47 protein-coding genes (1 of these 47 cut by a window edge) are annotated in these 57,671 nt (G+C 43.9%); 26 read left to right on the top strand and 21 right to left on the bottom strand.

Annotation, left to right across the window (positions count from 1 at the left end; genetic code table 11):
* Positions 1-396 carry the end of a type I glyceraldehyde-3-phosphate dehydrogenase gene (gap, locus tag Q3W13_RS06665; protein WP_302862339.1) on the top strand. Its footprint begins 603 nt before the window's first position, so only the last 396 of its 999 coding nucleotides appear in the window; its start codon lies off the left edge, out of view; it ends in the stop codon at positions 394-396.
* A gap of 187 nt (positions 397-583) precedes the next feature.
* Here gap and Q3W13_RS06660 read toward each other — a convergent pair whose 3' ends face one another.
* A complete protein-coding gene (locus Q3W13_RS06660) occupies positions 584-1,045 on the bottom strand; it encodes an SRPBCC domain-containing protein (RefSeq protein ID WP_302862338.1) in 462 nt (153 codons plus the stop codon).
* Between the two features lie 255 nt (positions 1,046-1,300).
* On the opposite strand from Q3W13_RS06660, the gene Q3W13_RS06655 reads away from it, so the two are divergent.
* Positions 1,301-1,789 carry a gamma-glutamylcyclotransferase family protein gene (locus tag Q3W13_RS06655; protein WP_302862336.1) on the top strand — a complete coding sequence of 163 codons (489 nt, stop codon included), beginning with the start codon at positions 1,301-1,303 and terminating at the stop codon, positions 1,787-1,789.
* A gap of 137 nt (positions 1,790-1,926) precedes the next feature.
* The gene (locus tag Q3W13_RS06650) at positions 1,927-2,601 is read left to right on the top strand and encodes a lipid-binding SYLF domain-containing protein (RefSeq protein WP_302862334.1); all 675 of its coding nucleotides are present in this window, start codon (positions 1,927-1,929) and stop codon (positions 2,599-2,601) included.
* A 56-nt stretch (positions 2,602-2,657) separates the two neighbouring features.
* On the opposite strand, the gene Q3W13_RS06645 is transcribed toward Q3W13_RS06650, so the two are convergent.
* The 9 genes from Q3W13_RS06645 to Q3W13_RS06605 all read right to left on the bottom strand — a co-directional run bounded on the left by Q3W13_RS06645 (position 2,658) and on the right by Q3W13_RS06605 (position 16,499).
* Positions 2,658-2,999, bottom strand: coding sequence for a hypothetical protein (locus Q3W13_RS06645; protein WP_302862332.1), 342 nt, complete (start codon positions 2,997-2,999; stop codon positions 2,658-2,660).
* Between the two features lie 59 nt (positions 3,000-3,058).
* Entirely contained in the window at positions 3,059-5,497 is a 2,439-nt protein-coding gene (locus Q3W13_RS06640; protein WP_302862328.1) for a penicillin acylase family protein, read from the bottom strand.
* 87 nt (positions 5,498-5,584) lie between these two features.
* On the bottom strand, positions 5,585-8,086 hold the full coding sequence (locus tag Q3W13_RS06635; RefSeq protein WP_302862327.1) for a gliding motility-associated C-terminal domain-containing protein: 2,502 nt from the start codon (positions 8,084-8,086) through the stop codon (positions 5,585-5,587).
* Positions 8,087-8,153: 67 nt separating this feature from the next.
* Positions 8,154-10,073 carry a PAS domain-containing sensor histidine kinase gene (locus Q3W13_RS06630; protein WP_302862325.1) on the bottom strand — a complete coding sequence of 640 codons (1,920 nt, stop codon included), beginning with the start codon at positions 10,071-10,073 and terminating at the stop codon, positions 8,154-8,156.
* A gap of 121 nt (positions 10,074-10,194) precedes the next feature.
* Complete coding sequence (locus Q3W13_RS06625; protein WP_302862322.1) at positions 10,195-13,542, bottom strand: ATP-binding protein; 3,348 nt, start codon at positions 13,540-13,542, stop codon at positions 10,195-10,197.
* 200 nt (positions 13,543-13,742) lie between these two features.
* Positions 13,743-14,993, bottom strand: a complete 1,251-nt coding sequence (locus Q3W13_RS06620; RefSeq protein WP_302862320.1) for a DUF2130 domain-containing protein — start codon at positions 14,991-14,993, stop codon at positions 13,743-13,745.
* A 405-nt stretch (positions 14,994-15,398) separates the two neighbouring features.
* A complete protein-coding gene (locus Q3W13_RS06615; RefSeq protein WP_302862318.1) occupies positions 15,399-15,752 on the bottom strand; it encodes a VOC family protein in 354 nt (117 codons plus the stop codon).
* A 1-nt stretch (position 15,753) separates the two neighbouring features.
* Complete coding sequence (locus Q3W13_RS06610) at positions 15,754-16,065, bottom strand: helix-turn-helix transcriptional regulator (protein WP_302862316.1); 312 nt, start codon at positions 16,063-16,065, stop codon at positions 15,754-15,756.
* Positions 16,062-16,499: an SRPBCC domain-containing protein gene (locus tag Q3W13_RS06605; protein ID WP_302862314.1), complete on the bottom strand. Its 438-nt coding sequence runs from the start codon at positions 16,497-16,499 to the stop codon at positions 16,062-16,064. Before Q3W13_RS06605 ends, Q3W13_RS06610 begins: the two co-directional genes overlap by 4 nt.
* A 126-nt stretch (positions 16,500-16,625) precedes the next feature.
* On the opposite strand from Q3W13_RS06605, the gene Q3W13_RS06600 reads away from it, so the two are divergent.
* Positions 16,626-17,213 carry a DUF6624 domain-containing protein gene (locus Q3W13_RS06600; RefSeq protein WP_302862313.1) on the top strand — a complete coding sequence of 196 codons (588 nt, stop codon included), beginning with the start codon at positions 16,626-16,628 and terminating at the stop codon, positions 17,211-17,213.
* Between the two features lie 394 nt (positions 17,214-17,607).
* Here Q3W13_RS06600 and Q3W13_RS25205 read toward each other — a convergent pair whose 3' ends face one another.
* Positions 17,608-17,811, bottom strand: coding sequence for a DUF4926 domain-containing protein (locus Q3W13_RS25205; RefSeq protein ID WP_368077623.1), 204 nt, complete (start codon positions 17,809-17,811; stop codon positions 17,608-17,610).
* 620 nt (positions 17,812-18,431) lie between these two features.
* Here Q3W13_RS25205 and Q3W13_RS06595 point away from each other — a divergent pair.
* The 11 genes from Q3W13_RS06595 to Q3W13_RS06545 all read left to right on the top strand — a co-directional run bounded on the left by Q3W13_RS06595 (position 18,432) and on the right by Q3W13_RS06545 (position 34,075).
* The gene (locus tag Q3W13_RS06595) at positions 18,432-20,282 is read left to right on the top strand and encodes a glycoside hydrolase family 13 protein (protein ID WP_302862312.1); all 1,851 of its coding nucleotides are present in this window, start codon (positions 18,432-18,434) and stop codon (positions 20,280-20,282) included.
* Between the two features lie 257 nt (positions 20,283-20,539).
* Positions 20,540-21,190, top strand: a complete 651-nt coding sequence (gene pgmB / locus Q3W13_RS06590; protein WP_302862310.1) for a beta-phosphoglucomutase — start codon at positions 20,540-20,542, stop codon at positions 21,188-21,190.
* A 130-nt stretch (positions 21,191-21,320) separates the two neighbouring features.
* Entirely contained in the window at positions 21,321-23,657 is a 2,337-nt protein-coding gene (locus Q3W13_RS06585) for a glycoside hydrolase family 65 protein (protein WP_302862309.1), read from the top strand.
* A gap of 29 nt (positions 23,658-23,686) precedes the next feature.
* A complete protein-coding gene (locus tag Q3W13_RS06580; RefSeq protein WP_302862307.1) occupies positions 23,687-25,492 on the top strand; it encodes an alpha-amylase family glycosyl hydrolase in 1,806 nt (601 codons plus the stop codon).
* Positions 25,493-25,563: 71 nt separating this feature from the next.
* A complete protein-coding gene (locus tag Q3W13_RS06575) occupies positions 25,564-26,883 on the top strand; it encodes an MFS transporter (RefSeq protein WP_302862304.1) in 1,320 nt (439 codons plus the stop codon).
* A 111-nt stretch (positions 26,884-26,994) separates the two neighbouring features.
* Positions 26,995-29,451, top strand: coding sequence for a glycoside hydrolase family 31 protein (locus Q3W13_RS06570; protein WP_302862302.1), 2,457 nt, complete (start codon positions 26,995-26,997; stop codon positions 29,449-29,451).
* A 176-nt stretch (positions 29,452-29,627) separates the two neighbouring features.
* Positions 29,628-31,799, top strand: a complete 2,172-nt coding sequence (glgB, locus tag Q3W13_RS06565) for a 1,4-alpha-glucan branching protein GlgB (protein WP_302862300.1) — start codon at positions 29,628-29,630, stop codon at positions 31,797-31,799.
* Positions 31,800-31,963: 164 nt separating this feature from the next.
* A complete protein-coding gene (locus tag Q3W13_RS06560; protein ID WP_302862298.1) occupies positions 31,964-32,176 on the top strand; it encodes a hypothetical protein in 213 nt (70 codons plus the stop codon).
* 202 nt (positions 32,177-32,378) lie between these two features.
* Positions 32,379-32,567, top strand: coding sequence for a hypothetical protein (locus Q3W13_RS06555; protein ID WP_302862297.1), 189 nt, complete (start codon positions 32,379-32,381; stop codon positions 32,565-32,567).
* A 170-nt stretch (positions 32,568-32,737) separates the two neighbouring features.
* Positions 32,738-32,929: a hypothetical protein gene (locus Q3W13_RS06550; RefSeq protein WP_302862296.1), complete on the top strand. Its 192-nt coding sequence runs from the start codon at positions 32,738-32,740 to the stop codon at positions 32,927-32,929.
* 132 nt (positions 32,930-33,061) lie between these two features.
* Entirely contained in the window at positions 33,062-34,075 is a 1,014-nt protein-coding gene (locus Q3W13_RS06545; RefSeq protein WP_302862295.1) for a proline iminopeptidase-family hydrolase, read from the top strand.
* A 168-nt stretch (positions 34,076-34,243) separates the two neighbouring features.
* Here the strand turns inward: Q3W13_RS06545 and Q3W13_RS06540 are convergent, their stop codons facing one another.
* Positions 34,244-36,712 carry a glycoside hydrolase N-terminal domain-containing protein gene (locus Q3W13_RS06540; RefSeq protein ID WP_302862293.1) on the bottom strand — a complete coding sequence of 823 codons (2,469 nt, stop codon included), beginning with the start codon at positions 36,710-36,712 and terminating at the stop codon, positions 34,244-34,246.
* A gap of 184 nt (positions 36,713-36,896) precedes the next feature.
* On the opposite strand from Q3W13_RS06540, the gene Q3W13_RS06535 reads away from it, so the two are divergent.
* Both Q3W13_RS06535 and Q3W13_RS06530 read left to right on the top strand, forming a co-directional pair.
* The gene (locus Q3W13_RS06535; protein ID WP_302862292.1) at positions 36,897-37,874 is read left to right on the top strand and encodes an acyl transferase; all 978 of its coding nucleotides are present in this window, start codon (positions 36,897-36,899) and stop codon (positions 37,872-37,874) included.
* 59 nt (positions 37,875-37,933) lie between these two features.
* A complete protein-coding gene (locus tag Q3W13_RS06530; protein WP_302862291.1) occupies positions 37,934-38,611 on the top strand; it encodes a PH domain-containing protein in 678 nt (225 codons plus the stop codon).
* 162 nt (positions 38,612-38,773) lie between these two features.
* On the opposite strand, the gene Q3W13_RS06525 is transcribed toward Q3W13_RS06530, so the two are convergent.
* The 3 genes from Q3W13_RS06525 to tyrS are packed head-to-tail and all read right to left on the bottom strand — an operon-like array spanning position 38,774 to position 41,048.
* Complete coding sequence (locus tag Q3W13_RS06525) at positions 38,774-39,226, bottom strand: RES family NAD+ phosphorylase (RefSeq protein WP_302862290.1); 453 nt, start codon at positions 39,224-39,226, stop codon at positions 38,774-38,776.
* Between the two features lie 6 nt (positions 39,227-39,232).
* Positions 39,233-39,733 (bottom strand): antitoxin Xre/MbcA/ParS toxin-binding domain-containing protein, encoded by a 501-nt coding sequence (locus Q3W13_RS06520; protein WP_302862288.1) that lies wholly within the window; start codon positions 39,731-39,733, stop codon positions 39,233-39,235.
* A 37-nt stretch (positions 39,734-39,770) separates the two neighbouring features.
* On the bottom strand, positions 39,771-41,048 hold the full coding sequence (gene tyrS / locus Q3W13_RS06515) for a tyrosine--tRNA ligase (RefSeq protein WP_302862287.1): 1,278 nt from the start codon (positions 41,046-41,048) through the stop codon (positions 39,771-39,773).
* A gap of 299 nt (positions 41,049-41,347) precedes the next feature.
* Here tyrS and Q3W13_RS06510 point away from each other — a divergent pair, with 299 nt between their 5' ends.
* The 4 genes from Q3W13_RS06510 (at position 41,348) to Q3W13_RS06495 (ending at position 46,922) form a co-directional block, all read left to right on the top strand.
* A complete protein-coding gene (locus tag Q3W13_RS06510) occupies positions 41,348-42,016 on the top strand; it encodes a hypothetical protein (protein WP_302862285.1) in 669 nt (222 codons plus the stop codon).
* A 34-nt stretch (positions 42,017-42,050) separates the two neighbouring features.
* The gene (locus Q3W13_RS06505) at positions 42,051-43,964 is read left to right on the top strand and encodes a glycosyltransferase family 39 protein (protein ID WP_302862284.1); all 1,914 of its coding nucleotides are present in this window, start codon (positions 42,051-42,053) and stop codon (positions 43,962-43,964) included.
* 184 nt (positions 43,965-44,148) lie between these two features.
* Positions 44,149-46,116 carry a 30S ribosomal protein S1 gene (gene rpsA / locus Q3W13_RS06500; protein WP_302862283.1) on the top strand — a complete coding sequence of 656 codons (1,968 nt, stop codon included), beginning with the start codon at positions 44,149-44,151 and terminating at the stop codon, positions 46,114-46,116.
* A gap of 404 nt (positions 46,117-46,520) precedes the next feature.
* Positions 46,521-46,922: an ACT domain-containing protein gene (locus Q3W13_RS06495; RefSeq protein ID WP_302862282.1), complete on the top strand. Its 402-nt coding sequence runs from the start codon at positions 46,521-46,523 to the stop codon at positions 46,920-46,922.
* A gap of 65 nt (positions 46,923-46,987) precedes the next feature.
* Here Q3W13_RS06495 and Q3W13_RS06490 read toward each other — a convergent pair whose 3' ends face one another.
* Positions 46,988-48,613, bottom strand: coding sequence for an aminopeptidase P family protein (locus Q3W13_RS06490; RefSeq protein WP_302862279.1), 1,626 nt, complete (start codon positions 48,611-48,613; stop codon positions 46,988-46,990).
* A gap of 298 nt (positions 48,614-48,911) precedes the next feature.
* On the opposite strand from Q3W13_RS06490, the gene pyrR reads away from it, so the two are divergent.
* The 4 genes from pyrR to Q3W13_RS06470 all read left to right on the top strand — a co-directional run bounded on the left by pyrR (position 48,912) and on the right by Q3W13_RS06470 (position 52,431).
* A complete protein-coding gene (gene pyrR / locus Q3W13_RS06485) occupies positions 48,912-49,454 on the top strand; it encodes a bifunctional pyr operon transcriptional regulator/uracil phosphoribosyltransferase PyrR (RefSeq protein WP_302862277.1) in 543 nt (180 codons plus the stop codon).
* A gap of 100 nt (positions 49,455-49,554) precedes the next feature.
* A complete protein-coding gene (locus tag Q3W13_RS06480; RefSeq protein ID WP_302862276.1) occupies positions 49,555-49,923 on the top strand; it encodes a four helix bundle protein in 369 nt (122 codons plus the stop codon).
* Positions 49,924-50,026: 103 nt separating this feature from the next.
* A complete protein-coding gene (locus tag Q3W13_RS06475) occupies positions 50,027-50,953 on the top strand; it encodes an aspartate carbamoyltransferase catalytic subunit (RefSeq protein ID WP_302862274.1) in 927 nt (308 codons plus the stop codon).
* A gap of 62 nt (positions 50,954-51,015) precedes the next feature.
* Positions 51,016-52,431 (top strand): serine hydrolase, encoded by a 1,416-nt coding sequence (locus Q3W13_RS06470; protein ID WP_302862272.1) that lies wholly within the window; start codon positions 51,016-51,018, stop codon positions 52,429-52,431.
* Between the two features lie 120 nt (positions 52,432-52,551).
* Here the strand turns inward: Q3W13_RS06470 and Q3W13_RS06465 are convergent, their stop codons facing one another.
* From Q3W13_RS06465 to Q3W13_RS06445, 5 genes are all read right to left on the bottom strand, one after another.
* The gene (locus Q3W13_RS06465; RefSeq protein ID WP_302862270.1) at positions 52,552-53,100 is read right to left on the bottom strand and encodes a type 1 glutamine amidotransferase domain-containing protein; all 549 of its coding nucleotides are present in this window, start codon (positions 53,098-53,100) and stop codon (positions 52,552-52,554) included.
* Positions 53,101-53,287: 187 nt separating this feature from the next.
* Positions 53,288-54,181, bottom strand: a complete 894-nt coding sequence (locus Q3W13_RS06460) for a hypothetical protein (RefSeq protein WP_302862267.1) — start codon at positions 54,179-54,181, stop codon at positions 53,288-53,290.
* 56 nt (positions 54,182-54,237) lie between these two features.
* Positions 54,238-54,453: a DUF2442 domain-containing protein gene (locus Q3W13_RS06455; protein WP_302862266.1), complete on the bottom strand. Its 216-nt coding sequence runs from the start codon at positions 54,451-54,453 to the stop codon at positions 54,238-54,240.
* An 89-nt stretch (positions 54,454-54,542) separates the two neighbouring features.
* Positions 54,543-55,268: a YebC/PmpR family DNA-binding transcriptional regulator gene (locus tag Q3W13_RS06450; RefSeq protein WP_302862264.1), complete on the bottom strand. Its 726-nt coding sequence runs from the start codon at positions 55,266-55,268 to the stop codon at positions 54,543-54,545.
* Between the two features lie 166 nt (positions 55,269-55,434).
* Positions 55,435-56,385, bottom strand: coding sequence for an NAD-dependent epimerase/dehydratase family protein (locus Q3W13_RS06445; RefSeq protein WP_302862261.1), 951 nt, complete (start codon positions 56,383-56,385; stop codon positions 55,435-55,437).
* Between the two features lie 247 nt (positions 56,386-56,632).
* Here Q3W13_RS06445 and Q3W13_RS06440 point away from each other — a divergent pair, with 247 nt between their 5' ends.
* Complete coding sequence (locus Q3W13_RS06440; protein ID WP_302862259.1) at positions 56,633-57,643, top strand: aspartate-semialdehyde dehydrogenase; 1,011 nt, start codon at positions 56,633-56,635, stop codon at positions 57,641-57,643.
* Positions 57,644-57,671: the final 28 nt, after the last annotated feature.

Below are 57,671 nucleotides of genomic sequence, written 5' to 3'. Positions count from 1 at the left end.
AACATTATCCCTTCATCAACCGGTGCTGCTAAAGCTGTAGGCTTGGTATTGCCTGAATTGAAAGGTAAATTAACCGGTATGTCATTCCGTGTTCCGGTTGCCGACGTTTCTGTTGTTGACTTAACTGCCCGCTTAAAAACACCTGCTACTTACGAGGAAATTAAAGCTGCAATGAAAGAAGCTTCAGAAGGCGAATTAAAAGGCATCCTTGGCTACACTGAAGACGAGGTTGTATCTGAAGACTTTAAAGGCGACTCACGTACATCAATTTTTGATGCTAAAGCGGGTATCGCCCTGAGCAACAACTTTGTTAAGGTTGTATCATGGTATGATAACGAATGGGGCTATTCAAATAAACTGATCGACCTTGTTCAGGAAATTGGCAAATTAGGTTAATAACTGATTGACATACTACAGCAAGAAAGCCACGGCATGCCGTGGCTTTCTTGCTGTTACCCTCCAAATTCCCTGTGTTGCCTGTCATACACAGTTGCTAAGTTTTACACCTGCGGCTCATGAGAATTTTACCGGTGAATAAGCCCGCTAAAGTGATTTTATTTGCTGGTAGGTGATTTAAGGGTCATTACACTACCTCCTCACACTCCTTCGAATTCGGATACCCCGTGCCTGTAGCTATTAAATTGTAGAGGCTATTGGTGATGTAATCTATCCAGGCGCCCTCGCAAACTTCGTAGCATTCATGGCCGGGTACCAGGCCCAGGTGTGTGAATTGAACTTTGGTTTTATCGTCTTCCTGTGTAATGTCAAAGGTAATTTTTGTTCCTACCCATTCAGTTTGGTCATTAGTGAAGCTAAAATAATTATCCAGCACCTCCCAGGTTATTTTTTTATTGGGAATAGCTTCTGCTAACTTCATTCGGCATCGGTGTAAAGTTTTGGCGCTATAGGTAAATTCATCGCCGATATTTGAAGTTTCGCCCTCAATGTTCTCCGACCACCATTTTTTGATATTTAAAATTGCGTCGAAAGCTTCTTTTGGCGTTTTATCCACAACAATGGTGGCTGTTAAATGCTGCTTGTTCATATTCATGGTTTTTGTAATGGTTGTTTATCCGGATGCACCGTACACCAGGTGGTACAATGTTAACGACTGAAAAAACACAAGGCAGGGTGTAAACCGGACTTTATAAAGGGCTGATTTGGACGTTCATATACAGGCAATCCGTACCCTAAAACCCATAACTGACAAGCAGGTTATTTAAACCATTATTCCTTTTAGCATAATATCGAAGTTTATAAAAGCGTTAAAACAAAACACATCTATCTTAATTTATACGTTATGATATTATTTGCATTTGCAGGCAATATGGACGTTGAGGAATTTGCAAAAACGGTTCCATCTGCCAAAAAGATCGACATAGCGAAACTGCCCGGTTATACCTTCATATTTAATAAAACTGCCGACGATCAATCGTCGAAAGCCAATATAGCCCCCTCAAATGATGATGCAGTATGGGGCGTATTGATAGAATTGAACGATAATGAAAAAGGCAATTTTTATAACGGCGAAACCTGGAGCATCGACTTTAAGCTGGAAGCTGTAAACTGTATTGCCACCAATAACAAAGTGTATGCGGCCCATGCCTTTGTAGCACAGCCTCATGCCGTTAATACCCACTTGCTGCCCTATGACTGGTACCAGCAAAAGGTAATATCTCTTGCAAAAAAAGCAGGTTTGCCTGACGAGTACATCACGAAAATTTCTACTATGCCCGTTAAGATTGACCCGGATGATGGCAGGCGGCAAAGGCGGCTCAAGAACTCCTGATTTTGTCCCTTATTCTCAATGACTTTCTTTAGCCTTGTTATTAAAGATTGCACAACGTAAACAAACAACAGGAGGATTTAAAAGTTAAATGAATAATATTTGCAGGGTTCCAATCATATCTACTTTAAAAAATTAAAATGAAAACGCTTAGATTATTAAAAATACCGGTTATGCTCGGCCTGTTTTTCGTGTTAATATCAGCAACAACAGATGACACTAAGGAAACCGAGCGTGTACATGCAGCTTCGAATGTTTTGCGCGACTTTGGTAAACTGCATGAAACTATTCCTCATAACCTGTTGTCAGAATGCGAAGGAGTGGTGATCATACCTAAACTAATAAATGCAGGCCTCATCGTCGGTGGTAAGCGCGGCAGAGGAGTTGCCATGGTTAAAATGGAGGATGGCAAATGGAGCGATCCGGTTTTTGTGACGATGACAGGCGGCAGTATCGGTGCACAAATTGGTGTCCAATCCGTGGATTTAGTTTTGGTGTTCCGTCATAAAGGGGTGCTTGCCAAAGTTAAGAACGGCGATTTTACAGTAGGCGGGGATGCGTCTGCGGCCGCGGGCCCGCTTGGCAGAAGTACATCTGCCAATACGGATTATAAGCTCGATGCCGAAATATATTCTTATTCACGCAGCCGCGGACTATTCGCAGGCATAAGTATCAACGGATCAAACCTTGCTATCGATAAAACAGCGAACGCGAACTTCTATGGCGATGATCTGACATCGAAGGAAATTTTCAACAGCTCCAAAAGCGATAAAGAGGCAGTAAAGACGCTGAAAGCTTCATTGAACGCTCTGTGATGAAATAAAAAATAAGAGCCTGCAGGCCCTGGCAAGTATAAATTGCCGGGGCATTTTTATTTACTTTTTGCAAACGCCTTTCTTACCAGGACGCCCGATAATGCCGACATCCCCCCTACCAAACCACCAATTAAAGCAGTAATTACGAGTAACAAAATCCAATTTGGCAGATGCATAAGTGTTGCCACCCTTTTTGCAAGCATATTATCGTTCGGAATCGATTTAAATAAAGCCATTGCAGCCCAAACAATAAACACGGCGGAGAAGCCCGCGAAAAAAGATTTAGCCGGGGTTTTCCCGATAAACAGCGCCGGTAAAAATGCAGCGATAGCCACTACCCACCATGGCAGAAAATAGCCGCTCGCAAAGGTTAATATCAGGATAATAAAAAATAACATAAACAGCTCCCTCTAATCCCCTCCTGTGGGAAGGAGACTTTTTATTTTGATTAGATAATTTATTTTTTGCTTAATACCAATGTCGATTTCACTCTTGCTGATTTTTCGTTTGCAGAGTTTAAAAAAAGCAATTCATTCAATTTTCCATTATTCCAGGTATCAAACATATCGCGGTAATAAAAGCTGCCGGGATTACCGGATTCTCCGCCGGGAAAAACACCATATCCTTTTACTACCGGCCCCATCTGAACAACCATACGCCAGCTTGGTCCGTTGTTATACCGCAGGGCGTTGATAACCCCGCCTCTGCCACCGGCTATAAACTTGCCTGTGCCAAAGCCCGGCAGGCCAGCCATGTGGTCGATATAAGTATCCTTTACACGCCCCCATTGCCACTTGTCACCGGGCACGCCACGGCTGTGTATCAGACTATCAACCGCTGCATAAAAAGCGTGATTTACCATATCTGCGCAGGTTTCTTTTAAGGGCGTTTTATTATTGTCAAACCATTTGGAGTTGGGGTCGGTAAGTAGCAATTTTTCGGTCTCATCGTACGAGGGCAACTTCAAATATGTTCCCTTAACCGTAAATTCATCGTTCCAAACCAGGTTATAAAAATTATACCACCAGTTGTCGAAAATGCTTGCACCAATGGAATTTGCATTGTAGAATTTGTCCCATTTTTTTATCAAATCAAGAGCCTTGGCCTGGTCGTCGCTCAGCTTGCTCGGGTCGAGATATTTTAACATGGTGGGTAACACATCCTGGGCAAGTATGCTGTAATTGTCCATTTGCATTATGCGCATGCTATCCACAGTGGCCTTTTGCATGGCAGTCAGCCTGTCGTTTATTCGTTTGCCCCGGTAATACTGTTCAAACCGCCAGTTGATGTAGTATGGGTAAGTCGGATCAGTTGAAGATTGATTAGCAGAGCTAACGAAGCCCCGCGGCGGATTTTTAACCGTGGGATTTTGCTCCGGCGGTATCCATCCATGCCAGTCGTTAGCGGGGTCGCTTCCGTCCATAATGTATTTGCCCTGCTCTTTAAACTTTAGCGGAAACTTGCCATTTGGGGTGATCGCAATATCATTATCATTACTGGCGAAGATAAAGTTTTGCGCAGGCGCGCTGAAGTTTGCAATGGCTGCCCGATAGTCGTTATAATTTTTTCCGCGATTCAGCTTATAAAAACACAAGAACTCGTTCGACTCATCATGGGCGATCCAACGTAGCGCGTCGCCTACCGGAACATGCGGAAATTCATTTTTAGGCTTTTCGGAAGTAGTTTCGTAGACCACCGGTCCGTGATGGGTATAAATAACCGTATCGGTTTCATCAGGCGCACCAAGCACTTTTATAACTTCGATTCGTTTTTTTACGGGATTCCAGGCATTGTTGTACCAGTATTCATTTTTCGTATTGTCTTTAAATTTTACCTGGTACCAATCGAGTACATCTGCATCAACATTGGTAACACCCCAGCTTATTTTTTGATTATAACCAATGATAACACAGGGCGCACCGGGTAACGAAACACCGTTTACATTTACCGTTGGCGATGACAGCTGCACCTGGTACCATATAGCCGGAAAAGTTAAGTTCAAATGCGGGTCGTTAGCCAAAATTGGGTAACCGGTGGCCGACTTGCTGCCTGCTATCGCCCAGTTATTGCTGCCTATGCCATCAACTTTTTCTTTAGGTTTAATGTTTTCAGTCATTTGTGCCAGGTATCCGGCAGAGGGTTTTGGTATCGGCAGGGGATTAAATGCCCACTTGGTTCCTGCGGGTATTATCGGAGATTCGTGAAACGGGTAATCCGGAAAAAGCTCGTTAACAGCCTTGGGGCCGAAAACCCGCAGATTGTTGGTCATGGCAAACTGGTCGGAGCCGCCTGCCAGTGTTTCCGACATGAGCTTTAATAAGAAAATGCAATTAATTGGCTTCCACTCTTCCGGCTTATAATTTAGCAGCTTAAATTCTATTGGATAATCTTTTGGTGATAGCGAATGAATATAATTATTCACCCCATCGGTATAAGCCAGTACCATTTCGCGGGTTTGCGGGTTGGCCATAATACCTTTAAGCCCGTTTTCTGCACCATAAACCATACCCATGCGCCTGTGATACCGGTCAATTTCCAGGGCTTTTGGCCCTACAATTTCAGCCAGGCGGCCGGCTGCGCTCCGTGTCTGAATATCCATTTGCCAGAGCCGGTCGCGGGCCGTTACAAAGCCCTGTGCATAATATAGATCATGATCGTTTTTTGCGAATATATGCGGGATGCGATGTTCATCGTAGCGGATAGTAACTGCATCCTGTAACCCCGTCAGTGTTAAATTTTCAGATGACTGCCCCTCTTTGTTTTCGGCATTTTGCCAGAAGCCCCTTGATGGACTTAGAAATTTCCCGGCGGGCGGTATGTCGCCAAATTTGTTATTTAACACCCAGATCAATAACACCGTGAAAATGACAGAGATGAAAGCTTTTACAAACCTCATTAGGATTGGATTTACTGAAGCAAGATAAATAAAAAATCCGACCGTAGTCCTAATAAATCCCTTAACAATTATGATTTTTGAGCCGCCTTATCGTAAAATTGCTACCCAGCCGCTTCTGCGTTTATAATTGTTATAATTAAGATCGATTAGATAATAGTAGGTACCAGCTGGTACCGGTTTGGAATTATAGGTACCGTCCCAGGGTTTAGCGTAGCCTACAGAATGAAATAAATGTTGCCCCCACCGGCTGTAAATATCCACCACTGCATCTTTATAATCTGAAAGATAAGCAATATTCCAGTTGTCGTTGACGCCATCGGCGTTAGGCGTAAACGTATTGGGTATAACGATGTCGTTTTTCAGCACCTTTACAGTGATGTCTGCAGAAGCCTCACAGCCGGCAGCTGATGTTACTGTTAACTGATACTTAGTGGTATTTGCAGGTGAAGCGAGCGGGTTTTGCACGGTCGGATCGTCCAGGTTGGTAGCCGGAGTCCATTGATATTTCACAATGTCAGTATTAATAACAGGATTTAGCCTCACAGGTTGATCGCCATTAATTGATATTTCCTTATCAAGAATAATATTCGGAACAGGATTGACTGTGATATTAAGGGAATTACTCGTCACATTAGTCGGCACCGCACATGATGCACTGCTGATTAAATGACATGCAATCGACTCGTGGTTTGTCAGGTCGTCCGCTGTGTAAACTGTTCCGGTTGCCACAGGTATATTATTTCGATACCATTCAAGCGATGGCGAGTTCCCTCCATTAATTGGTGATGCTGTAAAAGTAACAGGTACACCAGCACAAATGGTAGCGGACGGGCTTGCTGAGATAGTAACCGATGGGGTAACAGCTGGATTCACCGTTATGCTTACACTCGCTGTTGCAGTGCAATTATTTGGAAATGTAGCCAAAACGTTATATGTTCCGCTGGTGCCAAAGGTGTTGACTGCAGAGTTTGGATTATTTCCCCCGTCCCACAAGTAAGATGCCGCACCGGCCCCGGCGGTAAGAGTGACGCTGCCGCAACCGGTAGTAGAGCCGGATATGGCAAAAGCGGGTGGCACATCAACTGTTATAGTTTTTGAGGCCGACATTATGCACCCACCGCCGTTAGTAACCATTACTCTGTAAGTTCCGCTTTGATGGAATGTATTAGTTTGTTTATCGGGCGTATCTCCTCCATCCCATGCATACGCAGTACCTGCGCTGGCTGTAAGGGTAACACTGCCACATGCACTCGAGCTTACTGATATGGTAGGGATTGCGGCGGCAGGATTAACGACAATTGTTTTGGACTGGGATGCAACGCACCCTTCGGCATTGGTAACGGTTACTGTGTAAGTTCCGCTTTGATGAAATGTATTATTAGGTTTATCCGGCGTATCGCCCCCGTCCCATAAGTATTTTACTCCGCCGGATGCTGTAAGCGATACACTTCCGCATCCGTTCGAAGTGCCCGAGATAGTGATTGCAGGGGCGTTATTTACTGTTATTGTTTTTGAGGCCGATGATATACAACCACCAGCGCTTGTAACAGTCACGGTATAAGTTCCGCTTTGATGAAATGTATTATTGGGTTTATCCGGTGTATCTCCTCCATTCCATGAATACATAACCCCACCGGTTGCTTTAAGTGTAATGCTGCCACATGTGCCAGCTATTTGCGAAATAGCTGGTGGAGATCCGTCAGGCTGGATTGTTACAGTTGCTGAAGTTGATGTTGTACAGCCATTAGCATTGGTGACAGTAACTAAATAAATGCCGCTTTGATGAAATGTATTTGTAGGACTGCCGGGGGTGTCGCCCCCGTTCCATAAATAAGTTGAGCCGCCGCTGGCTGTCAGTGTCACCGCGTTACAACTGTTTGAAGTTTGATTTATGTTTATTGGGAAGGGGGGCGGCCTTAGTCCCCATGTAATATTTGTATAAAATTCCTCGGTACTTGAGTTTATAGTGACGCAGGTAAAATCACCGGGGAACATAATTATCGCATAGCCTTCAGTGCCTGTTAACGAAGTACTGCTATTGTAAACCATATTGCCGCCATCAAATAAAACTACATACGGAAGCGAGAAATCAAGCTTGGCGCTTAAGCCCGCAGAGTTTCCAAGCGATGCTATCAATAGCACAGGATTTGTAACCGTCTTAGAAAAACACATAGTTGTTGTTCCTCCTGCGCCTTTTGACCATGTAGTTTGTGGTACTGTGGCGTCGGGTACCGGCGAAGGATAGCTGTCGAACTTGGCATGATTATAAATTCCGGGAGTAGAGCCGAAATCGAAGTTCGATGTCATGGTAACGTTAACCGGGGCTCCGTCGGCACCTTGTACTGTACCAGTGGCACTGGTGCCGGTAAAGCTGCCCCAACTAGCCCAGTTTATGTCGTCACATCCGGCTTTTGCCGTTTTAAGCGGGGGAAGCGATTTAAGTTGCCTGATCGGCATTATTTTACCATATCCTGAGTCTTTGAGCACAGTTGGGATAATCCTCTTGGCAACAGAAGTTACCGAAAAAAAGGCAGAGATTATCAAGCAGATGAAAATCTCCGTCGTAAATTTTAACCGTTCAGTTCTCATTAGGAAGTTTAAAGATACAGTTTATCTGCAAAAAGGGCTGTATGTCGGCCCTTTACAGTTACTGTGTTCAAGCAGGCAACTCTATTCTAAACTCTGTGCCTTCGCCCAATTTACTTTTAACCTCAATTTTGCCCTGCATGGTTTCAATTTGAGATTTTACCATAAACAGACCCAGGCCCTTGCCTTCAACATGCGAATGGAAGCGCTTGTAAAGTCCGAACAGGTCATCACCCTTTGCTGCAAGGTCAATGCCTAAGCCATTGTCTCTGAAAACGAGTAAAATCGCATCGCCACTACGGCAAACATTTACATTGATTACAGGTGGTGTACCTGGTTTTTGATACTTGATACCATTGGATATGAGGTTGAGGAATATGCTGTAAATAAAAGATTTTATGGTGTTGATCTTGGTGATCTTAAAGTCAGCCTCAACCTCACCGCCGGTTTGGGCGATGATATTACCCAGGCTGTTTTTTACGTCGGCGAAAATTTCGGCCAGGTCAACCATTTCTTTTTTCTCGCTGATATCGTTCTTCAATTGCAAAATGGTATGCAAGTCGGTGATGACATCGTCGAGCTTACTGATGGATTGTGCAAGCCCGTCAACAAAGCTTTCACGTTCTGCCGGCGTGAGTTCTTCGTCTTTCAGCATTTGGGCACAGCCCATGATGTTTGCTACCGGCGACCGCAGGTTGTGCGAAATGATATAAGTAAACTGTTCAAGGTTTTTGTTTTGTTTAATCAGATCATCGATCAGGCGGCTGCGCTCGGCTTCATTATTTTTACGTTCGGTTATGTCTTGCAGGGCGCCTACCATGCGCAATGGCGTCCTATCCTTATCATAGATAATATACCCGCGATCATAAACATTGGCTATACTGCCATCGCTTTTATAGTAGCGGTATTCTTCTTCCCAAATTTCGCTGCCTCTTTTTGTAATAATATTTTCTATACTTTTTACCACCCGGTCAGCATCGTCAGGGTGGATTTTGTTTTTCCATCCTTTAAAATCCCTATTGTCATTTTCGGGTTGATAGCCAAATATTTTTTGATACCCTTCCCCCCATTGTATATCATAGGTTTTCAGGTCCATATCCCAAATTGCATCGTTTGTGGCCTTAACCACATACCGGTATCGTTCGTTGCTGGCTAATAGCGAGGCCATTACATGGGTAAGTTCATCATTCGCTTTTTTTAAGTTTTCCTGGTTTAAAAACTCACTGGTAATATCACGGTCGATTACCAGGCTGCCAATTATTTCGCCATTTTCATCCCTAATAGGCGAAGCAGAGATTGAAAGGAAAACCCTGCCTTTTTTTGGGTTTTTTATAAGATATACCTCGTCTTTAATGCTTTCACCATGTAAGGCCCTTACGATGGGTAACCTATCTGTGGAAATTAATGATTTCCCATCCCGGTCGTAGATATTAAAGCTTTTTGCCCAATCGTAAGTTGTTGAATTAACCGGCTGAACGCCGAGCAACTCAACCATCGCATTATTAAATATTACAAACTGGCCCTGCTTGTTGGTAACAGCTACGCCTTCGTTAGTGTTCTCTACAACAGCATTCAGAAGCCGCTGACGAATAAGAGCCTGGCGCTCGCTGGCCCGCTGTTCAGATAGGTCAATCAGGTTAATACTTGTCCGGACCTCCCCGTTTTCGTCGGTAAATACTACCGACGAAGCTTCACATGCAAACCGTTCACCGTTCTTCCTGATCCCGGTCAACTCGCCTTTGACTGTGCCATTTTTCGACCGCATGTCCAAAAAAGCCTGCGTTTTTGGATCATGGACATCGATTATACCGGCGCGGCCCAGTTTTTTCAATTCTTCTTTAGTATAACCAAAAATATCAGACGCAGCCTGGTTTGCATCTAAAATTGTGCCGTCCGGAATGGCGAACAAAATCGCGCTCAGAGAATTATCAAAGATAGCTTTGTAATAATTATTGTTCTTACCGGTTTCGTCCGCCTGGGGCTTAGTCATCTTAATAGTTAAAAATTGAGTTATACGATAAGCGATGATAATAAGTTGGTTACAAAAATGTAGTCTAAGTTATAACTTTTGAATCTCAAAGCGGCGCAGAACGCAATAATTACAGGAAGGGTTAGCCAGCCGCAGAAAGAATTTCAGGCGAATTGGAAAGCGGCAGTATGAACCAAAAAATAGTTCCTTTCGACCCATTTTTTTCAAGGCCAATTTTTCCTCTGTGGCGTTTAACTATTTCTGCAGATATATACAAACCCAGGCCAAGCCCCGAGAAGCTCATGCTCGATTCTTCTACCCTGAAGAAACGTTCAAATACATAAGGCATTTTAGCAGCGGGAATGCCAATGCCAAAATCGGCTACCGTTATTTTTAACTCGCCGGAAGTGAGAGTTGCGTTGACTATTACCTTATCTGCATCCGGCGAATATTTAATGGCATTGGAAATGAAATTACTTAATACCTGTTCCAGCCTGTTCCTGTCGCCTGATATTTGTATGTCCGGGCTGTCTTCTAATATTATGTGGTGATGTTCTGATTGCTGGTATTGTTCAATAACGTCTGTCAGCATATCGTTTAACCTGAATGTCTCGAAATAGAATTTCATTTTTCCCGCTTGCAGACTTGATACATCCAGTAAATCAGTAACCAATGCCGATAATCTGTTCACCTGCCTCGTCGCTTTTACAATAAAGTTTGCGGCCTGCTCATTGGGTAACTTCATCCGCTCTAAAACCTGCAGGAAGGCCTTCATGCTGGTTATCGGCGTTTTCAGTTCGTGACTGGCAATACTCAAGAATTCATCTTTCTGTTTTACCAGCTGCAGCATTTCATCGGCGCTTTCCTGCGCCCGGCTTCGGGCTTCAATCAGATCGGTGATTTCGTGAGCCAGGGATATAATACCGGATACCGTGCCGTCCGATTCGCGCAAAGGTTCATAAATAAAGGTGACATATATTTTTTGCAGCCTGCTGTTACGTATCAGTGTTACTTCGCGTTCGCTGGATACGTAGCGCCGGCCGGTATCGTAAACTTCTTTCATCAGCAGCTCAAAATCCTGGCCTTCCAGTTCCGGCAGAGCTTTTATTACCGGCAGGTTAACAACCTCATCACTCCCGCGGTCCCATATTTCCAGCATCAGCGGATTGGCAAGTTCTATCATCAATTGCGGTCCGCGAAAAATAGCTATGGCTACAGGAGCATTGATGAACAATTGGCGCAGCAATTCTTCCGTATGGTTACGGGCCTTGCCAATTGTTATATGCGAACGCACTTTCGTCAACAATTCTTTGGCCGAAAATGGCTTAACAAGGTAATCATCTGCCCCCGCTTCCAGCCCTTCAATCCGGGCTTCTTCACCAGCTCTGGCAGACAACAATATTACAGGTATCCTAAGCGTATGTATATCGGCCCTGATCGCCTGAACCAGTTCCTGCCCGTCCATTACCGGCATCATTACGTCACTTATCAGCAGGTCAGGTTTAACCTGATGCAAACTCTCCAAAGCTTCCTTACCGTTAGCAACCGCTGATACCGAAAAATGCGGTTCTAAAATTCGCTTCAGATAAGCGCGCATGTCTGCATTATCATCTGCTACCAATATGCGTGCGCTTTTATCAGACGCTACGTCTTCACTTTCATTTATGGGGAAAGCTGCGCTGCTATCGCCGTTCAGCAACGATGCAGCTTCATCAATAAACGCACTGGTTAACGAAGATTCCGGGAATTCTCCGCCGGCCTCAGACACCTGGTCCGGCGGCAGGTGGGCTTTGCCGGCAGGTATTTTCACCGTAAAAATACTGCCCTTGCCCTCCTCGCTGGCCACTGTAATTTCGCCGTGATGCATTTTAACGAGTTCGTTTATCAGCGACAGACCGATACCGGTGCCCTCATGTGTACGTCCGGCGCTGCCCGGCACCCGGTGAAAGCGCTCGAACATATGCGGCAGCTCATGTCCGGGTATGCCAACACCAGTGTCGCTCACCTGTAAAACCACCTCGTTTCTTCGTTCTTTAAGACTGAGCCTGATGCTGCCTGTCAGCGTGTATTTAAAGGCATTCGATAAAAGGTTCAGTACAATTTTCTCCCACATTTCATGGTCGAGATAGGTTAAGGTTTTCGACGGTGGGCAATCCACTTCGAATTTGAGCCCGGCCTTTTCAATAATTGAACGGAAGCCGCTGGCAAGGTCGGCTGTTAACGCGGGCAGGTTGACCGGACGATACGATGCCTGCACACGGCCAGCCTCTATACGGCTGAATTCGAGCAGACTGTTTACAAGCTTTAACAGGCGCTGTGCGTTCCTGTAAATTGATTGCGTATTTTCTTTGAACGCAGCCGGCAGCTTATCGTCCTGGTATTTAATCAGTTCTTCTACCGGCCCCAGCATCAATGTGAGCGGCGTGCGAAATTCGTGGCTCACATTGTTAAAGAATACGGTTTTTGCTTTGTCGATTTCGAGTAATGCTGCAATACGTTTTTGCTCTTCCTCGTAAATCCGCACTGCGCTGATACCAGTGGCAACCTGATCAGCTACAAGATTAAAAAAGCCAAGATAGCGCTCATCAAGCAGCCGGTATGGGTTTATGCCAACAACCATTGCCCCATAGGCCTGCGGTTGTCCGGCTTGTGCAATTGGCAATACCAATACCTGTTTTGGCGGAATCGGCCAGGCCCCCGTGGGCAATCCGTCATCCTCGGCTGCTATAATCTGATTTGTGTGTGTATTAAACGTTTCATCCAAATTCCATGGAATAAAAAGACCGGTTAGGTCTATCGATAGTGGCGCGTATTTTTCAGAAATCTTAACTGAACTGCCAGCCAGTTTCAGCTGACTATCTGCCACACACTCATAGATCAGTGCGAATGGAAAATCCATGGGGTTTTCGCGCAAAACCCCGAGGGTTTTATCGTATATCTCTTTATTGGAGGTGCTGTCGATGTAGGCTTTACCAAGGTCTTTTAATGTACGAAGCTGGCGCTCGTTGAGAATCCTGTCCGTATCGTCGGTATTGGCACAGATAATGCCTTCGGGCTCATCATTATCGCCGGGAACGGGGCTGTAGCTAAAGGTATAATAAGTCTCTTCCGGGTAACCATTGCGCTCCATTATCAGCAACAGCGACTCGTCGTAAGTGCCTTCGTTTTTATTCAATGCCCTCCCGGCGCGCGGTTCAACTTCGTTCCATATTTCTTTCCACACCTCGCGCGCAGGTTGGCCTAATGCCCAGGGGTGCTTGCCGCCTACTATGGCCTGGTAGGCATCATTATAAATATTTATCAGGTCTTTTCCCCACCAAACAAACATAGGCTGGCGCGAGGTAAGGATAATACGGACACATGTTTTTAAGCTTTTCGGCCATTCTGCGGGATGCCCAAGTGAAGTCTTTGACCAATCGTATGAGCGGATTAAGGCGCCATTTTCTCCGCCGCCGGCTAAAAATTGAAGAGCGCTGTCCGTAGTATTCATATAACCGATAGGCGGATGATGACGTGAAAAAAAATAATAACCCCGTGATATTATTCTGTTCACAATTGTTATTGAATACAATAACTAAAATAGCAGGAAAAGGTTTCAGGAAAATAGCCCTCGTAAGTACAAAGCATTTACTATATGCTGCCGGTAACCCGGGCTCAAATTATAGGGCGAAGCAAAGATTAATCCGGGAACTATTCCAGTAATAAGGTATCCTCATCATCCGTCAAACTCAACTGTATCACATCGCTGCCTGCAATACCTTCAATCGAGCCCTGTATATGAGCGGCGTTCAATAACACTTTTTCCAGCTGCTTTTCACGGGCCTTCCAAAGCTTTTCCATGGCATCGCGCTCTTTTTGGATACTCATGCGCATACTTAGAAAACCTTCGCGGATGGCCTTCCATTGTTCGCCAAATTCACTGCTGGTAAGGTAGTCATACAGCAAGTGCATTTTGTCGCCCTTATTATCCTGGGATTTGGCCAGGTTGTTCAATTTAATTATACCATCGCGCAAAATATAGGCTACTGCTTTTACTTCATCGAATGAGCATATCCATACCCCATCGCGTTCGCCGAAGCAATCCATGCCCTTAGGATAACACTGGCTTACTATTACGGCCACGTCTATCCCCATGCTGCGCATATCTTTTTTTAACTTCTCAATCCAGTCGGCGCCGAAATCCTTGGTACGCTTGCTTTCATAAATAATGCGCCCGCACTCCTGCCCGAACTGGTTGCGAACGGTTTGCACACAGTCGGCCCCGCGTACGCCTTTCCCTACCTCGGCGACTACATCGAATGGAAAATTAGAGCGGAGCAGCTCTTCCAGGATAAGTTCCTGTACCTCGCCCTGCAATTGCATAGAGCCTTGCTCGGCTTTGCGTTTCATTTCTTCGGCCAGTTTTTTCTGATCCTCAAGCTGCTTTTCCAGTTCTTTAACCTTCAGCTGGTAGTCGGTATCCTTAATGGTGAATTTTTCGGCTTCCTGCTTGCGGATCTGCTCTGTTAACTCGTTGCGTTGTTCCTGAAGTTTGCGCTGCACTGCCAGTTCAAGTTCCTGTTCTTTATCCTGTAATGCTTTCTCTTTCTGTAAAAACTCCAGTTCTTTCTGGCGGGACAACTTCAGTTTCTCATCTTTTTCGGCCACGCTGTTCTGCAGCATCAGCATTTGATTTTCAAAATCTGTAGCTATGGCTTTACGCAAATTTTGTTCCACCGTTAACTGAAGCTGCTTTTTTTCTTCGGCAAGGCGTTGCTCAAATTGCTGCGCCTGCTGGTTTTGACGGATTATAAAATCGTTCTCTTTTTTGCGGTATTCCTCTTCTTTATGCAGGGTATATTCCTGCATTTTGGCCCGAAGCTCCTTTTTGTACTCCTCAGCCATCACTTCCTCAATCGGGAACGGTACCCCGCAACTGGGGCATTTCACTTCTGTCGCCATAATTTTAATCAGGCGTTAAAGATAGGAAGAAGAGTTCGTGGTTGGAAATGAGCGGCAGAGGAGAAACTGCCTTAAAACCTCCGGTTTTCCATCTTTCTGAATGGGGCACAGGGTTTACAGGTACTTTACAGTTTTAGGGTGCAACCCTACAGTTAATACACTAACAGTCAAATAGTTAAATGGTTTCAGGGGGTAAAAAACTGTAAACCTTATGATTGGAGCTGTTGCCGCAAAGCTAACATACTGATTAACAGCGACTAACCCGGAATAATTCTTAAAAATGCTTATGAACTGGCTTTCCTATACTTACGACGCAGCGTGCGTAAATATTAAAAACCTTTATATGGTGGTGGTCCGGTAACAGAGCGGGCAACTTACTGCTATTAATCACTTTTGCTGATTTCTTTATGAACTATGCAAACTCAGTACATTCCCGTCCGGGTCTTTAACAGACAAAAATTTCCCCCACGGGGTATCGTCAATTGTGCCGGCGGCTATGCCTTTTTCAGTTAATTCCCTGATCTCATCCTCCACGTTTTGGGTTTTAATGACAAAACCATTGATGCAACCGGCAGGCATGTTGGGGAACCAATTAACCAGTGTAATGCTCGCGTCCTGGCCTGGAAAGCCCATCTGTATCCATTGAGAGCCACCGCCAAATGGCGCCTCTGCAATAACTTCAAAGCCCAGTTTACGGTAAAATTCTTTAGACCGCTGCTGGTCGGTAACGGGGATGGAGATAATCTCAATTGTTCTCATTTTATAATTTATTTAGCAGGTTTTCTAAATTTTGTAGTTTCTGATGCCAGAATTTATCAAAATAATTCAGCCATTCCTTAATATCATCAAAACCGTCTGCTTTCAATTCGCAGTAACGCTCCCGGCCCTGGTCGGTTATCGAAATAAGGCCGGCATCATGCAAAACCTTAACATGTTTTGACACGGCAGGCCTGCTCATATCAAAATTACCTGCCAGCGCATTAATGGTGTGCTTGTCTCTGGTGAGCAGCATTAAAATTTCACGGCGGCTTGGGTCGGCAATAGCCTGGAATATATCGGGTGCTGCGTTCATTTCATCTCGTTTAAAATACTCATCAGGCGGCGCGAAATGTGTTTTCGCCAGCCACTGCCCATAAACAGGCTGGTAATATAGTTTTTAAAGCCCTTAAAGCCTTTATGCTCCAGCAGCAGATCAGTTCCGTCTTCACGAGGGGTGAGCGTCCATGTCAAAATTGTATCGAGCGTTAAATTTTCGGGAGACGAGCCCCCCTTCCAGGTATAAACCAGCTTTTTGCAGGGTACAACTTCCAGCACTTCGCAGTAAACAATACCATCAAACCCCATTTTGGGGATAGGCTTGGTATAGAAATTAAATTTATGACCAACTACCGGCTGAAAGGTATTTTTCATCAGCCATTGTTCTATCAGTTCTGGTGTAGTAATACATTTCCAAACTTTCTCGGTGGATTGAGGCAGGCGCCATTTTATAACGATATCTTTTTGCATAAAAGCGTAACTTTTGAGTTACACAAATATATAGGTAACTTTTGAGTTACGCAATATTATTTTTGTTTTAAAAAGATGAGTTTTTGAGTGAATTAAAAACTATATATTTAGTTTTTAATTAACCGGATGAAAATAATAATCGTAACCTTGTTCAGCAGCCTTATTATCTTGTCAAAGTCATATGCTCAAACGGTTAAGCATGACACGGTCCTTATCCAAAAGATAGATTCCATGTTTAAAGATGACCAGCTTTGGCGCAAGGAATATTTTAAGCTGCAGAAAAAGGAAAGTCAATACGACGAGGAAACCATCAACCGGAAATGGGCGGAGGCAGACAGCCTCAACGAAATTAAGGCTAAAACTATCATTAAGCAATACGGCTATCCCGGCTACAGCCTTGCAGGCGAAAAGTCGGACAAGTTTTGGGCGATTGTGCAGCATTGTGATGATGATATCGCTTTCCAGGAGAAGGTGCTGGCATTAATGAAGACTGAGGTTGCCAAAAACAATGCCGGTAAGGAAACCTATGCCCTGTTAACCGACCGCGTTTTGGTAAACAAACACCAAAAGCAGATTTACGGAACCCAGGTGCGCACCGACCCCAAAACACATAAAACTACGCCGTTGCCGCTTAAGTATCCTAAAAAGGCGGATGCATTGCGGAAGAAAATGGGAATGGGGCCGTTGAGGGAATATTTGAAGCTGTTTAATTGATAGATGCGTGTTGGTAGGTTTGAAGCTCCGAACGTGCTTAAAGGTAAAACCTAGTATGCACCCCCGATCATTTGCCGCGGAGGCTGTTACTTTTTGTCTTGATAAGAGACTATATAGGTGTTAGACCATGAGAGCTAATGTATATTAATATCTATGGCACTATTACCATGTGCGCTGATAAAAATAAAAACAGCTATTACCAACAGAATAACCGCCAGCAATAGTATTAAAACTATTCTTTTACTTTTCATTTTTTCAACTTAGTCTTTACTTCTTTCTCTTTCTCCGTGGCTGGCTTGTTTACGCTGGCTTTCATTATAGAGTGAAAGATGTTAGATGCTTCTTTCGGGGTTTTTACCGCCCTTGTTGGTGTTGTCAGGAGACTATATACCTGTTAGACCACGGACTTCAAAATAACATCTTGGTTTTTAACGGTTAATATGTCAACGGTTTCTGAACTATCGTTTACAAATTCAACCTCATAATCGGGCGATTGTTTGTCGTAAACAATTAGAATTGTACCTGTACATCCTTTTAAAACCTTTTCGCTTAGGTCTCCTTTGGCTTGAACAATATCATATAGTCGAAAAACAGACATATTTACTTTTTAGATTTCTGTTTTACCTTTTCTTAGTCTTCTTTTCAGTAGCAGTTTTACTAACAGATGCTTTCATAATACTGTGAAATATGTTAGATGCTTCTTTGGGGTTTCTTGTCGTCTGCCATGATACTAAGTTACATCAATTTTCGTATATTTATTATACAAGAAAGCCATGTTAACCACTTACGCCTAATGAGAGACCACTAATGCGATGGCTGATTAATGAGGTTAGGACTCTATCTATTTGCAGTCCGCTTTCTACGTCTGGGGAGACGATTTTTTGAGGAGCTTAACGCCCCTTTATGCTGTTAATAGCTTTGGTAAATAATCCAATGCTAAATGATCTCGTTCTTTAAAGTGAGATTACGCCTTTCCCGCAATAACTGAAGGCTTTATGGTCGTCACAAACAGGCAGATCTTGTCAGCGACATCACCGCCAAAGGCGAGAATTCGCTTGTTTAAACTACTATTAACTAATAGTAAAATTTACCATTCATCCCCTCCCCCAAACTAAATTTCGATTTTCCATACAACCAATCAATTTTATTTTAAATTTGAAAACGCTGATGGCCGGAAATGCCGCCGCAGCACCCAATTATATACCGGTTAAACCTGATATGAAAAAAAGATTGTTTTTTACGGCTTGCTGCCTGTTAACGGCATTAGGCTCGTTTGCGCAAATTCCTGCTCTGGAACGCGTAGAACCCATGTTTTGGTGGGTGGGTATGCATAACCCGAATTTGCAACTGCTGGTTCACGGCAATAATATTTCGGCCAGAAAAGTGGAGTTGAAATACCCTGGCGTAACCCTTGTTGCAGTGCACAAAGTTGAAAATCCTAATTATCTTTTTGTGGATTTACGCGTTTCTTCCGGTACCATTCCGGGAACGTTCCCGATAAAATTTATTAAAGCCGGTGAAACGCCATTAATTTATAGTTACGCCCTGAAAGCCCGCAACCACTCAGCCGGCCGTGTGCAGGGGGTGACCGGCAAGGATTTGATCTACCTCATCATGCCCGACCGCTTCTCGAATGGTGATAAATCGAACGACTCCTTCAGCAACATGCGCGAGCAGGGCATCCACCGTGATTCCATGTTCAGCCGCCACGGCGGAGATCTGCAGGGTATCATCAATCACCTCGGGTATTTAAAGGACCTGGGTGTTACCTCAATTTGGCTGACGCCCGCCGTCGAGAATGATGAGCCCCACGCATCTTATCACGGCTATGCAGTTACCGACCATTACAAAATAGATGCCCGCTATGGCACTAACGCACTTTATAAGGAGTTTGTGGATAAGTGCCACAGCATGGGTATGAAGGTGGTGATGGACCTGGTACACAATCACGCGGGTACCGAAGGTTATACCATACTGGATATGCCAATGAAAAGCTGGGTGCACCAGTGGCCACAATACACCAAATCGAACTTTAAATATGAGGCCGTAATGGACCCGCATGGTTCCGCTGCCGACCGCAAGCAAATGCTGGATGGCTGGTTCGACCGCCGCATGGCCGATATGAACCAGGATAATCCTTACGTTCAGAATTTCCTTACCCAAAACCATATCTGGTGGATTGAGTACTCGGGAGTGGATGGCTTACGGTTGGATACCTACCCTTATAACGACCCTGAATATATGGCCAAATGGGCGGTTGATGTAAAAGCGGAGTTTCCGCACCTGACTATATTCGGCGAAGTGCTGACACCGCTGCCTTATACACAGGCTTACTTTACGCAGGGCAATACCATTAACCGCGGACTTGATACCCACTTGCCTGCCGTAACGGATGCCGCGGTAAAGGATGCTATTTACGAAGCGCTGAACGGTAAAGATGGCTGGGATAGCGGCGTAACTCATTTATATACCATTCTTGCGCAGGATTTTATGTACCAGGATCCATCGCGCAACACCATATTCCTGGATAATCATGATATGAGCCGCATGCTCTCGATGGTTGGAGAGGATATGAACAAATACAAATCGGCAATGGCGATGCTGATGACCTTGCGCGGGGTGCCGCAGATGTATTACGGCGACGAGATACTGATGAAAAACTACAGCAACCCGGACGGGCTTGTGCGCGAAGATTTTCCGGGCGGCTGGGATGGCGATAAGAAAGACAAATTCACCGCCGAAGGCCGCAGCGATAAGGAAAACGACGCCTTTAACTATGTACGCAAGCTGGCCAACTATCGCAAAAACACTCCCGTTTTACATAACGGCAAGCTGATGCAGTATCTTCCGGAGCAGGGTATTTATGTGTACTTCAGATACGATGGAAAAAGCACAGTAATGGTGGTTTACAATAGCAACGATAAAGAAGAAACTACGCCAACCGCCCGTTACAGCGAACGCATAAAAGGCGTGAAAAGCGCTAAGAATGTAATGACTGGAGAAACGCTGGATTTGGCTAATCTTACGGTAGGGGCGAAGTCGACATTGATCTTGGAGTTGGGGAAATAGGAGCATTAGGGACGCCTCACCTAAATCCTTTCCAAAGGAGAGGACTTAAGCTACAACTCGCTTTTTGAACCCGCTCCTTTGGAGAAGGCAGGGTGAGGCGAGCATAAGCCTATGTTGAACTATTACAGCTAACCGATTAAGAATTTAATAATTGAAGTATAATTTTTGAACAATTAATTGAGGATTTGGCAAAAATGGCCGCCGGTACCGCAGACGTAACCCGCTAAACCTTAATTAATTAAATTTGTGCACTAAAGATGAGTACTGTTAAAGCCTGTTTATTCGATTTGGATGGAGTGATAGTAGATACGGCCGTCTATCATTACAAAGCCTGGAAACGCCTGGCCGACCAGCTCGGCCTGAAATTTAGTGAACAAGATAATGAACTGCTGAAAGGTGTGAGCCGCGTACGCTCCCTGGAGATTATACTGGAGCTGAATCATGTTACCAAAAGCGCTGAAGAGCAAACAGAGCTGGCCACGCTAAAAAACAACTGGTATGTGGAAATGATCAACCAGATGACGCCGGCCGAAATTTTACCCGGCGCAAAAGAATTTTTAGAAGCCTGCAGGGCGGCCGGTATCAAAACCGCATTGGGTTCGGCAAGCAAAAACTCGGGTACCATATTGAATAAGATCAACCTTGCCGGCTTATTTGATGCGATTGTAGACGGCAACCATGTAAGCAAAGCAAAACCAGACCCGGAGGTTTTTTTAAAAGGTGCAGAAGCATTAGCAGTCAAGCCCTCAGAATGCGTAGTTTTTGAGGATGCGATAGCAGGGGTTGAAGCAGCTGTTAACGGCGGCATGAAAGTGGTGGGTATAGGCTCGCCTGAGGTGCTGGGTAAAGCTGATATGGTGGTGAGTGGTTTGGATAAAATGAGTTTGAAGATGCTGAACGGGTTGTAGCCCCACCCAAAGCCTAGCCGGAAGGGAGGGCTTTAAAAACGGCGCAGCTAAAGTCTCCCCAACCGGGGAGATTTAAAGGGGGCTTTAAAGAAATAATTATTACTGATACTGAATACATATTACAATAAGAATGAAGGACTATATTGAAGTTGATGAGTGGAAGATCATAGAAAACGGCTTTAATCCGCATTATAATAAAATATCCGAAAGTATTTTCAGCCTGGGCAATGGTCGCATGGGGCAACGCGCAAATTTTGAGGAAGCGTATAGCGGCGAAACCTTGCAGGGAAATTATGTGGCCGGCGTTTATTATCCGGATAAAACGCGTGTGGGCTGGTGGAAAAACGGCTACCCGGAATATTTTGCGAAAGTGATCAATGCGGCCAACTGGATCGGCATCGACATTAACATCGATGGCGAACAGCTCGATCTGGCTAAATGTGAAGTGCAGCAATTCAGGCGTGAATTGAACATGCAGGAAGGATATTTGAAACGCAACTTCACCGCTAAAACCGCGGGTGGAAAAATTGTTGAAGCAGAAGCGATACGTTTTTGCAGTATGGCAGACGACGAAGCTGGCGCTATAAAATACACGATCACTCCCGTAAACTTCAGCGGCCCGGTCACCTTTACCCCTTTTATCGATGGCGACGTCGTTAATAAGGACTCTAACTACGATGAAAAATTCTGGGACGAGATAAAGAAAGAAAGCTGGAATGACGGCGGCTTTGTGCAGATGCGCACAAAAAAAACCGGCTTTGAGGTTGCTACCGGCATGCTGATAGCTGCTTTACAAAATGGCGAGCCCATAAAGCTGCATACCCAGGCGGTAAGCAAGGAAAAATATGTAGGCGCTAAGTTTAAGCTGGACGCTGTACAGGGGCAAAGTATCTCTGTTATAAAATATGCGGCTAACCTGTCGTCACAAAATTATCCTGCAGCCGAACTCGTTGTTAATCTGAAAGAAACTTTGCACCAAATCGCGTCCAAAGGTTTCGATACGATGCTGAAAGAACAGGCCGATGCCTGGGCAGCCAAATGGAAGCACAACGATATTATAATTGAAGGAGATGCTTCGGCACAACAGGCCATACGCTTTAACATTTTCCAGTTAAATCAAACTTATACCGGCGAGGACGATCGTTTAAATATAGGCCCGAAAGGTTTTACCGGCGAAAAATATGGCGGCTCAACTTATTGGGACACAGAAGCGTATTGTGTACCCTTCTATCTGGCTACGGCAGACCAGAAAGTTACCCGCAACCTGTTGCTGTACCGCTACAAACAATTAGATAAAGCTATTGAGAATGCAAAGCTGCTCGGCTTTACAAATGGCGCAGCATTGTACCCGATGGTTACCATGGATGGCGCCGAATGCCATAACGAATGGGAGATAACGTTTGAAGAGATACACCGTAACGGCGCTATTGCTTACGCGATATTTAACTATGTGCGCTACACCGGCGATGAAACTTACCTGGCAGATTATGGTTTGGAAGTATTGATTGCGATTGCACGTTTCTGGTCGCAGAGGGTTAACTGGAGCGAGGACAAGCAGCAATACGTAATGCTGGGAGTAACCGGCCCGAATGAATATGAGAATAACGTAAACAACAACTGGTACACCAGTATGCTGGCGTGCTGGTGTATGAAATATACCATTGAAGTAGCCGAAAAAGTTAAGGCCGCCGACTTAGGTAAATATACCGAGCTGATAAACCGTATAAATTTTAACGGGCAGGAAGAAACGGGCCGGTTTAAAGATATCATCGCCAGGATGTATCTGCCTTATGACGAGAAACGGCAGATATTCCTTCAGCAGGACGGCTATCTTGATAAGGAACAGATCCTGGTTAAAGATTTGCCGGCCGGCGAACGCCCTATTAATCAAAAATGGAGTTGGGACAGGATATTGCGTTCATGTTATATTAAGCAGGCCGACGTGTTACAGGGTATTTACTTTTTTGAGGACCAGTACGATATAGATACTATCCGTCGCAATTTTGACTTTTACGAGCCCCGGACGGTGCATGAGTCTTCTTTGTCGCCGTGCGTGCATGCTATACTGGCCGCCAAGCTGGGCGATGAAGCCCGTGCCTACGAGTTTTACCTGCGCACCGCCCGCTTAGACCTGGACGATTATAATAACGACACGGAGGACGGCTGCCACATTACTTCGATGGCCGGTACCTGGATGTCGGTTGTGGAAGGTTTCGCCGGTATGCGCGTTAAGAATGGAAAGCTGTCGTTCGACCCGTTTCTGCCTGGGAAATGGACTTCATTCTCGTTCAACGTAGGTTTTAGAGGTACCTTAATAAAGGTGACCATTGCCAAAAGCGCTGTCGATATCAAACATTTGTCGGGGCCCGGCCTGAAGGTGATGGTTGACGGACATGACATTGATGTTCAGCCTGATGCCGGCGCAAAAATCACAAAAGTAGTATTAGCCCCTCCCCCAATCGCTTAATTATGATGATGAAAAGCGGACGAGGCGAAATGAAAAAATGCATCTTTATAGTAATGATGCTGATGCTTTTTATAAATATTAGCTTTGCCCAGCGTCATACCAAAAAGATAAAAATGGAGTCATCCTCGCCCAATCATAAACTAATTATCTACCAACTGCTGCCGCGCCTGTTCGGAAATACTAAAACCACCAACAAATTCAATGGCTCAATTGAAGAAAATGGTTCCGGTAAATTCAACGATATTACCCTTAAAGCACTGGGGGAAATAAAAGCCATGGGTTTTACGCACGTGTGGTACACCGGTGTAATAGAGCACGCTACCATGACTGATTATTCCGCCTTTGGCATTAAGCCTGACGATCCGGATGTAGTGAAAGGCCGCGCAGGCTCGCCGTATGCCATCAAGGATTATTATGATGTTGATCCCGATTTGGCCGTTGATGTGAAAAACCGCATGGCTGAATATGAATTGCTGATTAAACGTACCCACGCCAGCGGTTTAAAAGTAATTATGGATTGTGTGCCTAACCATGTGGCACGAACTTACTCTTCGGATGTAAAACCCGCAGGTGTAAGAGATTTTGGACAGGACGACGATACGACAAAGGCCTTCAGCCCTAAAAATGATTTTTACTATATGCCGGGCCAGCATTTTGTTGTTCCAGCGGGGTATAATCCGGGGGGCGATGAATTTAAAAGTCCGCTGAAAGATAGTAAGTTTGATGAATACCCTGCTAAAGCAACGGGTAATGATGTATTCTCTGCATCGCCCTCTATCAACGACTGGTTCGAAACCATGAAGCTGAATTATGGCGTAGATTATCAGGATAACCGCACTCCGCATTTCGACCCTATACCCCCGCTATGGAATAAGATGTTCGATATCCTGCATTTCTGGGCCGCAAAAGGCGTCGACGGTTTCCGGTGCGATATGGTCGAAATGGTACCCTTTGAATTTTGGGGATGGGTGATACCGAAACTAAAAACAGACTACCCCGGCCTGGTTTTTATCGGCGAAGCCTATAATGCATCCCTCTACAAAAAATATATAGAAACAGGCAAGTTTGATTATTTGTACGACAAGGTCGGCCTTTATGAGGCGGTAAGGCGATTAACAAGCAACACTCCGAACGCCACTACCTGGGATATAAACCACGTTTGGCACAACGACAGCAACGGCATAGATGAGCATATGCTGCGGTTTATGGAAAATCACGATGAGCAGCGTATTGCTTCACCCGGTTTTGCGGGCAACCCCTGGTTGGCTGTGCCGGGGATGATCGTTTCCGCCACCTTGTCTACCGGCCCTGTTATGGTTTACTTCGGGCAGGAGGTTGGCGAGCCGGGCGCAGGCGCTGAAGGTTTTGGCGGTGATGACGGCCGCAGCAGTATTTTTGATTACTGGGGCGTTCCGGAACATCAAAAATGGCTTAACAACGGTAAATTCGACGGTGCACAGCTATCCGAAGAACAAAAAGGACTGCGGGAATTTTACAGCAAGTTACTGAATGCAGTAAAAAACAATGAGGCTTTAAACTCCGGCAGTTTCTATGAGCTGATGGTGGCTAACGAGCATCAGCCCGGCTTTAACACCAGGTTGTATATTTTTCTTCGCTATACCGCCAAACAACGTATATTAGTAATAACCAATTTTAACCGCTCGGAACAGCATATTAATGTAAAACTGCCTGATGAACTGCTTAAACAGCTGAACTTAAGCGGCGCAAAGGAGTTTAAAGATTTGCTTAGCGGAACTAAATTTAAAACAACCAATATAATCAATGGAATTGAGTTAACTATGCCTGCTGCGAGCGGGCTGTTATTACAATTCTAATTTTTTGTCATTGCCGGAAGGAACTATGAAGCAACGACAAGGTGATTTAAACTATTGAACTCAAAAACATTATGACAACATCGAGCGCCGCTCAAAAGCCAAGACTTGGTTTTTGGCAGATCTGGAACATGAGTTTCGGTTTTCTGGGTATTCAGTTCGGCTGGGCTTTACAGATGGCTAATATGGGCGCCATTTATGAATATCTTGGCGCAAAGCCCGAAACCATCCCAATGTTGTTTTTGGCAGCTCCGCTTACCGGCCTTATCGTTCAGCCGATAGTAGGCTATTTGAGCGACCGTACCTGGCATCCAACACTCGGCCGCCGTCGTCCTTTCTTCCTTATTGGCGCCATTTTAAGCACAATATGCTTGATTTTAATGCCCCAGTCATCTACTTTATGGATGGCGGCAGGTATCTTATGGATTCTGGACACATCTATCAACGTAAGCATGGAACCATTCCGCGCTTTTATTACAGATAACCTGCACGACGACCAGCGTACCCGCGGGTTCGCTATGCAAAGCTTGTTTATTGGTTTGGGCTCTGTAGTTGCATCTGCATTGCCGTGGATGATGGGGCATTGGTTTGGGGTTAGCAGCAAGGTACTACCGGGCGAAATACTGCCCGCTGTAAGGTATTCCTTTTATATAGGCGCGGTTGCTTTTATGGGTGCCGTTTTATATACCATTTTAACTTCGAAAGAATATCCCCCCGCAGATATGGAGGAATTCAAAAGGTCGAAGGAGGCAAAAAAAGGCTTTTTTACGGGTGTGGGAGAGATATTTAAAGCCATTGGCGACATGCCCAAACGCATGCGCAGGCTGGCCCTGGTGCAATTTTTTACCTGGCCCGGTTTGTTTTTAATGTGGTTTTATTACGCTCCTGCTGTTGCACGCAATGTTTTCGGCGCGGCAAACACCACAGACCCGTTGTACGGTAAAGGTGTGGAATTTGCAGGGCTAACGCTGTCGTTTTATAATGTGGTTACCTTTATCTTCGCGTTCTTTATACCTGTCATCGCCAATAAAGTTGGCAGAAAATATACACATATGCTGTGCCTTTTATGTGGCGCGGCGGGACTGATTTCTGTTGGTTTTATTCATGACAAATATTTCCTGTACGGCTCTATGACAGGAGTGGGAATAGCGTGGGCCAGTATACTTTCCATGCCCTATGCCATGCTTGGCGGCTGTTTGCCCGAGAATAAAATAGGCATTTATATGGGCATCTTTAACTTCTTTATCGTGCTGCCCGAAATTCTGGCTTCTTTATTCTTTGGTAAAATAATGGAACACGTTTTGCATAACGACCGCTTATTGGCCGTAGAGCTCGGCGGCGGCCTGATGATACTGGCGGCAATTTTAACTTTGCTGATAAAAGACCACGAGTAATAACATGCTATAGTGTGTTTTAAACATTTATTGTATGTTTTGTAACATCAATTGTTATATTGCGTACTACTTACACATTGTACTTTATAGAAGATAGCGACTAATTTTTTGATGGAAGAGAAGATACTTAACGAGGAATTGATAGCAAACAGCTTAATTGAAGAAGAGGAAGAAGAGTTTCACCACCTGAATAACCCTGCCGAGGGAATAAAACCCATCATAAAAAAATACCTGGGCGTTCCCAACAGTGTAAATCAGCAGGGTAACAAGTTTTATTTTTCAGATGGTGATGCTAAGGTTGAGGTTACTGTTGTTGCCGACGAAATTATACGCGTCCGCCTGGCGCCACATGGCGTGTTTTTGGAGGAGTTTTCGTACGCGGTGCCCAAACTGGAGCAAAAGGCCGTTGTATTTGCTTTGGAGGAGGACATAAAAGAATTCCGCGTTTCTACGAGTGTGGTAACATGTCATATCCGTAAGGAAGATTTTTTTATCTCGTTTTCTGACAGCCAAAACCATATTACCAGCACTGATGCTGTGCCGATGCACTGGGAGGAAAACGTAAAATTTGGCGGCTATTATGTGTATTGCACCAAAACGTGCCATCAGCAGGAAAGCTTTTTTGGCCTTGGCGACAAACCAACTGAGCTCAACCTTCGCGGCAAAAGATTAAAGAACTGGAATACAGATGCGTATTCCTTTGCCTGGAACCAGGACCCGCTATACCGCAGCATACCTTTTTATATCAGTTTAAATGACGGTATTGCGCACGGTATATTTTTCGACAATACCTTTAAGGCCCAATTTGATTTCGGCGCCGAAGACCCAACCAAAACAAGTTTCTGGGCTGATGGCGGCGAATTGCAATATTATTATATCCACGGTCCGCACATGATGGACGTGGTAAAAAGCTATCATTACTTAACCGGTACACACCCTATGCCGCCGCTTTGGGCGCTGGGTTATCACCAATGCCGCTGGAGCTATTACCCGGAATCGAAGGTGAGAAAGATAGCAAATGGTTTCCGTGAGAATAAGATTCCATGCGACGGTATTTATCTTGATATCGATTACATGGATGGCTACCGTTGCTTTACCTGGAACCGCAAGTATTTTCCTGACCCTAAGAAAATGATCAAAGAACTTGCTGCCGACGGGTTTAAAACGGTGGTGATTATCGACCCCGGAATACGCGTGGACGACAATTATGCTGTTTTTAAAGAGGGAAAGGAAAAACGGTATTTCTGTCGCCGTTGCGATGATTACTTTATGGAAGGCCATGTTTGGCCCGGCCGCTGCCAGTTTCCCGATTTTACCAATCCCGAAGTACGTGAGTGGTGGGGTGGTTTATTTGATGAACTGGTGCAGTTAGGCGTGGCCGGGGTTTGGAATGATATGAATGAGCCGGCCGTATTTGGCGCAGGTACATTCCCCGATGATGTTCGCCACCAGTATGATGGCTTCCGGGGATCGCACCGCAAAGCGCACAATGTTTATGGTATGCAAATGGTGCGCGCAACTTACGAAGGGTTGCGCAAACTCCTGAAAAACAAGAGGCCGTTTACTATTACCAGGGCCGGATACTCCGGTGTACAGCGCTTTTCTTCTGTTTGGACAGGCGATAACGTGGCAACTTGGGAGCATCTTAAATTAGGCAATATACAAATGCAGCGCCTGTCAACCTCTGGTATTCCGTTTTGTGGCACCGATATCGGCGGTTTTAGCGGCGAGCCGGATGGTGAACTGTTTACCCGCTGGATCCAATTAGGCGCCTTTTCGCCCTTTATGCGTGCGCATTCCGCCGGTGATACCAAGGAGCGCGAGCCCTGGAGCTTTGGCGAACCATTTACCGCCATTAACCGTAAATTTATTGAACTAAGGTACAGGCTATTACCTTACTTATACTCTACTTTTTGGGAGCATCACCGGTATGGCTTCCCTATCTTAAGGCCCGTGGCAATGCAGGAGCAGGAAGAAATAGGTAACCATTTCCGGCAGGACGAGTTTACCTACGGCGACAAAATTTTGGTTTGCCCCGTAATGGAGCCCGGCCAGCAGGAACGTAAGGTATATCTGCCCAAAGGAAAGTGGTTTAACTACTGGTCTTTAGAATTGGTTGATGGCGGGCAGGAAGTTACGGTTCCCACACCTCTCGAAACCATCCCCATTTTTGTAAAGGCCGGTTCGGTTATTCCGGAATATCCCGTAATGCAGTATGTTGGGGAGAAGGAAATTGAGGAGGTTAAACTGAATGTTTATTTCAGTAACTACGAAGTAAATTCGTTCCTGTTTGAAGACCATGGCGAATCTTTTGCCTATGAGCAGGATATTTACCTGGAAAAGAAGTTTGTGGTAAATGGCAAAAACACAATATTAACTATTCAGCAGACGATGGAAGGCCTTTATACCCCGAGATATGAAGCTTATTACTTTAACGTAATTGGTCTGCCTTTTAGCCCGTCAAAGGTATTAGCTGACAACAAAGAGGTGCCCTACAGCGTTGACGACAATAATTGTGTGGAATTTAAATTCACCAAGAACTTTAAGCAGATAGAGATAGTGAAGTAGTGCGCAGAGGCCGGAGATCAGAGATTTGTTGAATTTGGCTTATGAATCCGGGAAGCTTGCGAGGCTTTCTTCGCAAGTTTAACATCTAATCGAAAGATTATCGGCAACCATTAATCGTTATATTTGTTGTAAACCAATTACTACCACTCAACGGCTGTTATGGCCTTTTCCGCACTATGGCAAAAAAACACAGTACCACAGAACCAGTAACATCTGCAGCTAAACCTGCCGCAAAAAAGGCGGCTGCACCAAAAGCCGCGAATACTAAGGCTAAAAAGGAAACAGCAGCAGCAATTCCTCAAGCTAATGCTACCGCAAAACCTAATACCGAAGCGAAGCCAAAAGCTCCGGCAAAACAGAAGGCAGCAGCAAAAACTAAAGCAGTTGCAGGCGTTGAGCAAACTACTCTGAAGCCGGTTGAAGTTTACAGCCGTTTTACCGATTTTGATATTGGTTTATTTAAATCTGGCAAGCATTACAAGCTTTACGAAAAGTTCGGGTCTCATGTGGTAGAACACAATGGGGTGATTGGAACTTATTTTGCAGTATGGGCGCCCAACGCGCAGTATGTTTCTGTTATCGGCAATTTTAACGGCTGGAACGGTGGCTCTCACGCTTTATATGTGCGTTGGGATGGTTCGGGTATTTGGGAAGGATTTATTCCAAATATAGGCGTTGGAGAAACCTATAAATATTATATAACATCGTCTACAGGGGAAGATCTGGAAAAAAGCGACCCATTTGCGCTGCGCTGGGAGGTTGCCCCCAGAACTGCGTCCATTGTCGCGGATACGTATTACGAGTGGAAAGATATCGGATGGATGGCCAACCGTAAAGATCACAACAGCCTGAATAAGCCATTTTCAGTTTACGAAATGCACATAGGCTCCTGGGCGCGCAGTTGGGAAAGCCCGGATGAGTTTTTAACCTACGACCAGCTTGCCGGCAAACTGGTACCGTATATTAAAGAAATGGGCTTTACGCATGTGGAGTTTATGCCCATAATGGAGCACCCCTACTATCCAAGCTGGGGTTATCAGATTACCGGTTTTTATGCCGCATCATCGCGATACGGCACACCCCAGCAGCTGATGTACCTGGTTGAACAGCTGCACGAAGCCGGAATTGGTGTAATACTGGATTGGGTACCTTCGCATTTTCCGGGAGATATACATGCCCTTTATAAGTTTGATGGCACGCATCTTTACGAACACGCTGACCCGCGCAAAGGCTTTCACCCTGACTGGAAATCGTTCATATTCAATTATGGGCGCAACGAGGTCCGTGCGTTTTTAATAAGTAATGCTATATTCTGGCTCGACAGGTACCATGCAGACGGCCTGCGCGTTGACGCCGTGGCATCTATGCTTTACCTGGACTATTCGCGTAATCACGGCGAATGGGAACCGAATATGTATGGCGGTAACGAAAACCTGGAGGCAATATCATTCCTGAAAGAATTTAACGAAGCGGTTTACCATATGTTCCCGGATGTTCAGACTATCGCCGAGGAGTCGACTTCATTTACCGGCGTTAGCCGCCCGGTTTACGCCGGCGGGCTGGGCTTTGGCATGAAGTGGATGATGGGTTGGATGCATGATTCAATTAAGTATTTTCAGCAAGATCCTATCTATCGTAAATATCATCATAATCAAATTACATTTAGCCTGATTTACGCGTTTACCGAAAACTTTATGCTGCCTTTCTCGCACGACGAAGTAGTTTACGGTAAAGGTTCGATGCTGCGTAAAATGCCGGGAGATGAGTGGCAGCAATTTGCCAATCTGCGGTTGCTGTATAGCTATATGTTTACCCATCCGGGCACAAAGCTGTTATTTATGGGGTCGGAATTTGGGCAGGGAACGGAATGGAACTTCCAGCAATCATTGGATTGGTACCTGTTGGAATATCCGAACCACCAGGGCATAAAAGAAGCGGTAAAAGCCCTGAACCGTCTTTATCGGGACGAGCCTGCTTTATATGAAAAGGGATTTGACTGGAGTTCCTTTGAGTGGGTTGATGGCGGTAACGCGAACGATTCGATATTGATATATAACCGAAAAGGCCACGATGCAGCCAACGATTTGGTTGTGGTATTAAATATGACGCCGATTACGCACCATGGCTTTAGGATCGGGGTGCCATCAAAGGGTAAATGGACAGAGATATTTAACTCAGACGCGAAAGCGTACTGGGGCAGCGGCGTTGAAAACGAAGGTCAGTTTACTACAGAAGCGGTTAACTGGCATGGGCGCGACAACTCTATCAGAATCACCATACCTCCATTAGCAGCAGCTGTGTTTAAGAAGTTGCCGGTTGTACCGCCAAAATATGAATTAAAAAAATAAGGCTATTGCCTGTTGCTTTACAAAGTAAGTTGCGTATATTTATAGTGAACTGAAGGTCAATTAATTATATAACTGCGATTTTGAATCCAATCAGTTTAACAATAACCTTCCGCAGCGGCTTACGTAAAACAGCAATGATTTTTTAAAACAAATCAACCAATGTCATGAATCCTAAATATCGCATGCTTTATTTGTTGGTTGGCTTCGCCGGACTTTTTTTCCTTATTTACGATACCATAATAACCCTTCCGGAAATTAACCCGCTGAGGGCCCTGTTAGTTGCCTTGCCGGATCTGGTCGTGTTTTTCCTCGCCTACAAAACCTATCCTGTTGAGCAGGAAGCAAGTGTTAAAACCAGTAAGGTCAAGTCATATTAGTTAGTCCGCGTTTTAAACATATATAGCACGGGACATTAATGAATATATAATGATATGTTTATTAATGCCCGTTTTTTGTATTGATAGCAGAGGCACGGTAAGAATGTTAATAACTTGTTAATAATGAACATTTTCTTCCCCTAACCTTTTTTTCTCATCGCCGTAAAAGATTGATATTAAACGACTTTTAATATTTACTGTTATGAATGCAAAATATTTTACGCTGTATTTGATGATCGCCTTTGCCGGCCTGGCTTACCTGGCGCTTGATTCGTTCATCGGCTATCGTGATATTAATCCTGGCCGGGTTTTGCTGATTGCCATACCTGACATGGTTTTCTTTTACCTCGCTTACAGAACTTGTCCGCCGGAAAACCAGCCGGCAAGATAAAAACTGCAGCCCAGGGAGGGATTGTGCAGACTTATGTGAAGAAGGGCGCGGTCAGCTTTCAAATAACAGGCAAAATTGTTATTTGAAAGCTGTTTTTATTTGCCGACCTTTATAATCAGGGCTCAAACATAATAGGTTCGGGCCCGTTTTATCAGGTAAAGCACCGGCTAATGAACCCTAAATTCCTCATACTTTACATTATTGCAGCCACGCTTGCCTTTGGCCTGGCCATATATCAATTAATCGCAACGGATACTGGTGTTACTTATGGCCGCATTATATTAAATTTTATTATGGCGGCCGGCTTTTATTATCTCGCCTATAAAACTTATCACGAGAAAAAAGATCAGGAATTGATGTAAGCGTGTTTACATACCAGCATGCCTGAATTCTGATTAGTTACAACTTAGCTTTACATTGCTCAGGGTTACAAATAGATGCCGCTATTTGGCAGGCAAAATTTCTGTATATTTAAACTTCACAATTCATCCGTAATGAAAAAGCTTTTGTTTGCCCTCGCCGTTCTGTCCGCAGTTCTGGTTTCCTGCTCGCGGACTAATAAGGTCAGCTTATCACAGTACTATGCGCCTGTTGATTCCGGTGTACAGGTTGCTGGTATTAAAATGATTTCTATTCAAACACCCGTTGGAAAGTTTAAAGTATGGACCAAGCGTTTTGGCAATAACCCCCGCATAAAAGTGCTGTTGCTTCATGGCGGCCCGGCTATGACGCACGAGTACATGGAATGCTTTGAAAGCTTTTTTCCAAAAGAGGGTTTCGAAATGGTTGAATATGATCAGCTTGGTTCTTATTACAGCGATCAGCCGCGCGACAGCAGCCTGTGGACTACGCCGCGTTTTGTTGAAGAAGTAGAACAAGTACGTAAGGCCTTGAATATGGACAGTACGAATTTTTACCTGCTCGGTAATTCCTGGGGAGGCATCCTTGCGATGCAGTATGCATTAAAATATCAAAAGAACCTGAAGGGATTGATCATCTGCAATATGATGGCCAGCATGCCTGCTTATGAAAAATATAACGGCACATTGCGCAGCCAGATGCGTAAATCGTTGGTTGACTCGCTCACCAGTTATGAAAATAAGGGTTTGTATAAAGATTCGGTTTACCAGGCCCTGGTATTTAACGAATATTACCGTCAGCACTTGTGCCGTCTTGCTGAATGGCCCGATCCTGTATTACGTTCGTTTAAGCATGTAAACGACCAGATTTATGTAATGATGCAAGGGCCAAGTGAATTTAAAACCGGCGGCAGGCTGATTAGCTGGGATGTAAGTAAGCAACTTAAAGATATAAAGGTTCCAACACTTGTTGAGGGTGCTAAATATGATACCATGGATCCGAAGTATATGGAGTGGATGAGCAAACAATTCCCTAAAGGCGAATACCTTTATTGCCCTAATGGAAGTCATCTATCCATGTGGGATGACCAGAAAGTGTTTATGGCCGGGGTGACTAAGTTTATAAAAAATGTGGATGAGCGGTACTAAAACTAAGACTTGTACATTTTTGAGATTGCCAGATTCAAAGCCGTTACATAAAACTTTGACATTGCGGGTAAGGAACGAGCGCGGCAACCTCGTCGATTTACATCATAACTGACTATTCATTTGGAAGTATGTATAGCGACGAGGTTGCTTCATTGCCCGCAATCATAATTATTTGACAATTGTAACCAACTCATAAACACTCCCTTTCGTCGTCGCAAACTGGACCAAGCCGTCTTTCGTTAATTCTGTCTTTATCTTTTTACCGTTCTGGGTGACGATCAATTTGCATCCGGCGGTTACTTTACAAACGTTACCCTGTTTGGACAATATCTTAGCAGAAACCAGCTTGTTTTTGCTCCATTTTAAATCAGCTACAAAAGCGCCGACCGTGCAAACGCCTTTAAATTCGCCGTCGGTCCAGTCATGTGGCAACGCAGGCAGCAGGTCAATAAATCCATTATTTGATTGAACCAGCATTTCGCTGATAGCCGCCGTCATTCCCATGGTGCCGTCAATCTGCATTACGCTTCCTCCTTTAGCGAACAGTTGTGGAAATGCCTGCTCCTTAAAATAGCCTTTAAGAATAGCGTTAGCGTGGTCGCCTTCGCGCAGTCTTGCCCACAAAGCCGTTTTCCACGCCCTCGACCAGCCGCTGCTGCCATCGCCACGCCTGTTCAGCATGATTTTTATGGGTTCAATAAAGCTTGGTGTATTTTTTACTGAAAAAACATTGCCGGGATATAACCCATACATGGGGGATGAATGACGATGCTCCTTCTCCAGTTGAGGCCAGTCTTCTGTCCATTCCTGCAGGCTGCCATCTTTGCCAATTAATTGCGGACGAAGCCTGGCCTTCGTTTCACCAACTTTGGCAGCATATTTTTCATCCTTGCCAAGCAGAGCCGAGGCTTGCATATAATTGGTGAATAGATCACTGATGATCTGCATATCGATAGATGAACCCGCACAGATTGTAGTACCGGGAAGCACACTACCCGTGGTTTCATCAAAGTAAGGTCCGTTGCCGGGATTGCCGGTAAAGTTTTCGGGAGACGAGGATGGGTTGGTTACCAGCCATTTTTTCTCTGGGTACGGCGCCAGGTAATCCATAAAGAAATCAACCGAGCCTTTAATAACGGGGTAGATCTCTTCAAGATATTTTTTATCGCCGGTAAATTGGTAATGGTCCCAAAGCTCGTCGCACAGCCAGGCGCCCCCGGTGGTGAAAGTGCCCCAGGTTGGGCCGTCCATTGGCGCGGCAACCATCCAGAGATCGGTATTTTGATGCAGCACCCAGCCGCCACAGTTATAATTTTCTTTAGCAACTTGTGCACCCTGGTCTGTTATGTTTTTCATTAGTTGGATAAACGGCCCGGCACATTCAGCCAGGTTTGCCGACTCCACCGGCCAGTAATTCATTTGCAGATTGATGTTGGTGGTGTATTTGGAATCCCATGGCGGGTTCTGTTCATAATTCCAGATACCCTGTAAATTAGCTGCCTGCGTTCCTGGCCGGGAAGATGAAATTAACACATACCTGCCGAATTGATAAGCCAGCGCTGCCAGCTGCGGATCAGGAGATTTTACGGCGTTTTCCAGGCGCTCACTGGTTGGCAGCCATGAGTTGGCCGTAGCCGGCAATTTCAGGCTAACACGGTTAAACAGTTTTTGATAATCGGTAATGTGGGCAGCTTTTACCGAACCATAATCTTTAGACCCGACCGCTCTTAAATAGTTATTTGTTCTATCATGCTCATTGGCGCTCACATCTTTATAATTCACAAAATTGGTAGCGGCGGTAAAATACAAGGTAACGGCATCGGCATTGGTTACCATGAGATTGGCATCAGTAACTTTTATCGTACCGCCTTCGGGGAAAGCCTTCAGCCGGGCATCATATCTCAGTTTTCCTTCAACACCCAGATAGTCCGCAGATTTCCCGGTGAGCTGCAAACCATCCGTCCCCAGTCCATCCATGTGGAAATAATCTGTTCCATAATCTGAATGCTGCTGGTTGCGTACTCCACGCAAATTGGCCGTAAATGAAATGCTGCCGGGTTTGCTGGCGGTCAACCTGATGGCGATAACCTGGTCGGGCGCGGATGAAAACATCTCACGGCGATAAGTAACGCCATTGCTGCTGTATTCCACTCCGGCTATGCCTGTTTCCATATCCAGCCAGCGTTTATAACCGGTTATATTTTTCTGCTGAGGAAAAAAGAGCATTAAGTCTGCCAGCGACTGGTACTTCTGCTGTTCAACCGGGTAACCCATCAATTTTCGCCCAAAAAGCGTTTGCGCTTCTATAAATTGGCCTTTAAATACCAGGTCGCGTACTTCATTTAAATATTTGTAGCCACCTTTAACAACCGAAGAGTAGGGGCCGCCTGTCCAATACGTGTCCTCGTTAAGCTGTATGTGTTCCTCGTTAACGCCGCCAAAAATCATTCCTCCTAACCGACCGTTACCTACGGGTATGGCATCGTTCCACTTTGCCGCCGGCTTATCCATCCATATCAGGGTGGCCGGATTGAAAGTATGTTGTTCAATTTTTACAGGAATATCGATTTGCTGAGCTGAAAGGGTAAAGGTGGATAATAAAAAATACAGCAGGCAGCCAATGGTTTTAAACTTCATTGTGTTTAACGGTTAATACGGGTTTGGATGAATTAAACCTAATGAATATTATGCTTTAAAACAAACAACAGGCGTTATACGGCGCCATGATCATCCATTTATTTAAAATCATAGCTTATCCTTTAGTGCAATTGCAGGTCTTTCTCCGAAGGCAGGCGTCATACAAATCTGTATCTTTGCTGCGATGAATAAAGCGCAAGTATTCGGCATTAGTAATGAACAAAAGTTTATCCAGACCGCTTTGCAAGTTTTTAACTACCAGGCCCGGAACTGCAAAGTTTACAGCGAATTTATATCCGGTTTAAATATTGACACAGCAGCAGTTCAGCGCATCGATCAAATACCATTTTTGCCTATTGAATTCTTCAAATCCCAGGAAGTGGTTAGTAATGATGCCGCCACCGAAGTGATCTTTAGTAGTTCCGGCACAACAGGAATGATAACCAGCAGGCACCTGGTGACAGACGCGAGCTGGTACACGCAAAGCTTTCGAAATGCATTTAAATTATTCTATGGCGATGTCGCCGGCTATGTAGTCCTGGCTTTGCTTCCCTCCTATTTAGAGCGCGAAGGATCATCCCTTATTTATATGGCTGATGACCTGATCAAACAATCAGGAAACCCCGACAGCGGCTTCTATCTTTACAATCACCAGGAACTGTACAATCAGCTCAAAAAACAAAAGGATGCTCAAAAACCTACCCTGCTTATTGGTGTAACGTTTGCATTGCTTGATTTTGTGGAGCAGTATCAAATAGAATTTCCTGAACTAATAGTGATGGAAACCGGAGGAATGAAAGGGCGCCGGAAAGAAATGATCCGGGAAGAACTGCATCAGCAATTGTGTGAAGGCTTCGGCGTTAAAGCTATTCATTCCGAATACGGGATGACGGAATTATTATCCCAGGCCTATTCCAAAGGAGAAGGTGTTTTTTACTGCCCGCCATGGATGAAGATACTCACACGGGATACCAATGACCCGCTTGATATTCTTGAAAACAATAAAACCGGCGGCATTAATGTAATCGATCTCGCTAATATCAATTCCTGCTCATTTATAGCCACACAAGATTTAGGAAAAATTTACGACGACGGCTCATTTGAGGTACTTGGCCGGTTTGATAATTCTGACATACGAGGCTGCAATTTACTGATTGCGTAAAACTTAACTTGCTACTAACATAATATTGTTATTTTTGCACCTGCTAAATTTAGATCGTTATGATAGAAAAGTTTTTGAACGACGAACAAGACCCCAAAGCTGTCGAAAAAATATACCTGCGCCTTAACGACCTATTAAGCACAGGCGAGGAAATACTGTACATTGCAGTTCAAAAAAAGCCTATCGTAAACTTGTTTCCTGATTGTATAGCGCTTACTAACAAGCGTGTACTGTTCTTCACCCCGGCAAACCTTGGTCTGTCTATAAAATTTGTTGATTTCGTTTGGAAAGATATTGCTGATGTTTACACCAGGGAAGAGATTATCGGCGCGATATTTAGCGTTAAAACGACCGCAGGCGCCGAAATGGGTGTAGATTACCTGCCCAAGGTACAGGCCCGTAAACTTTATCAATATGCCCAGGAGCGTAAAGAAATTGAACGCGACGCCCGCCGTCAGCGCGATTTGGAAGACAAGCGTGCAGAGTCGGGGGCTATGCATTTTGAGCATACTGCGCCAGCGTTCCAGCAACCTGTCACTCCACCGCATCAGCCCGAGGTTATACAACTACCAGAAGTAGTTGCTACTGCAACACCTGCGCCGGTTTCTGCACCCGAGGCGCAAAAGCCGGATGAATTGACAGAAAAGCTTAAAAAGCTAAGAATGTTATTTGAAAACGGTCTTATTTCGCAGGAAGAATACAACCAGAAAAAACTGGATTTATTAAGTGATTTGTAGGTAGGTATATTCTACCTATGGGTATGTTACACCTCTGCTGGGAGCAAAATATTGCCAGAGACTTATTGAAACATACATGTGCTCCGTCCCTGCTTTATTTTTTCTGCCGGCATTCGCCCCACATGACGCTCGGGTTGACCAAATGGAGTTAAACTAAAATGACTAAACCAACCTGCTATCAAAATCAAAGGGTTCCCTGGTTAGTAATTTAACCTTGTTCATCTCCGGATGAGCAGGATTTAACAGGTAGTTATACTCACTCGGTACGATAGAAGACGGTACCTTCAGCAATAAATATTTCCCTTCCTTAATAAAGCGGTCCCCAAAGCGCGTTAAAGTTTGTGGGGGCGAAATGTCCCGCCAATTATCAGGAAGTTCATCAGTTTTTACAGATAGAATTTTATCGTCAGGCACTTTCATTTCCATCCGGCAATAACCATCCGGAATTAACAAGGGCTGCAAGTGTACCAGCACCTCGAGGACTGCCAGTGATGACGATGAAGCCAGGTATACTACCGGCTTACCTATACTGCTCCACCGCCCGCCATATAAACGGGCGCCGGTTCCGCTGAGGTCGTTAACATACTGACATCGTGCAATTCGGTAAAGTATCATGAAAGATTAAGCGAAAATGCCGTGCTCGATGCGGCCCAACTCACGAAATACCATATCGAAGCCGGCGGAGGTATCAAGCATGGAAACCGGGGCCTCGCCATTAAAAATTAAGCCGGGAGTTTTCATCCAGAGCTTAAATTTTTCGATAGAGCCAAAAACCTCTTCGCCACGGGTATACAGACGAGCTAACTCTACAGCTTTTTCAGCGTATTCAGTTTTTATGATTTCATTATCATCGTAACGTTGCAAAGTGCGTTCACTGATATGTAGGATATGAGCTAGCTCCTGTAGGGTAAGCGATATTTTTTTACCAAGCGCAAGCAACGCACTTTTTGAAAAACCCTTGCGGGCCAGGTTGATAACATCAAACTCATTACTAAATTTATAGGAACCCGAACCGCCCAACAAGCTATAAAATGGATTACCTATGCCGCTGGTAACATAAGCTACCATTGGCTCATTTAGAATATTTGGCTTGCCTTCCTGCTTTTTTGCCTTATACGACATAATGACAAATATAATTACCATTTGTCGTAATTTCAAATTATTCGGCAATAATCAAGAAATAATTTTTCTTACCCTTTTGGGCTAAAATAAATTTGCCATTAATGAGTACAGCGGGGCTTATTACGTCCTCAACCGCTATTTTATTCCTGTTAATGGATACCCCTCCGCCAGCTATAGTTTTCTTTGCTTCGCTTTTCGACGGGAAAATACTGGTATGGGCAGCAAGGAGGTCAATAACATTGATACCTTGCTGTAGGTCCGCCGCGTTTATGGTATAATTGGGCACACCGTCAAACAAGGCAAGTATCTCGTTACTATTCAACTCATTCAAAAATTCAATATCGGTATTTCCAAAAAAGAACCCGGAAGATTTAATTGCCTTCTCATAAGCGGCATCTCCGTGCACCCTTATGGTAATATCTTTTGCCAGGGCCTTTTGCAGCATTCTTAAATGCGGCGCAGCATCCTGTTCTGCTTCAATAGATCTTATCGTTTCCTCATCGAACAAGGTAAATATCCGGATATATGATTTGGCGTCTTCATCACTTGTATTCAACCAAAACTGGTAAAATTTATACGGGGATGTTTTCTCAGCGTCCAGCCAGATATTACCGCCTTCGGTTTTGCCAAATTTTGTCCCATCAGCTTTTTTTATTAATTGCGTTGTTAACGCAAAGGCCTCGCCCGCTCCTTTACGCCGTACTAATTCGGTACCGGTAACGATATTGCCCCATTGGTCAGAACCTCCCATTTGCAAGGCGCAATTATTGTTCTTCCACAGGTAGTAAAAATCATAGCCCTGAACTAACTGGTAGGTAAATTCAGTAAACGACATTCCTTCGCCTTCCAGTCGCTTTTTAACCGAATCTTTTGCCATCATGTAATTTACGGTGATGTGCTTTCCAACATCGCGGATAAAATCGAGGAAGGTATAGTCTTTGAACCAATCGTAGTTATTGACCATTTGGGCGCTGTTTGCACCACAGTCAAAATCCAGGAATTTTTCGAGCTGCGCTTTTATACCCGCCAGGTTCTTTTGTAGCACATCTTCTGAAAGCAAATTACGTTCCTGCGATTTGCCCGATGGATCGCCCACCATGCCGGTAGCGCCGCCTACCAATGCAAAAGGCTTATGGCCCGCACGCTGAAAATGTATCAGCGTCATAATCTGGGCCAGGCTGCCCACATGCAGCGAGTCGGCAGTCGGATCGAAGCCGATATAGCCTGATGTCATCCCTTTATTCAGTAATTCTTCAGTTCCGGGCATTATATCATGCAGCATACCCCGCCAGCGTAATTCTTCTACAAAGTTCATTATGTGTTCAATTCAAAAGGGACAAATATATTAAATCATTTCACCGATTGGAGAATGACTACAACGATTATTAGCATTCTATTTTACCGGTTTTCATGGATCAATTCAAATTGACAATGACTTAATCTATTAATAACCATCTTCTTCAAACCATAGCCCCGGCAAATACGTTCTCAACCGGGTGAATTAAATTAATTCTCTGTAATCATTTTAACAAACCGGTGCAATCCATTCTCCAATCAGTGAAATCAAAATAAATTCATTATTTTGGGAAATAACCGGACTTGACTATCGTGCCTATGAATTTTTTATCTCATTTTTATTTTGACAGGGACGTTAACGATTGTTATCATATATTGGGAACGGTTTTGCCGGACCTGCTGAAGAATGCAGATAAAGCTATTGTCCTTCATCCCGAAAAGCTTCATCATTCCGATAATCGCATCAATTCAATCATAGCCGGTTGGAACAAACACCTTGAAGTTGACCGTTATTTTCATTCATCCGTTTTTTTCCTTGAGCAGTCTCACAGATTAAAGTTATCGCTCCGACCGGCTATCGAAGGTTCTCCTGTGAAGCCATTTTTTTTAGGACATATTGCCATTGAACTCATCCTGGATAACCTGTTGCTAACTACCGGTAAAGTTGCTGCCGATAATTTTTATGATCACCTGAGTGGCTGCGAACCGGGGGTAATACACGAGTTTTTAACCTTTGCCGGTTTAAAGGAAACAGCCAGATTTTTCAGCTTTTTTGAAGACTTTAAAAGCAGCCGTTACCTGTACACTTATGCCGAGACACAGCAGATAACCTATGCATTGAAACGCATTTGTATGCGCGTTTGGCAAGACCCGTTTACTCTGAAAATGGAACAGGACATTAACGCTGTTATAATAGCCTATCGTGAAACATTGTTAAATAACTTCTTTTCAATATTTAAGAAGATCGAAGAAAAATTGCTTACCTGATAATCGCCTGTCAGCTATCTTTATACTTTTGAATATGGCAATTATTATCCTGCTTATTTGCTTTATCTGCATTTTTCTTTCACATGGAATCAATCATGCTGCATGCAAAAAAGAATTGATCATTTATTCGGTATTGACGTTTTCGGCAATCCTGGTTGGCATTACGGAATTTTCAGGTTTACTGCACCGGCTTAATTATAACTTTTTTTTTATTAGCTGGTGGTTTGTTACTATTTCATTCATAATATATCTGTACATCCAAAAAAAGCGCGTAAAAGTATTTGTAAATACATCAAAAATTAACATCAAATTAAAGTTAAGTCAAACTAACAAAACCGAAAATGCATTTTTAATTGCTTCCGGTATCCTTCTTTTTTTAGTCTTTTTGCAATCAATACTATACCCGCCCAACAATTGGGACGCTATGGCCTATCACATGGCACGGATTACCAGTTGGGTAAGCCATAAGTCTCTTGTACATTATCGTACTGATTACACCCCGCAACTCTTCCAGCCGCCATTTGCAGAATATGTTATAATGACCTTTGGCATACTCTGCCGGAATGATGTTTTTTCGAACACGTCACAATTTTTCTTTTTGCTTTTCTCATTAGTTACGCTAGTAGCTATTATTCAGTTACTAAAGTTAAACAGGCCATATAAAATTATTGTAATTGTGCTGGGAATAACTATACCAGAGGTTATCCTTCAATCGTGCAGCACACAAAACGATCTTACAGAAGGTTTTTTTATTATAACAACTTGTTTTTTCGTTATAAAAATCATTAAAAAGGCGCAATTAAGATATTTTGTATTTGCAGGTATTGCCGTAGGTTTGGCATTACTTACCAAAGGAACTGCATATATCTATCTTTCACCCATGCTTTTACTCCTTGGTATTATCATTCCTGCACAGGTATTTAAAACCAAAAAGTATTCCCCCTTAAAATACGCGTTGATAGCCATTATCATCGCTATTGGTATAAATTCGGGACATTTTACACGTAACTACAAACTTACACAGAGTATTCTTGGCGTTGACAAATCCGAATCAAAATTGTTTTCAAATCAAAAGATGAACGCGGGTTTATTGGCTTCAAACATTATTAAAAATGCGGGCTTGCATACGGGAATAATATTTGTTAAGCCCGCCGCAGTTTTTACAAATAAAATAATTTATAAGTTTCATGAAATTGCCGGCATAAACGTTAATGATACAGCCACCAACATCAGCAATGTAAAATACAGCACCATTACAGGCACATCTGGTGAAGATGGGTCGCCTAATCCCTTTCATTTTTTATTTATGCTGGTAGCATTGGTTTTAATTGGGCTGCATTTGTTTAAAGGCAAACGCAATTATGCAGTTGTTTTTATAGCAATTTCTTTGATTGTCCAGTTTTTATTTTTTTGCATCTACTTGAAGTGGCAGCCCTGGCATTCGAGGCTGCACATCCCCTTGTTTTTGATGGCAGTCCCATTAATGTGCTACGCAATGAGTATAAATTTATGGTTCAGGCGAGTGTTTTATTGGCTGTCTCCGCTAATGTTATTTTATGCGTTGCTGGTTATATTATACAATGATAACCGGCCTTTTTCACGAACGCTACTTTTTGAAGACAGATATAAGAAATATTTCGTTGTGAATTCGGCTTTATACCCTGAATACAATAAGATAAACAATAGGTTGCAAAATTCAGGCTACAAAAATATTGGTCTCATGCTGAAAGCTAACGATTGGGAATATCCTTTGTTTAAAGATTGTTTCAGTAAGGATTTAAATCCTATATACATAGCAGTGGACAATTTTAGTAAAAAAGCATACGCAGACACTATTCGACCGGATTGCATTTTATCTACACGGGGCAATAAAGCTTTTTTAGATTACAAGGGAAAACGGTACAGCAATAAAACTGCTGAGAACAAGATTATCTGGCTTTATGAGTAGTTAACCTGGCACCTATTAAAAAGGTATTACAGTAAGTCGCCCCCCACCAGCATAAAAATCCCTTTCTCAAATAAAATCGCCTTAAAATCAGCATTTAACACTAAATTACTTTGTTTTAATAAAATTATTATCCGTACCTTTGCAGTCCCAATTAACAAATTGGGAAAAGGAGAAAATTTATTTAATGGCAAAAAAACAAGAAGCAGAAAAAGAATTAAAAGCCAAGGAAGCTGAACTTGACGTAAAGGTTCCTCAGGAAAAAGAAACAATTGAATCAGAGGCTGATTCAATCTCGATCGAAGAGATCAAATCAAAAATCACAGCAAACACCGCAGATTTCGACTGGGATGCTGATGATAAAAAATTTGGTAATTACAGCGATAGCGACCGTGAAAAACTCGAAAAAATGTACGATGGTACATTCAGCTCTATAACTAAGGGCGAGATTATCACAGGTACCGTTGTAAGCATCAACAACAAAGATGTGGTATTAAACATTGGCTTTAAGTCGGATGGCTTGGTATCAGTATCTGAATTCCGTGATACGCCTGAACTTAAAGTAGGTGACACAGTTGAGGTATTCGTTGAGTCGCAGGAAGATGCTAACGGTCAGTTAGTGCTTTCACGCAAACGTGCTAAAACTCAAAAATCATGGGAACGTATTAATTCTGCATTAGACAACGATGAAATCATCACCGGTTTTGTTAAGAGCAGAACTAAAGGTGGTTTGATTGTAGATATAATGGGCGTTGAAGCCTTTTTACCTGGTTCACAGATCGACATTAAGCCAATCCGCGATTATGACGTATATGTGGGCAAAACCATGGAATTCAAAGTTGTTAAGATCAACCACGAGTTTAAGAACGTAGTGGTATCGCACAAAGTGCTGATCGAGGACGATTTGGAAAACCAAAAAACTGAAATTGTTGCCCGTCTTGAAAAAGGACAGGTATTGGAAGGTACCGTTAAAAACATTACTGACTTCGGTGTATTCATCGACCTTGGCGGTGTTGACGGCTTACTGCACATTACCGATATTTCCTGGGGCCGCATAGAGCATCCGCGTGAAGTATTATCATTAGACCAAAAGATCAACGTTGTTGTTCTTGACTTTGATGATGAGAAAAAACGTATAGCTCTTGGTTTAAAACAACTTACCCCGCATCCTTGGCAGTCGCTTGACGAAAACATCCAGGTTGGCTCGAAAGTTAAAGGCCGTATCGTTACAGTTGCTGATTACGGTGCATTCCTCGAAATCATCCCTGGTGTTGAGGGCTTGATCCACGTATCAGAAATGTCTTGGTCACAAAACCTGCGCAACCCACAGGAGTTCCTGAAAGTTGGCGACGAGGTTGAAGCTCAAGTGTTGACACTTGATCGCGACGAACGCAAAATGAGCCTGGGTATTAAACAGTTAACTCCTGATCCATGGCAGCAGGCTGCTGAGAAATATGCTATTGGCACTCAGCACGTAGCTACCGTTAAAAACATGACCAATTTTGGCGTGTTTGTTGAACTGGAAGACGGCATTGACGGCTTAATCCACATCAGCGACCTTTCGTGGAGCAAAAAGATCAACCATCCTAACGAATTCACTAAAGTTGGTGAAAAATTAGACGTGGTTGTACTGGAACTTGACGTTGAAAACCGCAAATTAAGCTTGGGCCACAAACAATTGGAAGAAAACCCATGGGATACTTTCGAAACAGTATTCACTATCGACTCGATACATGAAGGTACCGTATTGAAAGTTACCGATAAAGGTGCAATTGTTGCTTTACCATATGGCGTTGAAGGCTTCTGCCCAACCAAACACCTGGTTAAAGAAGATGGCAAGAGCCTGAAAGCCGATGAGGTTGCTGAATTCAAGATCATTGAATTTAACAAAGAGAACAAGCGTATCGTTATCTCTCACTCACGCATCTGGGAAGAAGCCCGTGCCGAGCAGCGTGTTCAGGAATTTGAATCCCGCAAAAAGGAAGCAAAGGCCGCTACCAATGCTGTGAAGAAAGTGAAAGACTCGGTTGAGAAATCAACTTTAGGCGATTTGAGCGTGTTAGCCCAGTTAAAAGAGCAGATGGAAGGTGCTGAAAACAAAGCACGTAAAGCCACAACTGCTAAAAAAGCTTCAGAAGAAGAAGCTGCTGAATAAGTTAAATAAATTTAATCCTTATAAGCTCCCGGTAGTAATATCGGGGGCTTTTTTGTTTTTTGCCCCGAAGTATATATAGACTAAAGCATTGATTATATTTGCTGTATGACCCCCGGCAAACCCGTCAGACCTTTTTTGTATCCGTTGATAATCGTCATCTGCCTATCGATTTCTATAGGTTTATTGTACCTAAGCTTCAGCAATTTTATAATACCCTATGCAATAGTGATCGGGCTGCTTATCCTTTGCGCAGTAATTAGCCTGGCGGGTTTAATTGGTTTTATCCGGCAGCCTCTGCCTGGTAATCACATTTCTGCGAAAATGGGCCGATTGCTGCTTTTAATCGTACTTACTATTATCGTTATCGTGTTAGCAGCAATCCCTGTATTAATTATTCAGAATGCATGAGCGGAGAGTTGAATTTAATGGCTTTGCTAAAAACGATGAGCCCCAGGCTTAATGAGGGCGATTATGTTTTTTGTACGACAATTTCACAAAAAGACATTAACCCGGAAAAGATTATTGGCCTTTTTAAAGAAAATGAGGGATGGACGGTTATTATAGATAAACAATTTGCTGATGAATTGGGGCTCTCTTATTCATACATCGCCTCCTGGATTACATTGACAATTCATTCGTCGCTGGAAGCCGTAGGATTAACCGCAGCATTTTCTAATGCCCTGGCCAACGAGGGGATAAGCTGTAATGTAGTGGCTGCTTATTATCATGATCATATTTTCGTGGCGAAATCAGACGCAGAAAAAGCCATCAAAATACTTGAGCGATTAGCCTTAGACAATCACTAATGGATAAAAAAAAGACTTCCGAGGTTTAATAACTTCGGAAGTCAAAATGATAATGCCAGCAAAACTTATTTCAACGCCGGAAATTTTCCCGCATCAAAAATACTCTTTTCAGCAACGGTCTTTTCTACATCCTGCCATTTCCGGGGCGCATCGCCTGATAATAAGATACCAGCATCTTTACCGATCTGCACATCATCTTCAATACGAACGCCGATATTCCACCATTTTTTATCGCATGGACTACCTGCAGGAATGTAAATACCAGGTTCAACAGTAATGACCATTCCTGCCTTTAACGGAACACCATAACCACCTTTATCATGTACATCCAGACCAATGTGGTGCGATACGCCATGAGGATAATATTTACCTACTTCCTTGGCGTCCTTTATCAGGCCAAGGGCAATAAGCCTCGACGACAAAACTTCGCGGGTTTTGGTTTCAAGGTCGCTGTAGTTTACGCCTTCTTTGCAAAGTTTAAAAACCTCTTCCTGGGCATCATAAACCGCATTATAAATAGCTTTCTGCTCTTCGGTGAATTTACCGTTCGCCGGGAAAGTACGGGTAACGTCGGCAGAATAGCCGTGATACATGGCGCCTACATCCATTAACACCAGTTGGTTTTTAACTTCAGTGGCATTATTTTCTTCGTAGTGGAGGATACAACCGTTAGCACCCGCGCCTACAATTGGCGGATAGCCTTCTTCCTCAGCACCATATTTATCGTGCACATAGCGCATAACGCCCTCCAGTTCTCTTTCAGACATTGATGGTTTTACGGCACGCATAGCCTCAGCATGTGCGATGCTTGATATCACTACGGCCTTTTTTACCAATGCAAGCTCTTCAGGCGTTTTAGTTCCCCTCAGATCGTTGGTATATTTATCAAAAAGGGCCGTGCCTGAAGGATTAGCGGCAATTTTAGCCTTAACATCCATCAATGTTGCCGAATCGGGCTTATTCATCAACTCCTGGATGAGTTCATTGTTTTTGTACGACTCCTTATCAGCACGTGGTTTTATAAAAGCTATTATCCTGTCGAGGTTTTTAGGGGTGGCGTAGTTGTTAATAATATTGAGATCATTTTGCAAACCCTTGTCCTCGGATTTTAACCCTGTCTTCTCTTTAAACACAGCAATTAAATTTTTAAGACCGCCTGCTCCGCTGCCGCTGTCATCATTATCAAGGTCATCATAAATAATAGTCTTGAATTTTTTATAATCAATCGGGAATTTAGCAAACTCTTCGCTGTTGTAAACACGCTTAAATCCAAGCTCGGCTTTTGTGCCTTCAACGCCCAACCTTCTGCCAGTCCACGACTCCTGGGCCGGATCGCGATGGCGCACAAAGATCAATTCGTTATAGCTTCCGTCCGCATCTGATTGCATTTCTTTAAACACCAATAATACAGCATCAGGCTCTTTATATCCTGAGAAATAATACAGATCCGGATTAGGATGATAAACAAAATTCACATCCTTAGAAAACACCCGCTCAGGGTAAGCAAATATTACCGCTACAGAATTAGCGGGCATCATATCGCGCAACGCCTGTCTGCGGCCGGCGTGAAAAGCAGGCGTAAGATAGTCAGTTGGCTGGCTTTCCGGGGCCTGGTAGCTCTGCGAAAAGCCATACATAGCGCTGCTGCAAGCCAGCGCCGCAACAAGGAAGGTTTTGTTAAAAAGATTCATAAATTGAGTTTGTTACTTGTCAGTTAATATGCGTTTAAATTAGTCATAATATTCTATTCGCAAAGCCCGAATTCGCATCGATTTACTACGAATAAATTTATACAAGTATAAGTCCTGTGAATACAAAAACAGTCACCCTTTCAGGGTGAGATTTATAGAAAAGCAAAAAGCCGGAAGTCCGAAAAAGGAAATTACGGTGTTTCACCCAACCTTCACTAATCTCTAATCGCCAATTAACTGATCACTGACATTAACTAATCTCCAAAAATTATTACCTTTGCCCAAATCCACCCATACGATGCAAAATCTAACACTGCTCGACGGTCAGAAATTTCAAATCACATTACAGCGTTTATGTCGTCAGTTGATAGAAAATCATAATGATTTTTCTGAATCGGTGCTTATCGGCATACAGCCGCGTGGCATTTACGTGGCAAAACGCATTGCCGAAGAACTACGCAAAATATTGCCCGGAAAAACCATTCAGCAGGGCGATCTGGATATCACCTTTTACCGTGACGACTTCCGCCGCCGCGACCAGTTGGTGCCTAATCAAACCAAAATAGATTTCATCATAGAAGGTAAAAAGGTTATTATGATGGACGATGTACTATGGACCGGCCGCACCATCCGCGCAGCGATGGACGCGCTTCAGGCTTTTGGCAGACCTGAAAAAATTGAGCTGCTGGCATTGGTCGATAGAAGATATTCAAGGCACATACCGGTAGAGGCAGATTATGTAGGGATTGAGGTGGACTCGATCGCGTCACAAAAAGTGATAGTGAGCTGGAAAGAAACGGACGGGGAAGATAAGATAGTATTATTATCTGAAGCAAAGTAGGATATTAATATCGAACATTGAATGCCGAATATCGAATGATGAAGTTCAAAATTTGTGAAGTGAGAATTTTAAATGCGAGTTAGTAGTTTAGTACTATCAAATGACCAATGGAAACAAATTTGACCTGGAAGAAAGGTTAATTGACTTTGCTGTTGTTGTATCAGAAATAGTTGAGGGACTACCAGCCACACGAATGGGAAATTACTTGGCAGGTCAACTTGTTCGTTCCGGATGCTCACCGGCGCTGAATTACGGTGAGGCGCAATCCGCAGAGTCGAGAAATGACTTCATTCATAAAATGAAAATTATTCTCAAAGAGTTAAGGGAATCTCTTATTTCCTTAAAACTTATAGAGAGGAAGAAAATTTACGATTTGCAAATCGTTAATAAAGCAAAAGATGAATGCAATCAACTTGTTGCCATCTTTGTAAAAAGTATTGAAACAGCTAAAAAGAATAACACAAAATAATATCAATAGACGAATTTTTAAACCTGAAGTATTCTATCGTTTGAACTTTTAACTACTTCATTATTCAAAATTCGATATTCGATGTTCGATATTTATTAAGCAAATGGCAGGATTAAGCACGAGACATTTACTGGGAATAAAGGACCTTAACCCCGCAGACATTCAACTGATATTTGAAACTGCGGATAATTTTAAAACGGTTTTGAACAGGCCAATAAAAAAAGTCCCATCTCTGCGTGATGTCACCATTGCCAATATTTTCTTCGAAAACTCTACACGTACACGTTTATCCTTCGAGTTAGCTGAAAAAAGGCTATCTGCCGATGTGGTTAACTTTGCAGCCTCATCATCGTCAGTAAGCAAAGGCGAAACCCTTATTGATACCGTAAACAACATCCTCGCTATGAAGGTGGATATGGTGGTAATGCGCCATCCTTACGCAGGCGCGGGCGTATTTCTTTCAAAACATGTAAAAGCCCAGATAGTGAACGCTGGCGATGGCGCTCATGAACACCCTACCCAGGCTTTGCTGGATGCTTTTTCTATCCGTGAGAAATTAGGTGATGTAGCAGGTAAAAAAGTAGTAATTGTAGGCGATATCCTCCACTCACGCGTGGCCTTGTCAAATATCCTTTGTTTGAAACATTTGGGGGCCGAAGTTATGGTTTGCGGACCGACAACTCTTATTCCAAAATATATCGGTTCATTAGGTGTCAAGGTGGAACATAACCTGCTAAAAGCCCTTAACTGGTGCGATGTGGCCAATATGTTGCGCATACAACTGGAGCGCCAGGATATCAAATACTTTCCCTCACTGCGGGAATATACCATGCTTTATGGTTTAAATAAGCAAATACTTGACTCGCTGGATAAAGAGATCATCGTAATGCACCCCGGCCCGATTAACCGCGGGGTGGAAATTACCAGCGATGTGGCGGACAGCAAGCAATCCATTATCCTCGACCAGGTAGAAAATGGCGTGGCCATACGTATGGCGGTGTTGTTTTTACTGGCCGGGCAAACGGCGTAAATAATTTTCATTAGTTTATTTCTTATTACATTAAAACCGGCAAATCTCCGTTAATTCGTTCTATGAGGTATTTAGCGGTCTTAATTTTAGTTGCCGTTTCCCAAGCTTTATCTGCCCAAACCCGCCAGCAGCAAAAGGTTGATTCTGTTTTTAATCTTGTAAAAAAATATTTGAACGAGAAAAATGCAGATGCTATTTATAATCTCACCGGTGATGCTTTTCAGCATGAGCTGAATATCGACGCATTTAATAAAGTAGCCAATGAGCAGCTTTTTCCACTCGGGCAAATAAGGAGTACATTGTTAATTAACTTTGTGAACAACAGTCTGGCCGCCTATAAAGTTGAATTTAATTCGATAAAGCTCAAGGCATCGATAAGCCTTGATAGCAAAGACAAAATAGAAACCCTGGTTTTTACTTCATATACGGAACCTTTGAATAATAAAACAGCACTGGTAGCAACTTCAAATCCAATGCAAACGGTGATGGATAAACAGGTTGATAGTGCTGCCCGCAAATACATTCAAAAGGCCAATACTGTTGGTCTCAGTATTGGAGTTATAAAAAATGGCAAGACCACGCTGTACAATTATGGTGAAATGAAAAGGGGCGGTAAAGTGTTACCCACCGCCGACAGCTTTTTCGAGATTGGCTCGATAACCAAAACTTTTACAGCTACCTTATTGGCCTGGTTTGTTAATGAAAGAAAAGTGAGGCTGGATGCTCCCATCATTATGTATCTGCCGGATTCGGTAGCCATTAATCAACAATTAAAGGGAATAACGCTGCTTAATTTAATAAACCATACTTCGGGCCTGGTTAGCGTCCCTGATAATCTGAGAGATAACCTAACCGACCCATTTAATCCATACAAAGACTACAATAAGCAACTGATGTATTCTTATTTAAAGTCTTGCAAGCTTACCAGTAAGCCAGGTGAGAAATATGCTTACTCAAATTTAGGCGTGGGTTTGCTCGGCTCGATACTGCAATCCGTAAGCGGGCAGGTATTTGAACAGATGGTAAACGAGATCATAGCCAGACCGCTTGGCATGTTCAGTACGGCTCAATATTTAAACCCGTTATTTAGTCCACGCTTTGTAGGGGTTTACAATTTAAGCGGACAGCCCACGCCTCCCTGGGATTTTGACGTACTGGCCCCCTGCGGCGCTCTGCGCTCAACCGTAAATGATTTGCTGAAATATGCTAACGCCAATATGAATCAGAGATCTACACCTCTTTCGGCAGCTATTCAGTTAACACATAAAATCACCTTCAGTAAAGATGTTAAAATTGGTATGGGCTGGCATGTGATAAAAGTTAAAGGCGTTGACTATTATTTCCACAATGGTGGCACCTACGGCAGCAGCAGTTTTATGGCCTTTAATGCAGAGAAAGGGATAGCAATTGTTTTGTTATCTAATTCAGCAGAAACGATTGACCCGGTGGGCGCGGAGATTTTGGGAAAAATCCAATAAATTCTTTATCATCGCGGGCGAAGAACGAGCGCGGCAACCTCGTCGTTATACTTGTAAAATATGCATGATAGATACAGGCAAAGACGAGATTGCTTCGTTCCTCGCAATGACAAATATTCATTACGCATGCACCCCTTCCCCAATTTCCTCAATCATTTTCTTATTAAATGCTTCCAGGTCATCCGGGCGGCGGCTGGTTACAAGGCCCTGGTCCACTACAACTTCCTGGTCGATCCAATGTGCACGGGCGTTTTCCAGGTCAGTCCGGAGCGATGGATATGAAGTTAATGTGCGGCCGCCAATCATGCCTGTCTCTATCAGCATTTGCGGGCCGTGACAGATTGCAGCTACCGGTTTGCTCTCATCCAAAAATGCCGACACAAATGCAACGGCCTCTTTATTCTGCCTTAATTTGTCAGGATTAAGCACGCCGCCTGGAAGCATTAACGCATCATAATCATCCGGACTAACTTCATTTAGCGCCTTATCTACGTCGATCTCTATACCCCAGTCAGTTTTGTCCCATGCTTTTATTTTGCCACTTTTAGGCGATACCACATGGACGGTTGCGCCAGCTTCTTCTAAAGCTGCTTTAGGGCTGGTCAATTCTACTTGTTCAAATCCTTCTTCGGTGAGTATAACCACCTTTTTATTATTCAATGTTGCCATAATATACAGATTTATTGATTTTAAATCACAAAAATTAATCTATATATAATTACAGGCAGAAATGGAGATAGTTTTAGAAATATTTAGATTGTGAACCAGGGTCCAACAGGTTTTAGGGTGAGTGGGTTTTAGCTAATGGCCGCCCCGAATTTAAATAATCCACGGACACATTTAATCCCGATCCGAACTACTCTTCCTTTGGCTTGGGCGGCACAAAGCGTGGCTTATAGGCAGGCTTCTTGGCCGGCGTTTCAGGCAGGGTCGTTTCAGTATTTGTTTCATTTCCCGGTTTTGATGAAGCGGCAGGCTCAACGGGATTCTCCGTATCGGATTGTGCAGGCTCTGCTTTGGGCTTCATCTTGAACCTTGGCGTAAATCCGGCGGGTTTGGATGCTGCTGGATTAGATTGTGCTTCCGATCCCGTTTCGGCTTCCGGCTTAGCGACAATATCAGGTACTGCCGGAAATTCAGCGCCTGGTTCTGCTTGCTGGCCTTTGGGATTCATTTTAAATCTCGGTGTAAAGCCCGATGGTTTCGATGCGGGATCAGCAGGAGGCGTTGGCTGTGCTTTAGGCGGAGTTTCTGCAACCGGGTTTACAGGCTCGTCGTTTCCGGCAAGACTGGATTCAGGCCCTGTTGCAGGCTTCATCTTAAACCTTGGGACAAAACCTGCAGGTTTTGAAGCTGCCGGTTCAACCGGCGCCGGAGAACCGGTAATATGCGTATCAGGCGGAACACCTTCTTTTCGGACATCTACAGCAGAGGTGGGAATGCCCGGCGCCTTAAATCGTGGCACAAAGCCCACTTTGGGCGATTGTGTTGCAGATGCAATATCCGTGAGGCTCTCGGTAATGGTTTGCTCTGCAATAGGGTTCGCGATATGTGGCTTGTCGGTTTTAACTTCGGCTGCCAGCGGGAATTGCCGGCGGATTTTGTTGAACCAATATTTTTTGGTATGGTCAAAGCTTTTCTCGCCCATTTGTTCAAAATGAGCTTTAAATTCTGAAAAAAGCACCGGTTCAGCTTGTTGTAAAGCTGCCAGGTCTATTCTTTTCTTTTTAAAAAACTCATCGAAGGTCATAGATACGGGCTGCTAGCTATAACACGTGAAACAAAAGTACCAATCGAATCTCACATCTAAAGAGACACATCCAAATCTAATTTGTTAAAATGGATGCCGGTGGATGTCTGAATCCAATCCTCCCGTTCTTCATCCGTTGCATTCAACAGCTCAGGAAAAAAATCCAGTGGAAACACCTGCTGCCTGCCGTCGTCCTTTTCAACCAACAGCAAGCCATTGGCAAAAGTTACCTTTACCTTCTTTTCCTGCTTGCGTGTGTGGAATATGGCCATGATGGTTTGATTTGAAAATGAAACAATTTGAAAATTTGAAGATGTAACCAATTTTCAAATCAACACATCATCAAATCTTCAAATCAAAATTATTCAGCCATGTTATGGTATACCGCCTGTACGTCGTCGTCTTCTTCCAAACGATCGATCAGCTTCATTACGTCTGCAACCTGTTCTTCTGTCACTTCGTGGAATGACTGTGGTATGCGCTCCAGTTTTGCAGATTTGGTTTCAATACCCGCTGCTTCCAGCGCTTTCTGCATTTTGCCAAAATCTTCAAAAGCAGTATGGATTACAGCCAGGTCATTTCCTTCCTCGTCGGCCTCTACAAACAGGTCTTCCAACCCCGCATCAATCAGTTCCAGTTCCAGCTCTTCCAGGTCACGGTCGCCGGGAGCAAAAGTAAACACTGATTTGCGGGTGAAAATAAAATCCAGCGAGCCTGTTTTGCCTAATGTACCACCAACCTTTGTAAAATAGCTGCGTACATTGGCAACGGTACGGTTTGTATTATCAGTAGCTGTTTCAACCAGCACCGCCACACCGTGAGGTGCATAGCCCTCATATACTATTTCTTCATAATCCTTTTCGTCGCGGCTGCTGGCGCGTTTAATAGCGGCTTCTACGCGGTCTTTAGGCATGTTCACCGCTTTGGCGTTCTGCACAGCTGTACGCAGGCGCGAGTTAGTATTAACATCTCCCCCGCCGGCTTTCACGGCCATCACAATTTCTTTTCCTAAGCGCGTAAACTGAACGGCCATTTTGGCCCAGCGCTTAAACTTTCTCTCTTTACGAAATTCAAATGCTCTTCCCATTATATTAGTCGATAATCCATGGTCCATAGTCCATGGTCGTTGCATTAATATTTTTGATCATCGGAAGACCAAACCAAGCGGTTTCTTCCTTTAATTTTTTTTAGTCCATGGTCTATTGTCCATGGACTAATCTGCGAATATAATATTTGTTTTTTAACCTTTCGCCCTAAATTATGGTGCGCAGATTCGTGAGCATATCGTCCACCATTTTTGGCAGGTCATATTCCAACTGCCAGCCCCAGTCCTGCTGAGCGGAACTGTCATCAATAGATTTTGGCCAGCTATCGGCAATTGCCTGCCGCGGGTCGTTGTCCGCATAGCTGATTTCAAAATCCGGAATGTGTTTTTTAATTTCTCCGGCAAGTTGTTCGGGAGTGAAACTGATGCCGGCAAGGTTATATGAGGAGCGAATTTTTACGTTTTCGGCAGGTGCGTCCATAAGCGTTATAGTAGCGCGGATGGCATCATCCATATACATCATCGGCAGCGCCGTTTGTGCCGAAAGGAAACTCTGGTATTTGCCCGCCTTTAAAGCCTCGTGGAAAATATGAACAGCGTAATCAGTCGTCCCTCCGCCCGGGTTGGCCCGCCAACCGATAAGGCCGGGGTAACGTATACTGCGGACATCTACTCCATACTTCGTAAAGTAATATTCACACCAGCGTTCGCCGGCCAGCTTGCTAAAACCATAAACAGTATTAGGGTCCATTACACAATATTGCGGCGTGTTTTGTTGTGGCGAATGCGGCCCGAAAACGGCTATGGAGCTTGGCCAGAACACTTTGGCAACTTTAAATTCTACGGCAAAATCAAGCACATGCAGCAAACCGGTCATATTCAGATCCCAGGCCACTTTTGGTTTTTGCTCCCCAACGGCAGAGAGAATAGCTGCTAACAGGTAAACCTGCGTGGGACGGTGCTTATCGAATATATGATGAAGGTTGTCCCGGTCGAGCACGTTGGCAATTTCATGCGGGCCACTGTTGCGGATAGCGTATGCCGGACTTTTAATATCTGATGCTATTACTGCCTCGGCGCCGTGAATTGCACGCAACGCCTTAACCAATTCGGTGCCGATTTGACCATTGGCGCCAATTATTAGAATTTTTTCGCTCATGAAATGCCAGTTATTACACGGCAAAGGTATTAATTTGACTTAAATAGATTATGACTTTGGCAAATAAAGATTACGTGACAATACCGTTATTAATAATTTCCTGTTAAATGATATTTGTGATTACAAATAATTCAAAAGTCAGCGTAAAAATCAGGAATTCACAATATTTCAGCCTTCCAACTTTACAACATTCCAATAAAAAAACCGCATCTTTGCAGTTTAATTAATTATTTATAACAATTTAAAAATGAAAGTCGCAGTAGTAGGTGCCACAGGATTAGTTGGCACTAAAATGTTGCAGGTCCTTGCGGAGCGCAACTTCCCCGTTACAGAATTAATTCCGGTAGCTTCAGAAAAAAGTGTTGGTAAAGAAATCACTTTTAAGGGTAAGCAGTACAAGGTTGTTTCTGTTGAGGATGCGATAAAACAGAAGCCCGATGTCGCTATATTTTCGGCAGGGGGCAGCACGTCACTGGCACAGGCGCCACTTTTTGCAGCAGCCGGCACAACTGTTATCGATAATTCATCGGCCTGGCGTATGGACCCAACCAAAAAGCTGGTTGTTCCTGAAGTAAATGCCGGCGTATTAACGGCGGATGACAAGATCATCGCTAATCCAAATTGTTCGACCATACAAATGGTAGTGGCCTTGAAGCCATTGCACGATAAATATAAAATCAAAAGGGTGGTTGTGTCAACCTACCAGTCAGTTACCGGAACGGGCGTGAAAGCAGTAGATCAACTATTCAACGAGCGTAAAGGTATTGACGGACCAAAAGTTTATCCATATCAGATCGACCTTAACGTATTGCCGCATATCGATGTATTTACCGAAAACGGCTACACCAAAGAGGAAATGAAAATGGTGAAAGAGACCAATAAAATTATGGGTGACGATAGCATCAAGGTTACCGCCACTACGGTGCGTATCCCGGTTATGGGTGGTCACTCTGAGTCCGTTAATGTTGAGTTTTTGCACGAGTATGATTTGAGCGAGGTGCGTGAATTACTGGCTAATGCCCCGGGCGTAGTTTTGGTTGACGATGTTGCCAACCTAAAATACCCGATGCCGCTCGATGCTCATGATAAAGACGAAGTATTTGTCGGTCGCCTTCGCCGCGATGAAAGCCAGGAAAAAACATTGAATATGTGGATCGTATCTGACAATCTGCGTAAAGGTGCTGCTACCAATGCCGTGCAGATCGCCGAATACCTGGCGGAAAAGCATTTGATTGGTGCGGTAGCAGAAATTAATTAATTGGAGATTAGAGATTAGTTTCTCTTTT

Origin of the sequence: Mucilaginibacter sp. L3T2-6 (assembly GCF_030519355.1) — a bacterium.
In the GTDB taxonomy this organism is placed as follows: Bacteria; Bacteroidota; Bacteroidia; order Sphingobacteriales; family Sphingobacteriaceae; genus Mucilaginibacter.
This window is presented reverse-complemented; position numbering and strand designations above follow the sequence as displayed.

Coding starts and splice junctions, on each gene's coding strand:
- Q3W13_RS06625 (WP_302862322.1), bottom strand. CDS start 13,542: ATGAATACTACGGACAGCGCTCTTCAATTTTTAGCCGGCGGCGGAGAA.
- Q3W13_RS06550 (WP_302862296.1), top strand. CDS start 32,738: ATGAACCCTAAATTCCTCATACTTTACATTATTGCAGCCACGCTTGCC.
- Q3W13_RS06575 (WP_302862304.1), top strand. CDS start 25,564: ATGACAACATCGAGCGCCGCTCAAAAGCCAAGACTTGGTTTTTGGCAG.
- Q3W13_RS06605 (WP_302862314.1), bottom strand. CDS start 16,499: ATGCAAAAAGATATCGTTATAAAATGGCGCCTGCCTCAATCCACCGAG.
- Q3W13_RS06580 (WP_302862307.1), top strand. CDS start 23,687: ATGAAAAAATGCATCTTTATAGTAATGATGCTGATGCTTTTTATAAAT.
- rpsA (WP_302862283.1), top strand. CDS start 44,149: ATGGCAAAAAAACAAGAAGCAGAAAAAGAATTAAAAGCCAAGGAAGCT.
- Q3W13_RS06465 (WP_302862270.1), bottom strand. CDS start 53,100: ATGGCAACATTGAATAATAAAAAGGTGGTTATACTCACCGAAGAAGGA.
- Q3W13_RS06510 (WP_302862285.1), top strand. CDS start 41,348: ATGAATTTTTTATCTCATTTTTATTTTGACAGGGACGTTAACGATTGT.
- Q3W13_RS06600 (WP_302862313.1), top strand. CDS start 16,626: ATGAAAATAATAATCGTAACCTTGTTCAGCAGCCTTATTATCTTGTCA.
- Q3W13_RS06505 (WP_302862284.1), top strand. CDS start 42,051: ATGGCAATTATTATCCTGCTTATTTGCTTTATCTGCATTTTTCTTTCA.
- Q3W13_RS06495 (WP_302862282.1), top strand. CDS start 46,521: ATGAGCGGAGAGTTGAATTTAATGGCTTTGCTAAAAACGATGAGCCCC.
- Q3W13_RS06535 (WP_302862292.1), top strand. CDS start 36,897: ATGAATAAAGCGCAAGTATTCGGCATTAGTAATGAACAAAAGTTTATC.
- Q3W13_RS06655 (WP_302862336.1), top strand. CDS start 1,301: ATGATATTATTTGCATTTGCAGGCAATATGGACGTTGAGGAATTTGCA.
- Q3W13_RS06520 (WP_302862288.1), bottom strand. CDS start 39,733: ATGTCGTATAAGGCAAAAAAGCAGGAAGGCAAGCCAAATATTCTAAAT.
- Q3W13_RS06615 (WP_302862318.1), bottom strand. CDS start 15,752: ATGAGAACAATTGAGATTATCTCCATCCCCGTTACCGACCAGCAGCGG.
- Q3W13_RS06630 (WP_302862325.1), bottom strand. CDS start 10,073: ATGACTAAGCCCCAGGCGGACGAAACCGGTAAGAACAATAATTATTAC.
- Q3W13_RS06530 (WP_302862291.1), top strand. CDS start 37,934: ATGATAGAAAAGTTTTTGAACGACGAACAAGACCCCAAAGCTGTCGAA.
- Q3W13_RS06540 (WP_302862293.1), bottom strand. CDS start 36,712: ATGAAGTTTAAAACCATTGGCTGCCTGCTGTATTTTTTATTATCCACC.
- glgB (WP_302862300.1), top strand. CDS start 29,628: ATGGCAAAAAAACACAGTACCACAGAACCAGTAACATCTGCAGCTAAA.
- Q3W13_RS06640 (WP_302862328.1), bottom strand. CDS start 5,497: ATGAGGTTTGTAAAAGCTTTCATCTCTGTCATTTTCACGGTGTTATTG.
- Q3W13_RS06480 (WP_302862276.1), top strand. CDS start 49,555: ATGACCAATGGAAACAAATTTGACCTGGAAGAAAGGTTAATTGACTTT.
- Q3W13_RS06620 (WP_302862320.1), bottom strand. CDS start 14,993: ATGGCGACAGAAGTGAAATGCCCCAGTTGCGGGGTACCGTTCCCGATT.
- Q3W13_RS06635 (WP_302862327.1), bottom strand. CDS start 8,086: ATGAGAACTGAACGGTTAAAATTTACGACGGAGATTTTCATCTGCTTG.
- Q3W13_RS06585 (WP_302862309.1), top strand. CDS start 21,321: ATGAAGGACTATATTGAAGTTGATGAGTGGAAGATCATAGAAAACGGC.
- Q3W13_RS06445 (WP_302862261.1), bottom strand. CDS start 56,385: ATGAGCGAAAAAATTCTAATAATTGGCGCCAATGGTCAAATCGGCACC.
- Q3W13_RS06610 (WP_302862316.1), bottom strand. CDS start 16,065: ATGAACGCAGCACCCGATATATTCCAGGCTATTGCCGACCCAAGCCGC.
- Q3W13_RS06595 (WP_302862312.1), top strand. CDS start 18,432: ATGAAAAAAAGATTGTTTTTTACGGCTTGCTGCCTGTTAACGGCATTA.
- Q3W13_RS06560 (WP_302862298.1), top strand. CDS start 31,964: ATGAATCCTAAATATCGCATGCTTTATTTGTTGGTTGGCTTCGCCGGA.
- tyrS (WP_302862287.1), bottom strand. CDS start 41,048: ATGAACTTTGTAGAAGAATTACGCTGGCGGGGTATGCTGCATGATATA.
- Q3W13_RS06490 (WP_302862279.1), bottom strand. CDS start 48,613: ATGAATCTTTTTAACAAAACCTTCCTTGTTGCGGCGCTGGCTTGCAGC.
- Q3W13_RS06475 (WP_302862274.1), top strand. CDS start 50,027: ATGGCAGGATTAAGCACGAGACATTTACTGGGAATAAAGGACCTTAAC.
- Q3W13_RS06645 (WP_302862332.1), bottom strand. CDS start 2,999: ATGTTATTTTTTATTATCCTGATATTAACCTTTGCGAGCGGCTATTTT.
- Q3W13_RS06650 (WP_302862334.1), top strand. CDS start 1,927: ATGAAAACGCTTAGATTATTAAAAATACCGGTTATGCTCGGCCTGTTT.
- Q3W13_RS06450 (WP_302862264.1), bottom strand. CDS start 55,268: ATGGGAAGAGCATTTGAATTTCGTAAAGAGAGAAAGTTTAAGCGCTGG.
- Q3W13_RS06545 (WP_302862295.1), top strand. CDS start 33,062: ATGAAAAAGCTTTTGTTTGCCCTCGCCGTTCTGTCCGCAGTTCTGGTT.
- Q3W13_RS06455 (WP_302862266.1), bottom strand. CDS start 54,453: ATGGCCATATTCCACACACGCAAGCAGGAAAAGAAGGTAAAGGTAACT.
- Q3W13_RS06660 (WP_302862338.1), bottom strand. CDS start 1,045: ATGAACAAGCAGCATTTAACAGCCACCATTGTTGTGGATAAAACGCCA.
- Q3W13_RS06440 (WP_302862259.1), top strand. CDS start 56,633: ATGAAAGTCGCAGTAGTAGGTGCCACAGGATTAGTTGGCACTAAAATG.
- Q3W13_RS25205 (WP_368077623.1), bottom strand. CDS start 17,811: ATGTCTGTTTTTCGACTATATGATATTGTTCAAGCCAAAGGAGACCTA.
- Q3W13_RS06470 (WP_302862272.1), top strand. CDS start 51,016: ATGAGGTATTTAGCGGTCTTAATTTTAGTTGCCGTTTCCCAAGCTTTA.
- Q3W13_RS06525 (WP_302862290.1), bottom strand. CDS start 39,226: ATGATACTTTACCGAATTGCACGATGTCAGTATGTTAACGACCTCAGC.
- Q3W13_RS06555 (WP_302862297.1), top strand. CDS start 32,379: ATGAATGCAAAATATTTTACGCTGTATTTGATGATCGCCTTTGCCGGC.
- pyrR (WP_302862277.1), top strand. CDS start 48,912: ATGCAAAATCTAACACTGCTCGACGGTCAGAAATTTCAAATCACATTA.
- Q3W13_RS06460 (WP_302862267.1), bottom strand. CDS start 54,181: ATGACCTTCGATGAGTTTTTTAAAAAGAAAAGAATAGACCTGGCAGCT.
- pgmB (WP_302862310.1), top strand. CDS start 20,540: ATGAGTACTGTTAAAGCCTGTTTATTCGATTTGGATGGAGTGATAGTA.
- Q3W13_RS06570 (WP_302862302.1), top strand. CDS start 26,995: ATGGAAGAGAAGATACTTAACGAGGAATTGATAGCAAACAGCTTAATT.